Origin of the sequence: Vibrio sp. SCSIO 43140 (assembly GCF_023716585.1) — a bacterium.
Lineage (GTDB): Bacteria > Pseudomonadota > Gammaproteobacteria > Enterobacterales > Vibrionaceae > Vibrio > Vibrio maritimus_B.
The window spans coordinates 1,092,374-1,150,044 of the sequence record NZ_CP071850.1 but is presented as its reverse complement, the minus strand read 5'-3'; the positions used below and the strand labels follow the sequence as shown (position 1 = coordinate 1,150,044).

Annotated in this window: 52 protein-coding genes (2 of these 52 running past the window's edge); 27 read left to right on the top strand and 25 right to left on the bottom strand. The window is 46.2% G+C overall.

What is annotated here, in order from left to right; genetic code table 11:
* The 4 genes from J4N45_RS05450 to fabB all read right to left on the bottom strand — a co-directional run.
* A protein-coding gene (locus J4N45_RS05450; RefSeq protein WP_252013988.1) for a FimV/HubP family polar landmark protein crosses the window boundary here: on the bottom strand, positions 1 to 3,509 show its 5' portion. 745 nt of this gene lie to the left of the window's left edge; only the first 3,509 of its 4,254 coding nucleotides appear in the window; it begins with the start codon at positions 3,507 to 3,509; its stop codon lies off the left edge, out of view.
* A 289-nt stretch (positions 3,510 to 3,798) separates the two neighbouring features.
* Positions 3,799 to 4,812 (bottom strand): aspartate-semialdehyde dehydrogenase, encoded by a 1,014-nt coding sequence (locus tag J4N45_RS05445; protein WP_252013987.1) that lies wholly within the window; start codon positions 4,810 to 4,812, stop codon positions 3,799 to 3,801.
* Positions 4,809 to 5,942, bottom strand: coding sequence for a 4-phosphoerythronate dehydrogenase (locus J4N45_RS05440; protein WP_252013985.1), 1,134 nt, complete (start codon positions 5,940 to 5,942; stop codon positions 4,809 to 4,811). The genes J4N45_RS05445 and J4N45_RS05440 overlap by 4 nt, the downstream gene beginning before the upstream one ends.
* A gap of 243 nt (positions 5,943 to 6,185) precedes the next feature.
* Complete coding sequence (gene fabB, locus J4N45_RS05435) at positions 6,186 to 7,397, bottom strand: beta-ketoacyl-ACP synthase I (protein WP_042474295.1); 1,212 nt, start codon at positions 7,395 to 7,397, stop codon at positions 6,186 to 6,188.
* Between the two features lie 175 nt (positions 7,398 to 7,572).
* Between fabB and mnmC the strand changes: the two genes are divergently transcribed.
* From mnmC to dgcA, 8 genes are all read left to right on the top strand, one after another.
* Entirely contained in the window at positions 7,573 to 9,588 is a 2,016-nt protein-coding gene (gene mnmC, locus J4N45_RS05430) for a bifunctional tRNA (5-methylaminomethyl-2-thiouridine)(34)-methyltransferase MnmC2/FAD-dependent 5-carboxymethylaminomethyl-2-thiouridine(34) oxidoreductase MnmC1 (protein ID WP_252013984.1), read from the top strand.
* Positions 9,589 to 9,801: 213 nt separating this feature from the next.
* A complete protein-coding gene (locus J4N45_RS05425) occupies positions 9,802 to 10,878 on the top strand; it encodes an ABC transporter substrate-binding protein (RefSeq protein ID WP_252013982.1) in 1,077 nt (358 codons plus the stop codon).
* Positions 10,875 to 12,701 carry a GGDEF domain-containing protein gene (locus J4N45_RS05420; protein WP_252013980.1) on the top strand — a complete coding sequence of 609 codons (1,827 nt, stop codon included), beginning with the start codon at positions 10,875 to 10,877 and terminating at the stop codon, positions 12,699 to 12,701. The genes J4N45_RS05425 and J4N45_RS05420 overlap by 4 nt, the downstream gene beginning before the upstream one ends.
* Positions 12,702 to 12,872: 171 nt before the next feature.
* A complete protein-coding gene (locus tag J4N45_RS05415; protein WP_252013979.1) occupies positions 12,873 to 13,946 on the top strand; it encodes a DUF4056 domain-containing protein in 1,074 nt (357 codons plus the stop codon).
* 3 nt (positions 13,947 to 13,949) lie between these two features.
* Positions 13,950 to 14,324, top strand: a complete 375-nt coding sequence (locus J4N45_RS05410) for a diacylglycerol kinase (protein WP_234494141.1) — start codon at positions 13,950 to 13,952, stop codon at positions 14,322 to 14,324.
* A 220-nt stretch (positions 14,325 to 14,544) separates the two neighbouring features.
* Positions 14,545 to 15,441, top strand: coding sequence for a LysR family transcriptional regulator (locus J4N45_RS05405; RefSeq protein WP_252013977.1), 897 nt, complete (start codon positions 14,545 to 14,547; stop codon positions 15,439 to 15,441).
* Between the two features lie 113 nt (positions 15,442 to 15,554).
* Positions 15,555 to 16,559: an N-acetyltransferase DgcN gene (gene dgcN / locus J4N45_RS05400; protein ID WP_252013976.1), complete on the top strand. Its 1,005-nt coding sequence runs from the start codon at positions 15,555 to 15,557 to the stop codon at positions 16,557 to 16,559.
* A gap of 32 nt (positions 16,560 to 16,591) precedes the next feature.
* Complete coding sequence (gene dgcA / locus J4N45_RS05395) at positions 16,592 to 17,557, top strand: N-acetyl-D-Glu racemase DgcA (protein WP_503056850.1); 966 nt, start codon at positions 16,592 to 16,594, stop codon at positions 17,555 to 17,557.
* Between the two features lie 158 nt (positions 17,558 to 17,715).
* Here the strand turns inward: dgcA and J4N45_RS05390 are convergent, their stop codons facing one another.
* From J4N45_RS05390 to J4N45_RS05375, 4 genes are all read right to left on the bottom strand, one after another.
* On the bottom strand, positions 17,716 to 17,916 hold the full coding sequence (locus J4N45_RS05390; RefSeq protein ID WP_252013972.1) for a hypothetical protein: 201 nt from the start codon (positions 17,914 to 17,916) through the stop codon (positions 17,716 to 17,718).
* Between the two features lies 1 nt (position 17,917).
* The gene (locus tag J4N45_RS05385) at positions 17,918 to 18,064 is read right to left on the bottom strand and encodes a hypothetical protein (protein WP_252013971.1); all 147 of its coding nucleotides are present in this window, start codon (positions 18,062 to 18,064) and stop codon (positions 17,918 to 17,920) included.
* 377 nt (positions 18,065 to 18,441) lie between these two features.
* A complete protein-coding gene (gene cspE / locus J4N45_RS05380) occupies positions 18,442 to 18,654 on the bottom strand; it encodes a transcription antiterminator/RNA stability regulator CspE (protein WP_252013970.1) in 213 nt (70 codons plus the stop codon).
* Between the two features lie 394 nt (positions 18,655 to 19,048).
* Entirely contained in the window at positions 19,049 to 20,431 is a 1,383-nt protein-coding gene (locus J4N45_RS05375; protein ID WP_252013969.1) for an MATE family efflux transporter, read from the bottom strand.
* A gap of 267 nt (positions 20,432 to 20,698) precedes the next feature.
* On the opposite strand from J4N45_RS05375, the gene J4N45_RS05370 reads away from it, so the two are divergent.
* Positions 20,699 to 22,090, top strand: a complete 1,392-nt coding sequence (locus tag J4N45_RS05370; protein WP_252013968.1) for a DEAD/DEAH box helicase — start codon at positions 20,699 to 20,701, stop codon at positions 22,088 to 22,090.
* 85 nt (positions 22,091 to 22,175) lie between these two features.
* On the opposite strand, the gene J4N45_RS05365 is transcribed toward J4N45_RS05370, so the two are convergent.
* Positions 22,176 to 22,811 carry a murein L,D-transpeptidase catalytic domain family protein gene (locus tag J4N45_RS05365; RefSeq protein WP_234494147.1) on the bottom strand — a complete coding sequence of 212 codons (636 nt, stop codon included), beginning with the start codon at positions 22,809 to 22,811 and terminating at the stop codon, positions 22,176 to 22,178.
* Positions 22,812 to 23,359: 548 nt separating this feature from the next.
* Here J4N45_RS05365 and J4N45_RS05360 point away from each other — a divergent pair.
* Positions 23,360 to 24,643 carry a DEAD/DEAH box helicase gene (locus J4N45_RS05360; RefSeq protein ID WP_252013967.1) on the top strand — a complete coding sequence of 428 codons (1,284 nt, stop codon included), beginning with the start codon at positions 23,360 to 23,362 and terminating at the stop codon, positions 24,641 to 24,643.
* Positions 24,644 to 24,781: 138 nt separating this feature from the next.
* Positions 24,782 to 25,654 carry an aspartoacylase gene (locus tag J4N45_RS05355; RefSeq protein ID WP_252013966.1) on the top strand — a complete coding sequence of 291 codons (873 nt, stop codon included), beginning with the start codon at positions 24,782 to 24,784 and terminating at the stop codon, positions 25,652 to 25,654.
* A 56-nt stretch (positions 25,655 to 25,710) separates the two neighbouring features.
* On the opposite strand, the gene J4N45_RS05350 is transcribed toward J4N45_RS05355, so the two are convergent.
* The 5 genes from J4N45_RS05350 to J4N45_RS05330 form a co-directional block, all read right to left on the bottom strand.
* On the bottom strand, positions 25,711 to 26,718 hold the full coding sequence (locus tag J4N45_RS05350; RefSeq protein ID WP_252013965.1) for a CobW family GTP-binding protein: 1,008 nt from the start codon (positions 26,716 to 26,718) through the stop codon (positions 25,711 to 25,713).
* Positions 26,708 to 27,268, bottom strand: coding sequence for an LbetaH domain-containing protein (locus J4N45_RS05345; RefSeq protein WP_252013964.1), 561 nt, complete (start codon positions 27,266 to 27,268; stop codon positions 26,708 to 26,710). The genes J4N45_RS05350 and J4N45_RS05345 overlap by 11 nt, the downstream gene beginning before the upstream one ends.
* A 24-nt stretch (positions 27,269 to 27,292) precedes the next feature.
* Entirely contained in the window at positions 27,293 to 28,627 is a 1,335-nt protein-coding gene (locus tag J4N45_RS05340) for a dihydroorotase (RefSeq protein ID WP_252013963.1), read from the bottom strand.
* Between the two features lie 26 nt (positions 28,628 to 28,653).
* On the bottom strand, positions 28,654 to 29,118 hold the full coding sequence (locus J4N45_RS05335; protein ID WP_252013962.1) for a Fur family transcriptional regulator: 465 nt from the start codon (positions 29,116 to 29,118) through the stop codon (positions 28,654 to 28,656).
* A gap of 152 nt (positions 29,119 to 29,270) precedes the next feature.
* The gene (locus tag J4N45_RS05330; protein WP_234494154.1) at positions 29,271 to 31,415 is read right to left on the bottom strand and encodes a TonB-dependent receptor; all 2,145 of its coding nucleotides are present in this window, start codon (positions 31,413 to 31,415) and stop codon (positions 29,271 to 29,273) included.
* 156 nt (positions 31,416 to 31,571) lie between these two features.
* On the opposite strand from J4N45_RS05330, the gene J4N45_RS05325 reads away from it, so the two are divergent.
* The 15 genes from J4N45_RS05325 to J4N45_RS05255 all read left to right on the top strand — a co-directional run bounded on the left by J4N45_RS05325 (position 31,572) and on the right by J4N45_RS05255 (position 46,913).
* On the top strand, positions 31,572 to 32,543 hold the full coding sequence (locus tag J4N45_RS05325) for an ABC transporter substrate-binding protein (protein ID WP_252013960.1): 972 nt from the start codon (positions 31,572 to 31,574) through the stop codon (positions 32,541 to 32,543).
* Positions 32,528 to 33,529 carry a FecCD family ABC transporter permease gene (locus J4N45_RS05320; RefSeq protein ID WP_252013958.1) on the top strand — a complete coding sequence of 334 codons (1,002 nt, stop codon included), beginning with the start codon at positions 32,528 to 32,530 and terminating at the stop codon, positions 33,527 to 33,529. The genes J4N45_RS05325 and J4N45_RS05320 overlap by 16 nt, the downstream gene beginning before the upstream one ends.
* Positions 33,530 to 33,531: 2 nt before the next feature.
* Positions 33,532 to 34,506: a FecCD family ABC transporter permease gene (locus J4N45_RS05315; RefSeq protein ID WP_252013957.1), complete on the top strand. Its 975-nt coding sequence runs from the start codon at positions 33,532 to 33,534 to the stop codon at positions 34,504 to 34,506.
* Positions 34,506 to 35,333, top strand: a complete 828-nt coding sequence (locus J4N45_RS05310; RefSeq protein WP_252013955.1) for an ABC transporter ATP-binding protein — start codon at positions 34,506 to 34,508, stop codon at positions 35,331 to 35,333. Before J4N45_RS05315 ends, J4N45_RS05310 begins: the two co-directional genes overlap by 1 nt.
* Positions 35,333 to 36,247, top strand: coding sequence for a (2Fe-2S)-binding protein (locus J4N45_RS05305; protein WP_252013954.1), 915 nt, complete (start codon positions 35,333 to 35,335; stop codon positions 36,245 to 36,247). The genes J4N45_RS05310 and J4N45_RS05305 overlap by 1 nt, the downstream gene beginning before the upstream one ends.
* An 80-nt stretch (positions 36,248 to 36,327) precedes the next feature.
* On the top strand, positions 36,328 to 37,176 hold the full coding sequence (locus J4N45_RS05300) for a phosphate/phosphite/phosphonate ABC transporter substrate-binding protein (RefSeq protein WP_252013952.1): 849 nt from the start codon (positions 36,328 to 36,330) through the stop codon (positions 37,174 to 37,176).
* A gap of 19 nt (positions 37,177 to 37,195) precedes the next feature.
* Positions 37,196 to 38,221, top strand: coding sequence for a hypothetical protein (locus J4N45_RS05295; RefSeq protein ID WP_252013950.1), 1,026 nt, complete (start codon positions 37,196 to 37,198; stop codon positions 38,219 to 38,221).
* A 104-nt stretch (positions 38,222 to 38,325) separates the two neighbouring features.
* On the top strand, positions 38,326 to 39,327 hold the full coding sequence (locus J4N45_RS05290) for a 5'/3'-nucleotidase SurE (protein ID WP_252013948.1): 1,002 nt from the start codon (positions 38,326 to 38,328) through the stop codon (positions 39,325 to 39,327).
* A 9-nt stretch (positions 39,328 to 39,336) separates the two neighbouring features.
* Positions 39,337 to 39,972 carry a lipoprotein gene (locus tag J4N45_RS05285; RefSeq protein WP_252013946.1) on the top strand — a complete coding sequence of 212 codons (636 nt, stop codon included), beginning with the start codon at positions 39,337 to 39,339 and terminating at the stop codon, positions 39,970 to 39,972.
* A gap of 212 nt (positions 39,973 to 40,184) precedes the next feature.
* Complete coding sequence (locus J4N45_RS05280) at positions 40,185 to 41,492, top strand: MATE family efflux transporter (protein WP_252013944.1); 1,308 nt, start codon at positions 40,185 to 40,187, stop codon at positions 41,490 to 41,492.
* Between the two features lie 198 nt (positions 41,493 to 41,690).
* The gene (locus J4N45_RS05275; protein ID WP_252013942.1) at positions 41,691 to 42,446 is read left to right on the top strand and encodes an ATP-binding cassette domain-containing protein; all 756 of its coding nucleotides are present in this window, start codon (positions 41,691 to 41,693) and stop codon (positions 42,444 to 42,446) included.
* Positions 42,446 to 43,318, top strand: coding sequence for an ABC transporter ATP-binding protein (locus tag J4N45_RS05270; RefSeq protein WP_252013940.1), 873 nt, complete (start codon positions 42,446 to 42,448; stop codon positions 43,316 to 43,318). Before J4N45_RS05275 ends, J4N45_RS05270 begins: the two co-directional genes overlap by 1 nt.
* A 12-nt stretch (positions 43,319 to 43,330) precedes the next feature.
* Complete coding sequence (locus J4N45_RS05265) at positions 43,331 to 44,836, top strand: ABC transporter substrate-binding protein (protein WP_252013938.1); 1,506 nt, start codon at positions 43,331 to 43,333, stop codon at positions 44,834 to 44,836.
* Between the two features lie 5 nt (positions 44,837 to 44,841).
* Entirely contained in the window at positions 44,842 to 46,578 is a 1,737-nt protein-coding gene (locus J4N45_RS05260) for an ABC transporter permease subunit (protein WP_252013936.1), read from the top strand.
* A gap of 80 nt (positions 46,579 to 46,658) precedes the next feature.
* A complete protein-coding gene (locus J4N45_RS05255; RefSeq protein ID WP_234494168.1) occupies positions 46,659 to 46,913 on the top strand; it encodes a hypothetical protein in 255 nt (84 codons plus the stop codon).
* Positions 46,914 to 47,248: 335 nt separating this feature from the next.
* On the opposite strand, the gene J4N45_RS05250 is transcribed toward J4N45_RS05255, so the two are convergent.
* The 10 genes from J4N45_RS05250 to J4N45_RS05205 all read right to left on the bottom strand — a co-directional run bounded on the left by J4N45_RS05250 (position 47,249) and on the right by J4N45_RS05205 (position 55,306).
* Positions 47,249 to 47,794 carry a P-loop nucleotide/nucleoside kinase family protein gene (locus J4N45_RS05250; RefSeq protein WP_252013935.1) on the bottom strand — a complete coding sequence of 182 codons (546 nt, stop codon included), beginning with the start codon at positions 47,792 to 47,794 and terminating at the stop codon, positions 47,249 to 47,251.
* Complete coding sequence (locus tag J4N45_RS05245) at positions 47,791 to 48,228, bottom strand: PTS sugar transporter subunit IIA (protein ID WP_252013933.1); 438 nt, start codon at positions 48,226 to 48,228, stop codon at positions 47,791 to 47,793. The genes J4N45_RS05250 and J4N45_RS05245 overlap by 4 nt, the downstream gene beginning before the upstream one ends.
* 37 nt (positions 48,229 to 48,265) lie before the next feature.
* Positions 48,266 to 48,529: a hypothetical protein gene (locus J4N45_RS05240; protein ID WP_252013931.1), complete on the bottom strand. Its 264-nt coding sequence runs from the start codon at positions 48,527 to 48,529 to the stop codon at positions 48,266 to 48,268.
* Positions 48,530 to 48,573: 44 nt separating this feature from the next.
* Complete coding sequence (locus tag J4N45_RS05235; protein WP_252013929.1) at positions 48,574 to 49,416, bottom strand: class II fructose-bisphosphate aldolase; 843 nt, start codon at positions 49,414 to 49,416, stop codon at positions 48,574 to 48,576.
* A complete protein-coding gene (locus J4N45_RS05230; protein ID WP_252013928.1) occupies positions 49,403 to 50,779 on the bottom strand; it encodes a PTS sugar transporter subunit IIC in 1,377 nt (458 codons plus the stop codon). Before J4N45_RS05230 ends, J4N45_RS05235 begins: the two co-directional genes overlap by 14 nt.
* A gap of 105 nt (positions 50,780 to 50,884) precedes the next feature.
* Positions 50,885 to 51,175, bottom strand: coding sequence for a PTS sugar transporter subunit IIB (locus J4N45_RS05225; protein ID WP_252013926.1), 291 nt, complete (start codon positions 51,173 to 51,175; stop codon positions 50,885 to 50,887).
* Between the two features lie 44 nt (positions 51,176 to 51,219).
* Positions 51,220 to 52,200 (bottom strand): 6-phosphofructokinase, encoded by a 981-nt coding sequence (locus J4N45_RS05220; protein WP_252013924.1) that lies wholly within the window; start codon positions 52,198 to 52,200, stop codon positions 51,220 to 51,222.
* A 544-nt stretch (positions 52,201 to 52,744) separates the two neighbouring features.
* Positions 52,745 to 52,888, bottom strand: coding sequence for a hypothetical protein (locus tag J4N45_RS05215; protein WP_252013923.1), 144 nt, complete (start codon positions 52,886 to 52,888; stop codon positions 52,745 to 52,747).
* Between the two features lie 82 nt (positions 52,889 to 52,970).
* Positions 52,971 to 53,816 carry a DUF3626 domain-containing protein gene (locus J4N45_RS05210; protein ID WP_252013921.1) on the bottom strand — a complete coding sequence of 282 codons (846 nt, stop codon included), beginning with the start codon at positions 53,814 to 53,816 and terminating at the stop codon, positions 52,971 to 52,973.
* Positions 53,817 to 53,911: 95 nt separating this feature from the next.
* The gene (locus J4N45_RS05205; protein WP_252013920.1) at positions 53,912 to 55,306 is read right to left on the bottom strand and encodes an NAD(P)/FAD-dependent oxidoreductase; all 1,395 of its coding nucleotides are present in this window, start codon (positions 55,304 to 55,306) and stop codon (positions 53,912 to 53,914) included.
* Positions 55,307 to 55,741: 435 nt separating this feature from the next.
* On the opposite strand from J4N45_RS05205, the gene J4N45_RS05200 reads away from it, so the two are divergent.
* A complete protein-coding gene (locus J4N45_RS05200) occupies positions 55,742 to 56,677 on the top strand; it encodes a bile acid:sodium symporter family protein (RefSeq protein WP_234494180.1) in 936 nt (311 codons plus the stop codon).
* Positions 56,678 to 56,702: 25 nt separating this feature from the next.
* Here J4N45_RS05200 and J4N45_RS05195 read toward each other — a convergent pair whose 3' ends face one another.
* Positions 56,703 to 57,671 carry the 3' portion of a mechanosensitive ion channel family protein gene (locus J4N45_RS05195; protein WP_252013918.1) on the bottom strand. The gene runs 210 nt beyond the window's last position, so the window shows 969 of its 1,179 coding nt (coding positions 211–1,179); its start codon lies off the right edge, out of view; it ends in the stop codon at positions 56,703 to 56,705.

Here is a 57,671-nt window from a genome sequence, read left to right as displayed (position 1 = left end):
TCTGTTGAATTAACGGCCTCGGTATCATTCCCAGCAAAATCCATCGCAGCTTGCTGCTCGTCATACTCAGGAATCGACTCTAAGCTTATCTCTTCTAGCTCACGACTGTCTTCGCCTACTGTTAGCGGTTCGACATCTTCCGATGGCTCATGAGCAACCTCTGACAGCGCGTCTTCCTCGGTGAACTCAGGGAACTCAAAATCTTCGTCGACAAGCTCGTTATCAGGCTCTGGCAAGTCGTTCTGTATAGGCGTCGGCTCTTGTTCTAATGCTGGCACTTCATCTTCAGAGAGTGTCTCAGCGACAGGTGCCTGCTCTTGTGCACTTTGCACAGAATCAGCAATCGCATCTTCCTCGCTGTACTCTGGAAGCTCGTCATCAGCAAAAGCAAACTCACCGTCAGCAGAGTCCTCTGACATCGGTAAGTCTTCACCCACACCTTCAGCATCTGCAAAGGCTTGCTCTTCACCGTATTCACTCTGTAGAGCGTTCGCTAAAAAATCCGCATCATCAAGCTCTGTTTCGGTTGATGCCGTAGCACTTTCAACAGGCTCAGTCTCTTGAGATTCAAACGAATCTGACTCAGCTGCGACTGACTTAGCATCAGATGACGCACTCTCTACGTCGTCTACAAGCCAATCATCGTCCGAAGGTATACCAAACTCATTAGCGACCAGAGCATCCAACTCTTTTCGTGCCTGCTCGGAATTATCTTCCTCATGAGTTAGGTTACTTGCACCTTCAATCTCTGGTGCAAACTCAAAGTCCGCAGACGAGTCCGAAGTCGGCTCTGACAGCGCTTGCGGCGCAACACTATCCTGTTCCGCATCAAGCTCTAGAGAAGGTTCTTCCAGAGACTGATGAGCGTCGAGAGCCTCTTCATCGACAGTTTCAACCTCAGGGTCAGCCTCAGCAGCAGTTAGGCCTACATCCACCGGCTCTGGCACGGCCTTCTCTTCCGACTGCTGGGCACTGACTTCATTTAGCAACGCGTCAATGTCGTCTTCGGAGACCGCCGTATCCTCTAGATCAACTTCGAGCTCATGATGCTCTTCGTTTGACTGTTGCTGCGGCGCGTCAAACGCTTCAACTTCGCTTACCGTTTCACTGGCTGCTTGAGACAATTCTTCAACCGCTGAGCTCTCGTCAGCAGCAATATCGTCGGATGCTTCGAGTTCAGAAGCATCTTGGGATGAACTATCCAGAGAATTCTCGGCCAATAAAGCATCGATGTCGTCTAAATCCAGTTCATCTTCTTGTTGGTCCAAAACCGTTTCAACAGATGAAACTGTATTGTCTTCATCAGCAATGTCAGATCCTAACAAGCTATCAGAAGAGAAAGGATCTAGGTCGAAGTCATCATCTAACTCATCTTGAGTAGAGCTAGAAAGATGACTTTCAAACAAGACTTCATCTAGCAGGTCAGTACTGCTTTCGTCTAGATTGTCATCTTCGTCCGCTAATAAGTGAACGTCGTCATCATCGGATTGGCTTTGCGCATCTTCAGCAGACAAGACCTCATCAAGCATCAAATCTGAATCATCAAGATCGGATAGCTCAAAGTCGTCCTCGAGCATCTCATCAAGTAAATCAACGTCGGTTTCGTTCGCTACTTGTGCATCGGTATCCGTCGTTGACTCCGGTGTTGCATCTATTTGAGAGAACTGGGCAAACAGGTCATCAATATCGTCATTACCGACGCTTTCAGAGGCTTCATTTGGCGAATCTAAATCGAAGCTTTCGTCAATGTCGTGGGTATTTAGATCTGGTGTATTGCTGTCTTCAGCGACGCTGTCTGTCGAGTTGCTATCCACAGCAATCAGTTTGTCGAGTGAGGCCAGCGGTGAGTCTGCGGATAGATCATCAAGATCGATGTCACCTTCATCGAGGTCAAAATCGTCTCCTGCAAGTAACTCATCCATCTGGGCCTGGTCGAGCGAAGAATTGTCTTCATCGTCAATCGGCGCTTTATCGGATTCTGTATCACTGTCTAGGCTGAAATTAGCGAACAGGCTATCTAGATCGTCTTGAGAGACCACTTCATCACTATCGTCTTCATCTGACAGATCTAAATCGAGGTCATCAACGTCATCACCCGGCACGGCGACATCATTAAGCGCTCGTTCCATCTCTTCAAGACCCAGTGCTTTTTCGCCATTCTTAACACTGATACCGTTGTTGCTAGCATCAAGATCGACCACGCCGATATCCAGCTCACCATCATCATCAATGCTGGCAAATGGGTCGTCGTCGTCATCTAGATTGAAATCGAAGTCACTTTCATCAAGGTCCGCGAACACATCAGGCTCAGCATCTTCCTTAGGCTCTTCGTCAGTAGTGTCCTCTTCTTCAAGACCCGCTAATAGATCATCTGAGAATAGGTCTTCCTCTTCATCAGCTGCGACCGCTCCTGCGGCGAGCGCTGCACCGCCTATCGCAGCAGCTCCTGCGGCCTCAGGACTATTACTTGATGCTATCTGATTATCTTCTACCGCTTTCGAAACCGCAGGCTCATTGCTGCGCTTGCGTGAGCGCATGATCATCATCACCAGTAAACCAACTAAAAGAGCAGGAATACTCGCCAGCAATGCCACGAACCAAGGTTTGGCTAACCAAACGTCAAGTTGGCTAGGTGCCAAGCGAGCAAGCTCAGCTTGCTTGCGCTTCTCTTCGCTAAGCTGACGCTCAACTTCACTGCGAATGCGCTCTTCGTTATCCACTTCCGTCTTTAGGACTTCGACCTCATTCTGTACTTCTGACAGCATGAGTCTTAGCTGATGGTTACGCTCTTCCAGAGAAAGCAATTCGCTTTCAGAGCGACTTAGCTCTTCTCTAAGTGCTTGCGTCGCATCTGGCTCAGCTTTCGTTGTACCCGAAGCTGAAGACTTAGGCACAGACGGTTTGGTCTCCGCCACTTCTGGCGTTGGAGTCGCTTTAACTATCGGCTGCGCGGGTACTGGTGGTTTATCTGCAACCTTTGTCGGCTCTGCGACCGAAGGCTCTGTAACCAACGGTTCTACAACTGACGAACTCGGCGTTACAGCACGTTCTGGTCTAGGAGCTGGTGCAGGAGCTACGCTCTGGTTGAGCTTACTTTGGTGTGCAGAAAGCACAGCGAGCGCTTCTTGTAGGTCAACGCGATTGATTAACTCATTAGACGGGATTCGTAACTCGCTGCCGGGGGTAAGCTGATGAATATTATTCTGCTCAAACTGCCCTGGGTTTAGCTCGTAAAACGCATAGATGGTTTGTTGAACACTCGCATTTGCTGGCTTAAATCGACTTGCGATTGACCATAGGGTTTCGTTTGGTCCCGTTGGTCCATAATAACGCGCAGGCGAGTCAGAATCTGACGCGACGGCTTGGCGTACCGGTTGTGAATATTGCGGAGCCGAGATGACTTCGCCGTTAGGACCGGTTAATCGAATAGTGTCAGCGCTGATTGAAAAAGGTGTTGTCGCTCCTGCTAGTGCTAACGTCACTAGCAAGGGCTTTAAAAAATGATGCATGGAAGGCTCAGCTATCTGCAATAAATAAAACAATTCTTATCTCGGTACTATATCGGATAATCACTCCAAAACTATAGTTCAGCCTTGAAAAAACATGATTCAAGCATGATATTGGTACCATTTTTACATTGCTTAACAGCACAAAGGCCCCTAAAACGGAGCCTTTGATTAAAAAGTGACAAGAGAGCGCTAAAACCCTCACTCACGCAATTGGTGTGCGATGTTATCGCAGCTCAGAAGCAACGACTTAGAAGCCACTGCCTAGAGATCACTACCTAGAAGCCACTACCTAGAAATAATCGCGAATCAACACTTCCGCAATTTGTACCGCGTTGGTTGCAGCACCTTTGCGTACGTTGTCCGCAACAACCCACAAGTTAACGCCGCTATGATGGCTAATATCGTTACGAATACGACCGACCATCACGTGATCTTTACCGCCCGCGTCACGAACTTGCGTTGGCATATCTTCGCCGTGGAACACTTCGATACCTTCAGCTTGCTCAAGCAATTGAACCACCTCTTCTGCAGAGATAGGTGCGCGAGTCTCTAGGTGAACCGCTTCCGCATGACCGTAGAATACCGGTACGCGAACACACGTTGGGTTGACCATAATGCTTGGGTCATTGAAGATTTTTTGGGTCTCCCAAACCATCTTCATCTCTTCTTTGGTGTAGCCGTTATCCATAAACTGATCAATTTGTGGGATGCAGTTAAATGCGATTTGCTGACCAAACGCTTTTGGCTCAACTGGCTTGCCGTTTAGCAGCATTGCCGTTTGGCCTGCTAGTTCATCGATACCACTCTTACCTGCACCGGACACCGACTGATACGTTGTCACGTTAATGCGTTCAATACCTACAGCATCATGAATTGGCTTCAGTGCCACCAGCATTTGGATCGTCGAGCAGTTTGGATTAGCAATAATATTGCGGTTTCTAAACTCTGCGATTGCCTCTGGGTTAACCTCAGGAACAACTAGCGGCACATCGTAGTCGTAACGGAAGTTTGAGGAGTTGTCGATCACAACGACGCCTTCATCGGCCGCAATCGGAGCCCATTTTGCCGACTGTTCACCACCTGCAGAGAAGAGTGCGATATGGACTTGTGACCAATCGAAGTTCTCTACGTTCTCAACTTTCACTGTTTTTCCGTTGATACGATATGTTTTACCTTCGCTGCGCTCACTCGCTAGCAGGAAGACATCACCCATCGGAAACTCACGTTCTTGCAGCACCTCGACCATAGTTTCACCTACAGCACCTGTTGCTCCAAATACAGCGATATTAAATTGTTGGCTCATTTAGTTACCTCGATTTGAAATCCTAGTTCTGCTAACGGCGCGAGATTACATGTCTCATCACCCTTAACAAGGACAGCGCCGTATTCGCGTCTATCCCAATAAAACTTGCGCATTTTGTCAAAGCCATTTTCGTTGTGGATTTCACGACGGAAAATGGCGTCGTCCTTGCGTACATCATAGATGATCTGCGTCATACTGTGCAGTGCTGCTTCATCCCAAGCACGATCAAGCGTCAATTCAGGAATTGGCGCAACGGGTAAAAGTGCATCAGGGTTTGCACGTTCAGACAACCCAAGAAACTCACAATAGCTGTTGAAGATCATGGTGGTGCCACGAGCTTTACCTTCAAGACCATAACCGGCGATGTGAGGGGTCGCGAACGTTAACAGAGGTAATAGATCAAAATCAACTACTGGCTCAAACTCGAACACATCTAATACAGCGGTAAAGCCATCATTCTGAAGTAGTCGCTGCTTTAATGCCTCGTTATCAACAACAGGGCCACGTGCAGCATTGATCAAGATCTGGTTGCTTCGAAACTTAGCAAGGCGCGCCTGATTGATTAAGTGATGTGTTGGGTAATCACCGTCGCGAGTAATAGGGGTATGCATAGTGACTACATCAGACTGCTCAAGCAGAGTGTCTAGCTCGGTGAAGGTTCTCTCATCACCTTCATTTTGTTTGATCGGGTCACTAAGCAATACGTTAATGCCGATACCTTGTAGACACTTTTGTAGATAGCTACCCACCTGGCCACAGCCAATGATGCCAACGGTCTTGTCAAAGATAGAAAAACCTTGTTGCTGGGCGATCACCATCAAGCTACTGATGACATACTCAGCAACACCGACCTTGTTACAACCCGGCGCTGCAGTAAAGAAGATGCCGCGCTGCTTTAACAAAGCTTGATCAACATGGTCCATTCCTGCCGTTGCCGTTCCAACAAACTTAAGCTTGTTCGCCTTTTCCAATAGCGCTTCGTTAACCTTAGTGATTGAGCGAATCATCAATGCATCGACATCAACGAGATCGTCCGCCGTTAATTCACGGCCAGGTTTTGCGATGACTTCACCTAGCTGACTAAACAGTTCGACAGCATAAGGCATTGCCTCATCAACAATAATCTTCATGGGAGTATCCAAAGGGGTTGTCCTTACAATAGGCTGAATTGTGCAAGATATATCAGCAGGTGTCGAGTGAACGATACACAAAGCGAGTCTGACTGGAGTGTTAGAAAGAAAAATGCCCAGCCATAAGGCTGGGCAAGATCCAGAACAAAAGGATTCTAACCCGCTCTCCAGGGGCTAAAACTTGCGTCTGCGACCAGTTTTCACTGATCAGCTCTGGAAATCATTGAAACTGATTATCCAGGATTAACCTTGATATTTTTTCAGTACTAGCGTTGCGTTAGTGCCGCCAAAGCCAAAGCTGTTTGACATTACCGTGTTAAGCTCTTGCTCACGCGTTTCTGTGACAATGTCTAGACCTTGAGCTGCTTCATCTAGCTCATCAACGTTGATGCTTGGCGCGATGAAGCCGTGGTGTAGCATTAGCGTTGAGTAAATCGCTTCGTGCACACCTGCTGCACCTAGGGCGTGACCTGTCATCGCTTTAGTTGCAGAGATTGCTGGACTATTGCCACCAAACACTTCTTGGATAGCGCCAAGTTCTTTCACGTCACCTACAGGTGTTGATGTACCGTGCGTGTTCACGTAATCAATCACTTCAACGTCTTGCATCGCCATTTTCATACAACGCACAGCGCCTTCACCAGATGGTGCTACCATGTCGTAGCCATCAGACGTTGCACCGTAACCTACGACTTCACCGTAGATCTTTGCGCCACGAGCGAGTGCGTGTTCGAGTTCTTCAACGACAACCATACCGCCGCCACCAGAGATAACGAAACCGTCACGGTTAGCATCGTAAGTACGAGACGCTTTTTCTGGCGTTTCGTTGTACTTAGTTGATAGCGCACCCATCGCATCAAACATCATAGTTTGAGACCAATCTAGCTCTTCGCCGCCACCAGCAAAAACGATATCTTGTTTACCAAGCTGGATAAGCTCCATTGCGTGACCGATACAGTGAGCAGAAGTTGCACATGCAGAGCTCATTGTGTAGTTCACACCACGGATTTTAAACGGTGTCGCAAGACATGCTGACACAGTAGAAGACATAGTACGAGGTACCATGTAAGGGCCAACACGTTTCACACCTTTAGCGCGAAGCGTATCAACAGCAACTGTTTGGTTAAGTGCAGATGCACCACCTGAACCCGCAACAATACCCGTGCGGTCATTTGAAACTTGGTCTTCTGTCAAACCCGCGTCTTCGATCGCTTGCTCCATTGAAAGATAAGCGTACGCTGCTGCGTCGCCCATGAAGCGCATTTTCTTACGGTCGATATGCTCAGCTGGGTTGATTTTCAGATCACCCCAAACCTGAGAACGAAGGCCCATCTCTTTGAATTGCTCAGAGGCGTTAATACCAGAACGGCCTGCTTTAAGAGACGCTAAAACTTCTTCCACGTTGTTACCGATGCTCGAAACAATACCCATACCGGTAATTACGACTCGTTTCATGTGACATTCCTATAAATTCAAAAACGGCTAAATGATAACGAAGATACAGGATAAAAGTGGTCAGCTTTCCCATAAATTCGTACAATTCGCATCAATAAATGCTATCGATGCCCCACTAAATGTAGTTGTGATAACTTTCTACAAACGGGTATAACACAAGATAAGTGTCAAAATTATGACTTCCATCACTCATGCTCAACTCGACTGGAATGAGTCGGGAACCCCTGTATCCGATCAATTTGACGATGTTTACTTCTCTAATGTCAATGGTTTAGAAGAAACTCGTTACGTATTCTTGAAGCAAAACCGACTTCCGGAGCGTTGGAGCGAACTCGGCCAACGTCGCTTCGTCATTGCGGAGACAGGTTTTGGTACCGGACTTAACTTTCTTGCGGTGTGGCAATGGTTTGAGCAGTTCCGAGAGCAAAACCCAGACGCGTCACTCAAAGAGCTGCATTTCATCAGCTTTGAAAAATACCCACTATCCAAACAAGATTTAGTTAAAGCTCATCAGTCATGGCCTGAACTGGCGAAGTACGCTCAGCAATTACAAGCGCACTACCCTATTGCTGTACCAGAGTGTCACCGCATCGTGCTCGCTGACGGCGCGATCACGCTGGATCTTTGGTTTGGTGACATTAAAGATTGTATGCCTTTGGTTCCGACTCCAAGTGAAGGTGTGGTTGATTGCTGGTTCTTAGATGGATTTGCGCCAAGCAAAAACCCTGAGATGTGGAACCAAGAGCTGTTCAACAATATGGTCAAACTTGCCAAACAAGATTGTACCTGCGCGACGTTTACCGCTGCGGGTTTTGTTCGTCGCGGTCTTATCGAAGCCGGCTTTGATATGAAAAAAGCGAAGGGCTTCGGTACTAAGCGAGACATGATTGTTGGCCATATCGCAAACAAAGCACCTTTCTCTAACTACGATGCTCTTTACTATCGTCAAGCGAACTCGAATCCTAAGCACATTGCCATTGTCGGTGGTGGCGTTGCCAGCGCAACCCTTGTTGCTTCTCTAGCTCAACGCGGTATCAAGGTCACACTCTTTTGTAAGGACAATGAGCCGGCACAGGGCGCATCAGGTAACCGACAAGGTGCTGTCTATCCGCTCCTAAATGGCGAACATCAGGGCGTATCTCGCGTCTTTGCTCCCGCTTTCCTGTATGCGCGACAGTTTGCTGAACAGGCGGCAACACGTTTTGACTTCGACCATGATTGGTGCGGGGTGACACAATTGATGTGGGACGAGAAGTCAGAAAAAAAACTGGAAAGAATGCTCTCTGGCAACTTCCCGACGGAGCTCATTCAACGATTGGATGCGGCGCAAACCACCGCTACAATCGGTGTGGAATCACCGCACGCTAGCGTCAATTATCCATTGGGAGGCTGGCTATGCCCGGCAGAGCTCACCAAAGGTTTAATCGAACATTACAAGACCTCTGGAATGCTGTCGGTTCACTTCAACAGCGAAGTGGCATCTCTGACCCAGATAGAAGAAAACAAATGGCAAATATTGCTAAGTAACTCTAGTGAACCACAAGCACCACACTTTGACGCTGTGATCATCGCTAACGGTCATGAGTTTACACAAATCGAGCAAACTAAGCCGCTGCATCTTACGGCAGTCAAAGGACAGGTAAGCCACATACCGACCACCAGCGTGCTTCAAAAGATTCAATCAGTGCTCTGCTACGACGGATATATGACGCCCCACAATCCAAAGACAATGACTCACTGTATCGGGGCTAGCTACGACAGAAAGAATATTGATACTGATTTTGACGACATCGCCCAACAAGAGAATGGCGCTAAACTGAGAGCCTGTATCCCAAGCGTCGATTGGGTCAATGACGTTGACACGAGTGATAACAAAGCGCGCCAAGGCATCAGAACCGTCAGTCGTGATCACTTACCTTTCATGGGACCAGTCACCGATTTTGCCTCGCTCGACAAGAGTTATAGTGACGCACTATCGAAGCCAGAGAAGCTGCCAAACTACACTGGCCTTTATTGTTTGCTGGGCTTGGGTTCCCGCGGTCTAAGCTCTGCACCTCTTCTCGCTGAAACGCTTGCTTCACAGATATGTGGTGACCCGTTACCCCTGCCTGTCGACGTACTGTCTCAGCTGCATCCCTCAAGAGCTTGGATTAAGCGAATGAACAAATCTAAACCACTGAGCGACAGCTAGTCACCATATCAAGCTCCCAAAGCGAGGGACAATGCCCCTCGCTTTCTCCGCCACAAGCCAAACCGTTCAGCTCCAACCAGGTTCTACTTGCCTCAAAGCTGAATCAGAGTTCAAAAAATGAGAATCACCAAACAAACCACGTGATTCGGCTCACAATAGTTCGACGCGTGCACTGTTCGCTCCCATAATCCCTCTAACACAGGGAGTGTTTGTATGAAATTGTTTTGGGTGCTTGTCACTTGCTGCTTTTTGGGGAATATCACGTTTGCCTCCACGGAGGGGGAGGAGTCGCGCTCGGCCAACATCCAAGTACTATTCGTCAATCCAGGCTTTTCAGATGAGAGCTTTTGGGGCGATGTAGACAAATATGCCATAGCAGCCGCACAGTCGCTTGATATCCAACTAGAAATTATCCATGGTCAGCGGGACCGCATTCTCACGCAGCAAAAGCTTGCTGAGCGAATGAAAAAAGCACCGGAGCCTGATTTCGTTATCCTAGTTAATGAAAAAGGATCGGGGCAAAACCTTCTCGAGCCAATAGCGCCGCGCGCAAGTCAAGTCACCTTCGCCCTTAATGACTTAACTGCAAGCGAAAAACGCATCATCTACGCAAATCCCAAATATGCACACCGCCTGCTACCTGGGGTATTTCCTAACAACTACAACATCGGTTACCTGAGTGCTCAAAGCTTGTTTTCGAGTGGGGGAAGTGTGCCAGGTGACTTTGTCTTGATATCTGGCGATAAAAACACGCCCGCTTCTATTAACCGTGAAGCGGGAGCCACATCGTTCATTATGCAGGAAGAGCGAGTGTCACTGTCTCAACGAGTTTATGGTGACTGGCAGGAATCCATCGCTTATGAGCAAGCAAAGGTTCTACTAAACCGTCATAAAGACATTCGTTATCTGTGGACAGCTAACGATCACATGGCCTTTGGGGCTATTCGCGCTTTAGAGGATGTGGGTCTAACGGCCGGAAAAGATGTTTTTATTGGTACCATCAATACGTCGGCCGAAGTGTTGAATGCGCTTGCTCAAAAACAAATTGCATCCTTATCTGGAGGGCACTTTACTGCGGTTGGCTTGGCGTTAGTGAAAATCTATCATTATGCCAACGGAGAGCCTTGGCCTCAGCGCACCAAATACAACCTATTCCAACCGATTATGTATCCTTCAGACTTGTTTGACATCATAAAGCAAAAAGATTGGAACAACATCGACTTCAAACGCATCGATATTCGAGCAAACCCCATTAATCCGTTTTCCCCTCAGCTCGGGGAGGCTCAATGAAGTCATTTCCAATCAAAACGCTAAGACACAAAATCATCGCAATCATGCTCGTGGTCACCGGTCTGCTGGCTATCGTCAATATCAATATTCAAGCTTACGTTGAATACCAACAAGAACTGGTGGATATCGAAAACAATGCGACCCGGCATGTTCGCTCGCTCAGTCATCCCATTTCAGAAGCACTTTGGGATCTAGACTTGCGACAACTAGAGCAACTCATTGTCAGTATTAGTGAAGACAAGTACATTCGAGATATTCGTCTAGATGGCATTGACGGGACTCAAATCAGCTCCAGCGATGATAGCTTTCAATCTAACGACCACCATAGTTATGAACTGAGGTACAACGGGCGATTCTTAGGCATACTCTCCTACCATATTGACGACGCACTCATACAACAAGAAGTCTTGTCGCGCCTCTGGCTAGGGTTGGCACTCAACACCTTAGAAGCGTTAGTGATCATTTTGGTGGTCATCATCATTATTTACGTGCTGGTTACTAAGCCATTGAAGGAGCTATACACGCTATCTAAAACTATTAACCCTAAAACCACCCGCAAGCTTGAGCTCCCTGAAAGCCTCACTCAAAGCGATGATGAACTCTCTTATGTTGCCAAGGCACTACAACAACTCAACAGCACCTCTAGACGCGCCATTGCGGCGCAAAGAAGAACCGAGAGACAGCTTCTCCACCACCAAAATCAGTTAGAGCAAAGCATCCAGCTCCAAACGAAAGCCTATAAAACGCAAAGCCAACTTCACCGAATCTTGGCAGACATGTCTTTGAATATTTTAACGTGTAATGAAGAGAGCATGGCGACGGTCATGTATCGAGCGTTTGAACCTATCGGAAGCCTACTTAACATCGACAGACTGAGCGTCCTTGCTGTAGAAGACAACGTAGCAAAGTATCGCTACTCTTGGCGCTCAGATGGCAGTGACAACCCCTACGGCCAAGGTTTCAACATAGATTCAATGACCTTTTTACAACGTCGATTGCGCTCACTCGAGCCGATCTTAATCAATGACACCGATACTTTGCAACGCGATGCCGAAACGGAATATCAAATGCTATCGGAACTGAGCATTCAATCTGTTGCCATCTTTCCTCTGATTGATGGCAAGTCAATATTTGGCTTACTAGTCGCTTCAAACACCAGAGGGCCCTCACCGTGGAGCGATACACAAAAGACTATTTTGAGTCGATTATCGACGACAGTGAGTGAACTGCACATCCGGATGAGAAACCAAAAAGAGATGACAGCGCTACAAGATGAACTCATTGAAGCGAATCAGCGCCTGCACATCGCGGCTGAAACCGATGAGTTAACCGGACTTCCTAATCGCCGTCAATTTATGAATGAGTTAGAGCATCACGCGAACAGTCTCTACGTAAGTACCATTACCACTATGATGATCGACGTCGACCACTTCAAACAGTACAACGACCTTTACGGTCATGTTCAAGGCGATTTTGCCCTAAGGTATGTCGCCAACGCGCTTAAACATATACTCGCACCGTGCGGACACATGGTCGCTCGAATTGGCGGTGAAGAGTTTTGTGCCCAACTTATCAACGTGAGTCACCAAGAAGCGTTAGTCCTCGCCGAGCGAATGCGATTAGAAGTCAGTGATCTAAAAATCCCTCATACAGGCAATGAGCCATTTGGTGTGTTATCCGTATCCATTGGCGTTTCTCACCAGGTTGTTGACGAGCAAATCGCCACACAATTGTTATTAGAGAATGCCGATGCTGCTTTGTATAGGGCAAAAGAGAAGGGTCGAAACCAGGTTCAATCAGAGCCGTCCGAGAATAAGCAGTGAATACGCTGACTATTTGGTCTACTTTCAATCAACTGGCGCAAAATGGCTAATTTGAATACGACAAACTACTATTATCGAAACCATAAATTATTGCATTTTTTTGACAAAGCGCTGATACGTACACTGCACAATCTCCCGCTTTTTCGTTCCACAAACTCATTTGGTTTACTTATGAAAAAATTACTATTGTTACTGAGTCTTAGCCTTACCGCTGCAGCCCCGACCTTCGCAGAAACTGAGACCGTACCAGTAGGGATAAGACCATGCTGCGCTTTTGGCACCGGTCTTAAAGCGGAATTAGGAAGTGTCCCTGTCCCGTTTTACTCCATCAAAAACGTGCTTAACACCGAAGACGTCAATGCTCATGTGTTTAACGACGGCTCTGCGAGTGTCGTCGGCAGCTTGTTTGGCACGTCTGACGAAGTCAATGGTCTGATTTTCACTAATAAAGGTGGTTTCATCGATACGGCACACGTACGAGACACTGCTGATTTCGCGTTTTACCTCTATCGCTCTCTCAAGCAACGTGAAGAGAACAGCTATGAAGTAAATCTGACCACAGAGCTTCGTGAGCGACGCATCGTATTTGAGAACCTGGATCAGCTAAATAGTGACAATCACGATGAGGCGAAACTCGCGGCACTCATGGCATTCCGCCTAGCACAATGGCACGAAATTGCCCAGTGGTTTGGTCTAGTCTCTGTTGGGGGTTTTAAAGAGTACCCTTCTGCGTTCTCGCCAGAAGATTTGTATTCGAACATGCTAGGCGCACTCATCGCTTATGAAATTCTCAAGGTAAACCCTGAGATCAAACAGGAAGCGTTTGTCGTGCTGTTCCCAGACTATTTCCGTAAACACCTCAAGATGCTAGATGCGCAGGACGAAGATACGACGATAGCCAAACTCAAAGAGATTGATGGTATTTGGTGGGACAGCTCAAAACGACTGCCAAACAAATGGGTAGTGAGAACACGTGACTATCACTTTAGCCTAGATCTGGTTCCAAATGCCGTCACCAATGGTACGCCTCTATCCTTGACGCCATTTGAAGAGCTTGAGCAATATGGACAGTTACAACTGGTAAAAGCTGACAAGATTCAGTCATTTGATATACTTCCGAGCACATTAACGGACAAATCCGTTTGGACTCATGAAGATTTTCAAGCGATTGGCGATATCTCAAAGTCGGTTGATGATAAACACGAAAACAATCGAAACGACGCACTCACTCTAAAGTTGAACTAAGACATGACTGAGATCCAAAAAAACACAGGTCTAAAACGTGTAATCTACGCTGCCCGATACTCTTGGTATGGTTTGATTGCAGCATGGAAGAATGAGGCGGCGTTTCGACAAGAATGCGTGGCGTTGCTCCTCGCTGTCATTGTCGCTTTCTCATTGGACGTTTCTTTGTTTGCAAAAGCCGCTCTCGTTGGCAGCGTCATCTTTGTGATGATCGTTGAGTTGATGAACTCAGCGGTGGAAGCTGTGGTTGATCGCGTCGGCCTGGAAAGGCACGAGCTCTCTGGAAGAGCCAAAGATCTCGGCTCCGCAGCCGTATTCCTTGCCATCGGCTTAGCACTCATCGTCTGGATCTCGATCCTCTGGATGCACTTTAGCTAGTACCGACAAGTTAAACGGAAAGGCTTAATCTCTATTTGAGGTTAAGCCTTTTTTGTATCCAGTATCTTAAGTAGTTCTGTTACATACCAGCGACACCTAGAGGCTACACCTCGAAACCATACCTAGAAGCCATACCCAGAAACTACACCTAGCAACAAGGTTCTCAATTGTTGCTATTTGCTTTACAGTGATCCTATCTACCTATTGAACCGAGGCGCTCGTGAACCTGCGACAGCTGGAAGTCTTTTACGCCATAATGCAAGCTGGCACCGTCTCAGGTGCGGCCAAGAACCTGCATGTATCTCAGCCCAATATCACGCGAGTGCTCGCTCACACGGAGCAGCAGTTGGGGTTCTCACTATTTGAGCGTGTAAAAGGACGCCTAGTCCCCACACAAGAAGCACATCGACTACTGCCAGATGTTGAAAAAATCTATCGTCAATTGGGAGAGTTTCAAACCCTTACGGAAAAGGTGCGAAGCGGTCATCAACATATTAGAGTTGGCGCGCCGCCCATACTGGCATCTAAGCTCTTGCCACCTATCGTCACTAAAGTAAATCAACAATACGGTTATTCCATTGACCTGATGACAGGCAATCACTCAGAACTTTGCCAAGCTCTACTCACTAATGAACTTGATATTGCGATAACGTTCGGCGAAGAAACACCAGCCGGGATCTCTCACGAGCGGCTGATAAAAGAGACAATGCGAGTGCTACTCCCCAAAGACCACCTATCACACAACCTAGAACAAGATAGCTCGATATCACTCTCTGCTGTGCTAGCGACAGACATTGGTATCATTGCGCTAGACGATAGAGACCCGCTTGGAGTCAGACTTGCGGCGGCCATTCGGGTTATTAACCCTGATTTCTATGCTTCATTCACCGTTCGTAGCTACAACGCAGGCGCTGAGCTCGCCAAGCTTGGCGCAGGTATCGCTATCGTAGACCCATGGACAGCTGATCAATATAAAAACGAGGAAAACCTCAAGTGTGTTGCACTGAGCGATTCCATCGACTGCTCCGTTTCTTTGCTCACCAGCGATATTCACGCAATGTCTATCGCAACCAAAAACTTGCTATCGATTCTAAAAGCCAGTAATACCTCATTGTAATTGCTCTGCCTATAACATGAGGTTATAGGCGAGCAACAACAGAGTATTCGTCTGCTCGACCTTATCCCTATATCTTGGACACTCAATATTTGCTATCCAACGTAAGGGACACTATGAACATTGCACAGCCTTATCTGCTTTTCCTCGGAGATGTCACCGACCCACTCGCAGCAAAAACGGCTCGCGGTATCGTCCAATGGCGACCACAAGCTTGTCTAGGCGAACTGCGCTTGACTGAAGAAACCGTTTCTCTAGGACTCGAGGCACTAACCCTCGAACAAGCTAAGGCAAATGGTGCAAAAACCTTAGTGATTGGCACAGCAAATTCTGGTGGTGTCATCCCTAGAACCTGGGTTGAAACGCTTATTACTGCGGCTAACCTTGGCTTTGATATTGCTTCAGGTATGCATCAGCGGCTTACCGATATTCCTGAACTCGCAACGCTTGCCAGCCAAGGCAAGATCCAGTTGTTCGATGTTCGTCATTATGATGAGCGCCTAGATGTGGGCACAGGTGCCAAACGCCAAGGTAAACGCCTTTTGACTGTCGGTACAGACTGCTCAGTGGGTAAAATGTTTACAGCGCTAGCCGTTGAGAAAGCACTTACACAGCAAGGTATTAATGCCCAATTTAAAGCCACCGGACAAACTGGGATCCTGATTGAAGGCACGGGTATCTCAGTAGACGCGGTTGTCGCAGACTTTATTTCAGGAGCCGTCGAAGCGCTAAGTCCGAGTTTTACTGATCATGAGTGGGATATTATCGAAGGGCAAGGGTCTTTGTTTAATCCCTCTTTCGCTGGCGTAAGCTTAGGTTTACTGCATGGTGCTCAACCTGATGCGCTTGTACTGTGTCATGAAGTCGGACGCGAGCATATTCGCCATTTACCTCATGCTACACTGCCAAGCATAAAGCAGACGATCGAAGCGAACCTTATGGCGGCGAGAGTCACTAATCCAGCAGTGCAATTTGTTGGCATTTGCCTCAACACCTCAAACATTTCTGACGAAGAGGCGAAGGCACTGTGTTTAAAATGGAGCGAGGAGTTTGGTATGCCGGTCACCGACCCTGTTCGATTTGGTGTCGACACTATCGCAGAGCGCGTTCGCTCACTCTAACGCTTGATCACTGTAAGGAAGCTCATCACATGCTGTCTATTGCCGCTCATCATCACTCTATTAAACTTGCGAAACCATTTAGCATCTCTCGCGGTACGAGAACGCACGCAGAGTTGGTTCGTGTCACCGTGCGATATCTAAATTTGGAAGCTGAAGGGGAATGTACACCTTATCCAAGGTATGGTGAGTCGGTCGAATCTGTCATCGGTCAAATAACCGAGTTCGCTAACGCGCTCACTGCAATGACGCCAAATCAGGCAAGGCTTAGTCTGCAATCTTTCCCTGCGGGTGCTGCTCGTAATGCCGTAGATTGCGCGCTATGGGCGCTTGAGGCTCAACTTGCCGACAGTCAGTTCCCTGCTCCCTTGTTTAACATTGCTCCGAGCATAGAAACGGCAATGACAGTGTCCGTCGCAGAACTGTCCGTCATGGCCGAGCAAGCCAAAGAGTATGTTAGCCAAGGAGCAACGCTACTCAAAGTAAAGCTAGACGATCAAGCCGTCGTCGATAAGATCGCTGCGATCCGTGCTGTTGCACCAAATGCAAAAATCATCGTCGATGCAAATGAAGCTTGGGCTCAGCTTGACCTCAACGCACTATTTACGTCACTTAAGCGGTTCAATATCACCATGATTGAACAGCCAGTGCCAAGTGGCCAAGACCATCTACTTAAAGGGATTGTGCATCCTATCCCTTTATGCGCAGACGAAAGCTGCCATACCCGAGAACAGCTTGGGGAGTTGGCTGATTGCTACGAGATGATCAATATAAAGCTCGATAAAACCGGCGGTCTTACCGAAGCGCTGGCGCTAGAGAAAGAGGCTCGTACAGCAGGGCTCAGTATCATGTGTGGCTGTATGCTGGGTTCATCACTAGCCATGAAAGCGGCACTACCAATAGCGACCAATGCCGAAGTCGTCGATCTCGACGGCCCAGTGCTGCTAGGTAGTGATGTGAAGAATGGATTAACCTTTCGAGATGGTCAACTGAGTTTATGATCTGATAACACAATCATTGTTCAATAAACTTAGAAACCAAAACGGACTGCAGTTGCAGTCCGTTTCTGATCGTATACGTCTCATAGAATATGTGCCTATGTCGTCCGTATTCACATCTGCTTCCATCGCCACTCTCTAGAGCAGACAGAATGGGAGATTTAATTCGAGTTTATAAACCGTTCAGCACTAGCAAAAAGCTTATCGCAGACTTTCTTCTGCTTGTTATATTCAGCAGTGCCTTCAGCCAAAGAATCCAAAACTTCTTTAGCTTTTTGATATTCAGCGACCATATGAGAAAACTTCTCTTCAAAGCTGCTCTTACGGTTTTTGTTACTTGATTTCTTTGCAGGTTTTCTCATTTTATAGATCCCATAATTTTTTTCGCTCACGTTCTATTAGAATATTCTCGATCTTTTTTCTTACTTCGTGAGCGGTATCTTTACGAACATCACTTTCATTATTATCGACAATTTCTTTTTTGACTTTACGCACTGTTGGTTTTTTCAATGACTAATCTCCTTGATTTCGGAAATATAAAAATCCCCTAAGACCATATTTTGGGAGTTTAGTATTTTTCCTTTTTGTTCTAATTCACTAAATGAGAAATGTAAGTTTAAGCAATTAACATTTCCTCTCTGAAGAACATGACGAGTCAGAACGTCGCTATTAAGCTGACTTATGGTCGCTGACCAAGAGGTGTTGGTGTGATAAAGATAGTAATTTACTTGATACAACTAGATTTTACTCTTAAGTTGATTTTTCTCGCGCAAAACATAATACCAATATTTCTTACGATTGGATCTTCTAATAATTTAACTCCTTAATAAGTACTAAAAGAGAGATCTTTCCGTTACTAGAAAGTCGAAAAGATCTCACCAGAATTATTACAGCGCAGTAACGTCTGCTGCCTGTGGGCCTTTAGAGCCTTGCTCAACATTAAAGGAAACTTTTTGACCTTCCGTTAGTGTTTTAAAGCCGTCGCTGGTAATTGATCTAAAATGAACAAAAACATCAGCGCTGCCATTATCTGGTGCGATAAAGCCAAAGCCTTTAGTTTCGTTGAACCATTTTACTGAACCAGTTGTTTTATTTGACATGTATATCTCGATAGTTTGATTGTGTTAGAAAGAGAGCTACTAAATAAGGAATGAAGAAAAAGGTATCGCAGGGCAGGATAGAGATGATGAATCAAATCGATAGAGAACTGAGAAAAGCTTGAACTAAATAAGTTATCAATAGCTCACTGTTTGAGCTGAGATACACTATACACTGTCTCAAACAAATAGATATACATTTCTTTGTTTATTTTTCATTCTTTTAAAAATAGACAGTAAAATGAACCTCTTAAATGCCCTACATTAGAAACTTCAAAAATCAGTAAACGCTCAGAGTCATAAGCATCAACTATATCAAATTAGAGCGGAAACCTTGTGACTAAAAAGGCGTGATAGATAACGCTATCACGCCCGATGTCATTCTAGATATAGACGTTTAAACATTACCAACGATCAGAGAATCACGACGCTTTATCACAGAGCGTAGTCGCAGCAACATTAATGCAGCAGCAACCGTCAATCCAGTAAGAATACCCACCCAAAAGCCCTTTTCTCCCATAGCGGGAACAATATGGTCAGTTAGACCAAGCACCACACCTAGGGGTAGTGCCAGTCCCCAATACGAGGCAATGGCAAGGATCATCGGTACTTTGGTGTCCTTGTAGCCACGTAGGGCGCCATTAGCCGAAGTCTGAAGCGCATCACTGAACTGATACATAGCAGTGAATACTAGCAGGGTTGCCGCTGTAGCACTTACCGCAGGGTCTGTGGTGTAAAGACGAATAATCCAATCAGGGAACAACAAGAACATCGCCACTGAGCAGAGTGACAACAGTGCCGCAACCAAAATACCAATCTTGCTTCGTTCAATCGCACCCAGTTCGTCTTTTGCACCTAGTGCATGCCCTACACGGATCGTGATACCAAAAGAGATACTCATTGGGATCACATAGGTCATGCTGGATATGTTGAGCGCGATTTGTGCGGCGGCAACATTCTCGGCACCAATCCGACCGATAAGCAGTGCAATCACAGCAAAGATACTGCCACATACCGCAATATTCATCCCAATCGGCAAACCTAGTTTCAGCAGGTTGAAGATCGCCTTTACTCTTGGCTTGATATCGTTAAAACGAATGATGGTTTTGTAATGGTGATGCCCCTTAATGTAAGAGTACAGCAGACCTGACATCAACCAGTACACCAAGCTCGTTGCCCAGCCACAGCCCACAGCGCCAAGTTCAGGGAAGCCAAACTTACCGTAGATAAGCACATAGTTAACCGGAATGTTCACCAAAAGACCAATCACTGAAATGATCATTGGCGCTTTGGTATTGTTCATCCCCTCGCAAAAACCATTCAAGGTATAGAAAAGTGCAATGCCGGGAACACCAAATGCCAACGCATAGGCGTAGTCACTGGCAATAGGAATGATCTCTGACGCGACACCAATCCACTCAAGAATCGGCTTTGCGCTGACTAAGTAGGCAATAAGCAAAGCACTCGATGTCAGTGCCAGCCACACCATCTGAAAGAAGTCGACAGAAATACTATCAAAGTCGCGCGCGCCACGGTGAAACGCAACCACTGGCGTTAATGCCATGATCACACCGCGAAGCAAAAGAAGAACCGGGATCCACAGGCTAGCACCCAGAGCGATCGCCGCCAGATCGGCTGCGCTCACTTGACCTGCCATCGTGGTATCCACGAAGCCCATCGCTTGGGTAGCAAGCTGCGTCAAAATAATCGGTACTGACAGGTGCATCAAAGCGCCCGATTCTTTAGAAAAACGAGTTAAAGGAGGAGGAGTCGTTTGCATGAATGTCTTATAACACCAATATAAATGCACCAGTGGAGGCAGGATGGCGAGTGCGCATTTTAGGGTGTGCCCGTCTAAGGCGGCGACAATATAAACACCTTAGTCTTAGAATTCAATACCGCTTTAGTCATAAATCGCTGAAATAATGCAACCAAAATTGTATTGAAGTTAGTCACAAAACCACGCAGAATAGCGCGCCTTACCCTATCCTTGGGTTTACGGCATATCTCACCGAATTGCCTCTCTTTCCTTTAATTGAGTATCACTATGAGTTTTGATTCATTAGGTCTTTCCCTTCCTATTCTTCGTTCGCTTAAAAAGCTAGGTTATGAGAAAGCGTCGCCCATACAAGAGCAAGCAATCCCTGCCATCATCGAAGGTAAGGATGTTATGGCTGCCGCTCAAACGGGCACCGGCAAGACCGCAGGCTTCGCCCTGCCATTGATTCAAAACCTTGATACAGGTAATCGAGTTAAAGCTAACCATATTCGCGCCCTCATCCTGACTCCAACAAGGGAGCTCGCCGCTCAGGTGCATGAAAGCGTCTATAAATATAGCGCTTACTTACCTCTGACTTCACAGTGTGTTTTTGGTGGCGTGAAAATCAACCCACAAATGATGAAGCTACGCAAAGGTTGCGACATCATGGTAGCAACCCCGGGGCGTTTACTCGATCTGTATCAGCAAAACGCAATCAAGTTTTCTCAACTTGAAATGCTGGTGCTTGATGAAGCGGACCGCATGTTGGATATGGGCTTTTATCGTGATATCAAAAAAATCCTCGACTTACTGCCAGAGAAGCGCCAGAACTTACTGTTTTCGGCCACGTTTTCTAATGAAATTCGCGATCTTGCAAAAGGGCTAGTCAACGATCCTGTCGAAATCTCAGTTACACCACCAAACTCAACCACTAAGCTTGTTGAGCAAAGCGTGTATGTAGCGGACAAAAAACAGAAACCAGCCATGCTTGCTAAGCTCATCCAAGACGGTAACTGGCAGCAAGTATTGGTATTTAGCAGAACTAAGCATGGCGCTAACCGCCTAGCTCGTTATCTAGAAGAGAAGAAGATCACCGCGCTCGCCATTCACGGTAACAAAAGCCAAGGCGCACGAACAAAAGCGTTAGCTAACTTCAAATCTGGTGAAGTGCGTGTCCTGGTAGCGACCGACATAGCAGCTCGCGGGCTTGATATTCCTCAGCTACCGCAAGTGGTCAACTTTGACCTTCCGAATGTCTCTGAAGACTATGTGCATCGAATCGGTCGTACCGGACGCGCTGGTGAAACTGGCAACGCTTACTCTCTAGTATGCGCTGACGAAGCAAAAGAGCTGTTTGCGATTGAGCGCCTGATCGGCAAGCTACTCACAAGGCATGAACTTGACGGTTTTACGCCTGTAAATACAATACCGGAGTCGAAGTTGGATACCCGTCCAATGAAACCTAAAAAGGCGAAGAAGCCTAAAAATCCAAAGCAAAATCAACAAGAAGGTAATTCATCAGCTAAAAAGAATGCTGAAAATAATAAACCTTCTGCAACGGGTAAAAAGAAACCGCGCAAGTTTAATTTCAAGCGCAATAACAATGGTGAGCAACCTGCGAATAAACCACGTAAGCCTAGACCAAATCGCTCGCGTTCAAATAAACCTAAACAAGATTAGATACAAATCTAACGAGAACAAATAAAAAATCCCGCATACTAAATGCGGGATTTTTATAATCGATATTATGAATCAATTCATAAAGTTATGCGCTAGCGTATATTACGCTGCCACCTTTAATGGTATCAATGATTTCTCGAGACAAGTTTTCCGGTAATGCCGGACATCCCCAACTACGGCCTAGATAGCCATTTTGCTTAATAAAAGACTCGTTCGCGTAGTCTGCACCGTGAACCACTATGTAGCGCTCGCGTGCGTTGTCGTTGATGCCTTTATCTAGACCATCGAGGCGCAATGAGTAGCCATTCGAACCGTAGTAGGTCGAGTCCGTCAAGAAGGTACCTAGTGAGGTCTTGCGCGAATTCACAATGTTTGAAAACTTCGTCGCTGTTTTCTTACCACTATTTACGCCATGAGAAACGTAAGTGTTAAAAACTAACGACTTCTTATCTAAGTCTATGACAAAAAAACGCTTTTCTGTCGAAGGCTTAGAGTAATCAATAATAGTAAGCAGGGACTTAGAACGGTTTGCTGCGTTTTCATAAGCGTTGTATGCATCGCTAAATAGTTGAAAATCCACAACACCTTCTAGTTGAGCACTGCGATATATACCTTTTATCGTACCTGATTCTAGTTTTACTTCGCTGCGAACGTTGTGGGAAAACAGTACTACGGCGACAAGTGCCAACAACCACAACGGCGAAAAAATATTTTTTACCATTATTACAACAATTTAAGCTAATTTGAATCTATTTTATCGGACCTCAATGTCCTTAATTAGCTGCCAATATTAGCTTAACTTTTGTGCTAATAGAATAAAATTAACGTATTTTTACATCATTATTTGAATAAGATCGAAAAATAATTACCAATAGCGAATTCAACATATTTAATTTCAATAAGTTAACTGTAGCAAAATAGACAAATGCGTTTACTGAATCTCGATTAGTATGCATACCGGTTACTATCAGAAGATCACAAGACCGCTCACAATAGCCACTTCTCTAGTAGACAACACATGCGATTTGACGCTCCCCCTATCCCAACATTTAAGTTGTTTTTTGCACCCATAACCATAAGAACGACACACCTTCTGTGCTCCAATCAGCCAATAAAGCCTGTTTTGGTGAAGTTTTCACCAAAACACCCCAAAATAGTCACCACTTACGTCTAGAATTCTTTTATAATCTGCGCCCATCTTTTTCCTAGTTGCCTGCACGAGCAGTTACTGGGCTAGAGAACACGGTCATCTGCTTTTAGGAACATAGAATGTCATTTTCATCACAAGGTTTTTCATCAGAAATCGTACAAGCGCTTACTGAGTGTGGTTATGAAAAGCTCACCCCTGTCCAGCAACAAGCGATCCCTCATGCTCGTCGTGGACACGATATCCTTGCGCACGCACAAACGGGAACGGGTAAGACAGCGGCATTCTCTTTGCCAATCATCCAACAATTGCTAGATGCACCACAGCAAGCTGGCCGTGCAACGACTCGAGCACTGATTCTGGCGCCAACGCGTGAGCTCGTGGATCAAATTGCCAACAATATCGCTGACTACACTAAGTATGTTGATCTAACAGTGACCGCTGTTTACGGCGGCGCTAAGATGTCATCTCAAGAACGCAAACTTGAGAAAGGTACTGACGTGTTGGTTGCAACCCCTGGCCGCCTAATTGAGCACATTGAACTCGGTAACCTCAACCTCGCAAACCTTGAGTTCCTAGTTTTCGATGAAGCTGACCGCATGTTGGACATGGGCTTTATCAGTGCTATTCGCACCATCATGAGCGGCATCGCTGGTCACCCACAAACTATGCTGTTCTCGGCAACCTCTTCAGCGCAAATGAACGCGTTGGCACAAGACCTTCTTCGTAAGCCTAAGCGCGTTATTGTTAACGAAGAAAACTCAACAGCCGCGACGGTTTTCCACGTGGTTTACCCTGTTGATGAAGAGCGCAAACTGGAGCTACTGTCTGAGCTCATCGGTCGTAAGAACTGGCAGCAAGTTTTGGTATTCGTAAACTACAAAGAAACCGCAAACGAAGTGGTTAAAGAGCTTAAGCTTGATGGCATCAAGGCCGTTCTGTGCCACGGTGATAAAGCACAAAGCTCCCGCCGCCGTGCACTAGAAGAGTTCAAATCTGGTAAAGCACGTGTCATGGTCGCGACAGAAGTTGCAGCACGTGGTCTTGATATCCAAGGTCTTCCTCACGTAGTGAACTACGACATGCCGTTCCTTGCTGAAGATTATGTTCACCGCATAGGCCGTACGGGTCGTGCTGGACAACAAGGCCATGCCGTTTCTTTTGTTAGTCGTGACGAAGAGCTAACGCTGGTTCAGGTTGAAAACCTAATACAGCAGCGTATCAAGCGTATCCAGCTTGCAGGCTACGAGCCAAAAAGCCGTGATGCCCTGCTGACTAAGATGCACAGCAAACCTGCTTATAAAGATCGCCAAGGTCGTAAGAACAATCCTCAGCAGGAGCAAAGCTCTGCAGAGCGACGTTTGAAGATGATGCGCGCTATTCGTAACAAGTCTAAAGGCGCTTAATAACGCCCATTCGCCTCCTGAAAAACGCCACTGACGTGCTACGTCAGTGGCGTTTTTTATTGTTGATAGGTTATCCCTAGATTTTGCCTTTATTGTTATGTTATAACATTTCAAACATTCCAATTGGCAGATGTAACTATGGCTAACCCCTCTATTAATCAGGTACTCCTTGTTGCTGGTACACATGGCAATGAGCTATCAGGCCTTTACTTACAAAAACTCATTCGAGATGGCGTGTATCAGGCCGACCGACCAACATTTCAAGTCGAGAATACGGTGGGTAACCCTCCCGCAGTGAAAAAGAATGCTCGTTTCATCGACATAGACTTAAATCGAGCTTTTTCGTCTGCTGACTTAGAATCTGACGCCAACGAAAAACGTTTAGCGGCAGAGTTTGTTAAGCAGCATGCCGACAACGAAAATCAATTGATCATTGACCTACACAACACCACAAGCAACATGGGTGCAACGCTGATTCTACTATCAAGCGATCCTTACTACGCAAGGATGGGGGCCTACGTCAAACAGCGCATGCCCGAAGCGAATATCCTGTTTGAAGACCGTAAATCATGGATCGACCAACCTTATTTATGCACGACAGGTCACCATGGGTTGATGCTTGAGGTTGGTGCACAAGCTCATGGCTCGCTTAAATACGAGACGCTAGAGTTAATGAAAAACTTGCTCACCGCGGTACTCGACTATATAGAGAATACCAATCTAAACAATGCACTAAAACTTAGCGATTATGACGCTTATGGTTATATTGAAGAGGTCATGTTCCCGCTCGATATTGATGGGATGCGCCTTGCGACTGTCCATCCAACACTCTGTGGTAAAGACTTTGTCGCGGTTAAGCCTGGAGAGCCTATCCTAGCGACGTTCCTAGGCTACGATGTACATTGGCAAGGTAACGAAACCGTCTACCCACACTTTATAAATGAGAGCGCCTATTGTCAGAGCAATATTGCAATGGCGATGGCAGAGAAACGCACAGTTCGAGTGCGCTGAAGACAAAACAGGCGGGACTTGAACCCCGCCTGTTTACTTAATTAGTTATATGATTTCTAAATACTGGCAACACAAGCAAGAAGTCGCTGTTCGATGGTCTCATCAAGCTTATCTGCAATGAGCTCAATTCGACTTTCCTCACAATCATCCAGCTCCATTTCAGTTATCCCATCTGATGTCAGGTTGTAACCAAAAATACCCCTATTGGTGATAAACACCGCTTTCATGCGCTCAACGTTCAGGTCTAAAAGCAGCAGCGCCAGTTTTTGGCGGTCAAACACCTTGTTTGGTGCAAATCGCCAGCCAATACTCTTGAAGCCTTCGCCTTCATTCTCAGCCTTTATCATACCGCCCTCTGGCATAGGTAATTCTGACGCAAGCGGTTTTGAAGAGTGATGATGGTGGTGGTGATGGTGATGCTGCTCATTCGCAAGTGTTTCCCCTTCAAAGGCAGAAAACGGAATATTGCCGTGCTCTGCAAATATCACTTTTGCATCAGGATGCCCCACCTGCTCAACATACCCTTCCAGCAGTTGCTTCTCGTCAGCTTGATACAAATCGATTTTGCTACCAACAACGGTATCTGCAATCGCTATCTGCTGATTGAATGTCTCATGGTTGGTGTAGCGAGTATCAGAAAGCTTTCTCGCATCAACAAGCGTCAGCGTTTTTTGCAGCGACAACACTTTTCGATAATGTTCAGAGGATAAAACTTCGAGTACTTCTTTTGGATGCCCGAGCCCTGTAGGCTCAATAAGCAAACGGTCTGGTCTCGCCTCGTGCAATAACTGGTTAAGTGCGATTTGCATCGGTAGCCCCGCCGCACAGCACATACAGCCACCTGGTACTTCTCGAATAAAGACCTGTTCGGTCTCACCGGATTGCCCTTGCACTAAACTGCCATCAACACCAATCTCACCGAACTCGTTAACGAGCACAGCCCATCGCTCGTGCTCGGGCTTATTCTTGAGTAGATGCAAAATTGCCGATGTTTTGCCGACGCCAAGAAAGCCAGTAATGATGTTCGTTGGTACACTTTCTATGACCGTGCTCTCAGAGCTCATTTGCGATTCTCCTATAACCTTGCACCAATGTGTGGTTTGCTGAAACAACAGACTCAGAGAAAGCGGAATACTTAGGCGGTACTTTTGAAATGCTGTTGAGGTCAAAATCAGCACCAATGTTCGTCATTGGCGGCACATGGAAGTTATCTGGTAAGTCTAGTCCATCGATAACGCAGTTATGGCGGATGACACACCCTTTGCCAATGACTGTATCAAATACAACTGAGTTAAAACCAATAAACGCATCGTCTTGTACCTCACAAGGACCATGAATAATCGAGCGATGAGCAATGGAAGAGCGCTCACCTATGGTCACGGCTGCGCCCGCTTTTGAGTGAATCACCACACCATCTTGAATATTAGTGTCTCGTCTAATGATGATTGGCTCCATATCACCCTCATCATTCACTTCATCCGCTCGAATCACCGCATAAGGACCAATAAAGACATTGTCCTCGATAACGACTTTGCCGCAGATGATGGCGGTAGGATCAACGAACGCCGTTTCAGATACGACCGGCATATGACCCGTTGGGTTTTTTCTTAACATATTGGAATCTCTACAACTTACAGATTAACGGCTGAATGATAGTGGCATAGCATTAGAATCAACGAGCACTGGCTGAGTATCGTCAAACACCATCTCACCATTTACCCACGTACGCTTGACTCGAGAGGAGAAAGAATGCCCAGAGAATGGTGACCAGCCGCAATGGTAAAAGGTGTTCTCATGCGTCACCTGAGTAACGGAATCACAATCAATCAAGACAAGGTCAGCGTAATAGCCTTCACGGATAAACCCGCGATTTTCAACGCCATAGCGAATAGCTGGGTTATGTGCGGTCTTTTCGACCACGTCACTCACACTCAATCTACCGTAGTGGACATGGTCCATAAGTGTGAGTAGTGCGTGCTGAACCAAGGGCAAACCCGCTGGTGCCTTATCGTATTCAACCTGCTTCTCTTCGAACGTATGAGGAGCATGGTCGGTCGCAATGATATCGATTTGGCCCGTTTTGATCGCTTGAATAATCGCGTCACGGTCGCTTTGATATTTCACCGCTGGATTACATTTAATCAGGTTACCCCTCTCTACATAGTCTTGATTAGTGAACCACAAATGATGCACACAAGCCTCAGCAGTAATATTTTTCCCGGCCACAGGACCAGCCTCAAACAAGCTCAACTCTTTTTCTGTCGTGATATGCAGAACATGCAGCTGACTTTGGTGCTTCTTCGCCAGATCGACCGCATAGGATGAAGAGGCATAACATGCTTTGTCATCACGCAGTAAAGGATGATCGTCAATAGTGAATTCAGAACGATTCTCAAGCAAACGAGCTTTGTTCTCAGCGATCACAGCGCCGCTTTCACAATGGGTCACAATCAATACCGGTGAATCACGGAAAATCTTATCTAACGCTTCCGGATGCTCCACTAAGAGATCGCCAGTTGATGCCCCCATGAAGACTTTTACACCGCAGTGTTTGCTAGGATCCAACCTTTTGATCTGCTCCAAATTGTCTTCTGTCGCACCAAGATAGAAGGCATAGTTGGCGGCAGAATTTTTTGCAGCAATAGCGTATTTCTGCTCAAGCGCTTCAATGGTTGTAGTTGAAGGGCTAACGTTGGGCATCTCCATATAACTTGTGATACCACCAGCGACCGCTGCCAATGACTCTGTAGCAATCGAGCCTTTATGAGTGAGTCCCGGCTCTCTAAAATGAACCTGGTCATCAATCATACCAGGCATCAAGTAGGCCCCTTTTGCGTCAATCACTTGCTCATTAGGCAGAGCACTAAGATTTGCCGCTACCTGCTCAATACGTTGTCCTTTGATACGCACGTCCGTCTCTCGAACTTCACCTTCGTTGACCACTTTGGCGTTAATAATTAGCGTTGATGACATGGGGTGACTTTATCTCCTTAATTGGTTTACTTGCCGACATCTGAGGCACATTGATCACAAACACAGTTAATCTCTAGCTGAGGGCTAACCACGGTAAAGCCTTCTTGCTCTGCATTTGATTCTAAGTTGGTGATCATTGATGGATGTATGGTCTGCTCGACAATTTTGTCGCACTTACAACAGATCAAAAATTGAGGGATGCCATGCTCACAATCGCGATGGATATGCGCACATGCCACATACTTGTTCGATACGTTAAGGCGGTGAACTAAATGTTCCTCTTCTAAGAACTCGAGCATTCTATATGCCGACATTGCTTGAAGATTTACGTGGTACTTCTCGCGCGCAAAGTCTATTAGCTCATAGACTGATAGTGGCTTGCTAGCACTGAGTAATATAGACAGCACTTGCTTCCTTTTCGCTGTCAGTCTTTTTCCCTGAGACGTGCAATGTCGCTCAGCATGAGCGAGTAGGTCGTTAATTGAACTCATTAGGTGCACTCATACATTTAAATTGCTCACTTGCAAAATGTTATAACATAACAATTAGAACAACCCAATAGTCTCGTTGCATCGACTGTATTTTGTCAGATATAAAAAAAGCGCTCTTCGAGAGCGCTTTTGGAATCAGGTACTTTATTTTGCTAGTACTTAACTTCGTAACCTAGGTAAATACGACGACCTGGCGCAAAGTAGTAGCGAGAGTTGTTACGCTCAGCTTGAGCGTAAGGCGTCATGTACTTCTCGTTAAGTAGGTTCTCTACCGCCACGTTGATCGTACCAACTGGTAGATCGTAGTAGGCGCCCATGTTCATTAGGAAGAAGCTTTCGACAGCGTAACCTGCACCGCTGGTGATCTCGTCTGACTTATCACGAGCACCTGAATACAGAAGGTTTAGGTTATAGCGACCGTAGTCTTGCGTGTCATACAGGAAGCTAGAGGTGATCTTAATCGGCGCAATACGAGTACCGTCGAGTGGTTGCCATTCGCTGTCTCCGTCCAGCTTACGCTCACCCTCTTGCCAAGAAACAGTATTGTCGTTTCGTAGGTTTGGCATGATGTCAAAGCCTAATGTCGCTTCCACACCCCAAACGCGCTCAGGCGCACGAGTACTCTCTAGGCGGTTGTTGGTTTCATCGTAGTTCAGTGTTGAACCCAGATCTGATGAACTGTAGAAGCCTGCTAGAGAGTAATCAGCAAGACCCACTACACCACGGAAACCAACTTCGTAGTTATCCGTCTTAATCGGTTGAATCGCGCCTTCGACGTTATCACTATCACCAGTACGAATTGCACGCAGAGCTTCGTTCGTTGACATACCTTGGGCAAACGAGGCAAAGACTTGATGGTTATCCGTTAAGTAGTGAGTTGCACCAACATTAAATAGGAACTCACTGATATCAGGATTACCACCCTGAACCGCTTTACCAGCGTTAGCATGGGTATTACCTACGATAAAGTCGTCCACACCAAGACGCACATACTCATAGCGTACACCGTATGAAAGCGTCGTATTATCTGTCACTTGGCTGGCAAACTGGCTGAAAGGTGCAATCGCAAATTGTTCAACATCTGGCGTATTGTTGTAGAAACCAACGCTGTTTGGTTGCTTAAAGCTTTGCTGCTCTACGTCCATACCCCACGTGATGTCTGCCCAGCTTACCATGCTCGAGATGTTAAGCTTCATGCCGTAACGATCAAAGTCTGTCATGTTATGACCGTAGTACGTTTGACCTTCTGTCGGAGAGCCTGGGACATTGTCTTTCATTGCGAGCGTAAAGGTCTCGGTATCTTGAGTCATCCAGTAACCCGTGACATCTAGCATACCCCACGCGAAACCAATGTCTTGATAACGCAACTGGTAGTTCGCAAAAGTACGCTTGACATTATTTGGCTGGGCTGGACCATTCACGCCAACATTACCGGCTACGTTGTTATTGTAACCCGGACCGCAATGTACAGCTTCTGCAGGAGTACCCTCAGCACCGTTACCACCTGTCGCACACCATCCATCGTTATCTTCCATGCGGCGAACACCGAAGTTAAATGTCAGTGAGCGCTCAGCATCGAAATCTCGGTTCCAAACACCATTGAGGTTAATATTGTCCATGTCATCAGCGTTATTCACTGATGGAAGACGGTTACCACTTGCGTCGTAGCTACCGCCACGCTGATCATAACCAAGGCCGATACGCCACTGGTCAGTGTCGTTACCACCTTGCGCTTCTTGGTACACATTCCAACTTAGTGAATCACTGCCAAATTCTTGGAAGTTAGTACCCACTTTGGTGCGGTACTGAGTTTCACCTGCTTCCGGACGCTTAGTGATCACGTTAATGATACCCCCCTGCGCACCTAGACCGTATACCGCACTACCACCACGAATAACCTCGATACGCTCAACGTTTTGCGGATCGATGGAAGAAAGCTCTTGTCCAAAGTCTAGGAAACTGTTGTTTTGTGATACGCCATCAATCATTAGAAGAACACGACGACCACGGATCTGGTTTTGACCTTTGCTACTCAAATTACCGTGCACTGAGGTACCCATACCCGGTACTAGCATAGAAAGCGCTTCATTGATGTTACGACTCTGGTCCATAACTCGACTTAGCTGTTCTTTCTCGATTACCGTTACCGAACGAGGCACGTCGCTGAGTTTCTGTTGCGAACGGCTTGCCGTTACAACCATGGTTTCATCTGTGTTTGCAGTTTCTGATGCATATAGAGAAGGTGCAGCCAGAGCTAACACACTGCCAATAGCTAGACTTAGGTTGGAGATTTTCACAATACTACCCGTGATGTTTATAAAAATTCGCGACTCATTCCCAGAAGCTATCAAACCCAATTGAGTCTTATTATTATTTGTCTGAGAATTAGAAGCGTGCTAGTCTAGCAGCTTCTCTATTAATGTAAATATCAATGATAACCATTCTTATTCTGAATGTTTTTTAGCCAACTTTTTCGAATTGCTACTCTTCTTGCCGCAGCACTCTCAATTTCCAGCTTTGCCAGCACTGAACTCATCGATGATGGGGGCAGGCGCATTGTATCGTCGGGAGAAAATGTATCGTCGGAGCAACAAGCTCCTAGAGTCGCCAGTATTTCTACGTTTGGTGCGGAGTTATCGTTAGCGCTCGGTATCCAGCCAGTCGCTGTCTCAGCTTACCCAACCACGTTTCCAACCTATCTGCGTTCGTTAGAATCGATTCCGTCTCTGGGCTCGCGTGCCCGCACTAGCTTTGAAGCACTATATAACTCGAAACCTACCATAGTGATTGGGCTCGAGCGCATGATTTCACCTTACTATCAACGTTATGCGGAAATCGCTCCGACATACGGCTTCGACCTGATAACCCTCGAAGATAGTCTGCGAGCCGTCGAGGTGGGTTCGGCAGCATTAGGTCAGCATGAACAAGGTAAGCTCATCAACCAGTGCTTTTTGAGAACGCTCGATAACATGAAACAGCAGATCATCGAGAGTAAGGGAGACAAGCCATTAACTGGTATGTTCCTTACCAGCGCAGGTGTGACGCCTAGAGCTTACTACTCTGATTTTATGACGGTTTCTTTGATGGAAGGTCTAAACATCCAGGCGGCAAATGGTGCCTCACCTTACTCAGCAAAAACACCGTTTTCTGGGCAAGTGGGCCTTGAATGGTTAATGAAGCTCGACCCTGACGTGATCTTTATGTACGACAGTGCTAATCCGCAGTTCACCCAATCTAAGGTGTGGAAAAACCTAAGTGCTGTTAAAAATCAACGTGTCTACCGCGTGGATATGACGTGGCGTGAAGCCGAGGGACCTTATTCAAGGCTATGGGTCGCCATGGACATTGCACATAAAACCTACCCTGAGCTATTTCCCGCACCGACGCTTGCAAAGGTTGAGGAGGCACTATGCCTAGCACATTAACCTCAGGTTCAACGCAGGTCCAAGAAAGCGCAACGGCAGCGTATTGGAAACTACTCGTATCGGTTGTAGGATTTTTCCTCATTACGCTCTGGTCATTGACCGACGGCATTTATCAGTATTCAATTTCTGATCTCTGGACGTTTCTCACCACCGCGAGTACATCAAGTGAATACCTAGTGTTTTGGGAGCTCAGACTACCACGCACACTCATTGCCATTATTGGCGGAGCGTCTTTGGCTATCGCGGGTCATCTAATGCAAGACATTGTAAAGAACCCGCTAGCATCCCCCAACCTGACAGGAGTTATGTCGGGCGCCTCGCTGGCAGTCCTAATTGCAATGATGTACGCCCTACCATTACCTATGATCGCATGGGGGGTTATCGGTGGTTTCATTGGTGGCATCACGACCCTGTCCATCAGTTGGAAGCAAGGGGTCACACCGGCTCGTCTAGCATTAGCGGGCATCTCGGTGAGCGCTTTCTGTCAGGCCGCAGTAACTTATATCTTGCTTTCTGATCGTGTTGATAGTGAGTCTTTATTTTTCTGGTTAACCGGCAGCAACGCGGGCGCAAACTGGAACGTGCTTTGGCCTCTCGTGATGGCATTTGTGCCTATTTCAATCTTGCTTCTAATTTGCCAGCGTCAGCTAGGGTACCTACTTCTAGACGATACTGTAGCACGCAGTGTCGGTGTCGCTATCAACCACTATCGACTGGCGTTTGGATTACTGGCGGTGATACTCACGGCCGCGTCTGTTGGTGCATTTGGCCCGGTTGGATTCGTTGGGCTCGTCGCGCCACACATTGCTCGTATGCTAAGAGGAAACATTGTTATTTCTGCCGTCATCGGCGCTAGCCTGCTCACCGTTGCTGACTACTTCTCTAGAACGTTATTGTCTCCGCTAGAAATCCCAATTGGAGTGCTCACCGCAGCGATGGGGGCTCCGTGGTTTCTGTATCTAATCATCAACCGAGCAAGGGTGTGACTATGACAAGCCATACGAAAAAATCAGGAATTCTTGCTCTAAGTTTACTCGCTCTGATTATTACCCTGATGATTGTGATGATCCCAAAGGCTCACTGGCAAGCAGGTCACGCCTTCTGGAGTCACGGAACCTACCATCCTTTTTGGTCAATCACCGTACCGAGAATTTTGCTTGCGCTGATGGCAGGTTTGATGCTTGCAGTATCCGGATACTTGCTGCAAACAACGCTTAAAAACCCACTTGCTGATAGCGGCATATTAGGTGTCAATGCTGGGGCTTCTTTTGGAGCTGTTTGCGCGCTGCTACTGCCTAGCTGGTTTGGTTGGAGTATCAGTACAGAAAGTGCGCTTGTGTCTTTCTCAATGCTGGGTGGGCTTTTGGCAACATTGCCAATATTAGTGATAAGCCAACTCGCCGGTACTTCATTAACCCTCCTCACTGGCGTGGCGATGACGGCGATTATCGGTGCACTTAGCTCAGCGCTTATCTTTACTATCGGTCAAGGCAAAACCGATCTCGCACTGCAGTGGATGGCAGGCGGATTGTACGGACGTGGCTGGGAACAAATTGGTTATTTGTTGCCTTGGTTTATTGCTACGTTGATTTTCGTTGCTCTTGTCTTCGTGCCACTAAAGTGGGTTCGCTATGATGACAGTGTGCTGCGTGGTATTGGCATCAAAGGCCCGACACTTCGCATGTTACTGCTCGTTGGTACCGCATTGATTACGGCACCTGCGGTATCGGCTGTTGGTCCTATCGGCTTCGTTGGTCTTGTTATCCCTCATATGGCTAGAATGCTCACCAACAATGAACCGTTACACTCGCTACTTACCACTATGCTGCTCGGCAGCATCTTTCTTGCAAGCTCTGATTGGCTTGCAAGAACCCTACTCTTTCCCACGGAGATCCCTGCTGGCGTGATTACCGCATTGTGCGGCGTGCCCTTCTTCCTGTTTCTATTAAGGAGAAACTCATAATGTCAGAACTTCTCGCATCTACTCAGGTGAATAGCAACACTGCGACACTTGCGGGTAAAGGGTTGGTGTCAGGGTACCAAAATACTCTGATTCTCAATGGCGTCGATATTGAGCTCAAAGAAGGTAAAGTCACGTCGTTTATCGGGCCCAACGGCTGCGGTAAGAGCACACTGATGAAAACCTTGACTGGTTCTATAAAAGCGCGCTCTGGTGAGGTCAGCTTTTTAGGAAAACCGTTAAGCGATTGGAAGCTTAAACAGCTAGCCAAACACATCGCAATATTGCCGCAGCACCCTACAGCACCCGAGGGAGTATTGGTCGAGCAACTCGTCGCTCTAGGGCGAGTTGCACACAAAAAGTGGTATCAAGGTAATAGCGAACGTGACAAACAGGTAGTGTCAGAATCTCTCGCATCGGTTGGACTCGCAGGTTACGAGCAACGCGTCGTCAGCACGCTATCTGGTGGTGAACGTCAGCGTGTATGGCTCGCAATGTGTCTAGCACAAGAGGCAAAGTGGTTACTCCTGGATGAACCGACGAGCTATCTTGATCTTGGCCACCAGCTAGAGCTTCTCGAGCTATTGCAAAGACTCAACAAGGAGCGCGGTCTCACTATCGTTTACGTACTCCATGAGCTGAGCCAAGCGGCCCAATTCTGTGATGAGCTCGTCCTGATGAAAAAAGGACAGATTCTCAAGCAAGGTTCACCGTTAGACGTATTGACCGAACACACACTCAAAACTGTGTTTAAAGTTGAAGGGTCGATGCAAATTATCGACGATAAAGTGTTTTGCCTGCCAAAAGCATTTGTTAGAGAGGACAGTTAATGAGTTCTGTTACCCAATCGACTCCGATTGATGTCGAAAAAGCGATGTTAAGCTTTCAGCTCACTCTAAAACAAACCTATCCAATCTTGAGTGACGCACCGAAATCACTTAAAGGTATGCAGAGTCTACTCAATCAACACGAGCCTTTTTTCCGCCTCTCTATTGAAGACTCGCCTTCGGGATTTCCGGCAACAACATGGTTTGAGCGAGAGTTTTCCACTGCCGTGACTGCCTTTAGTGAGTTTATGCAGACCAAGAAACCGTTCGCAGCGCCTATCTGGCAAAAAACGCTCAATGCCTGCCTGTTTACGTCTTTGATTGGCTTGAGACTGAGATTTAACTGCGTGCCAGATCTCTCATTTGAAGATCTACATATAGAAACCGGGGACGATCATCGTGTATCAAAATTGTCTATACCCGCTGACACCAATGTATTCGTACTTGCGACCCAATCAGATGTCGCTAACTCCACTCCGGTTACAAGCCATGATGCATTAGATAAAAAGCTCGCGGAAGTCATTACACGCTTGAGTGAAGCGATGCAGCCGCACTTCAAGTCTCAGAAAGTCGCAACGAAATTATTTTGGGGAAATGCGCTTTATGCGTGTGGGCTAGCGTACTCAAAGCTCTTTAACCGCCCCATAGATACACAGGTCACCAACGCTGATTTGTTCATACAGAACCAATGGTTTCAATCGTTGTGTAACCAAGTACAAAACAAAGGCGGCGAGTTAAATGAAATCAAGAAAGTTGAGTTCAAAGGCTTTCAAAAGTGGTTTGTGCGTCGCGAGACTTGCTGCTTAAAGTATAAGATTGATGGCAAAGCAAAATGCACAACATGCAACCTTATCGAGCCGAGTGAACAGATTGGAATGGTGCAAACAGCGCTAAAACACATCGTCCAACAAAACTAGACTGTGTTGCCAAAGCCTGACTATGTTCATTCACACGTAACATTTCTCACATACTCTTCCTTGGTACTCAAGGAAGAACTATGCTCAGAAACACCCTTTTTCGAACTGCAAGATGGATAATCTCTGCAGTTTTCCTGTTAGTTGCTGCCGTATTGATCATGCCAGCAGCGCTAATATCAAACAGCCCGATCAATCTCAATCAACTCAATTGTCAGGTGGCGGACTCATCGGGAAACAAAACATTTCGTATCTACACGCCATCAAATTGGAAAGCGCAAGAAATGGCAGCGCTGTTCTGCGACTCTGTTCTTGTCGGTAGTGATTACTCACGACTAGAGTTGTCTTGGAAGCCAAGAGAGCGCTTTACTTCTGATGACTTGCTTGCGCAGCATTTTGACCTGCTATTCAGCCGTCCACGAGTGCTTAACGGCTTAGTTCCGGATTCTCAATCACTCTATGAACAAGCCTTGGTATTACCCGCCTACACTATCTACCTCTATGGGCATATCCCCATTCGTAGGTTGGCTTCGGCAACTCTATATAAAAGAACAATTGGGCTGCTCGACGACAAGCGCAGTCAGTCTGGATTCTTGATACCTGAGGTGGAGCTCAAAAAGCGGGGCGTGAAGTTAAGCGCGGAGAATACCCGCTGGTTTCATCACCGAAATGACCTAGTCCGTGCTTTCATCGACAGAGATGTCGATTTTATCCCTGCCATTGGTATTGAACCTGAACTTGTAAGTTGGTCTAGCGAGCAACGCATAGCACTCAAAACTATTCCTTCGGCTGGTAGTTGGTACCTTTCTCACTCACTGTCTGATGCGCTCAAATGTAGTATCAGCCAGAGCCTTCTCACCAAGCTACAAGAATCTCCTCTGATGGGAGAATTGCTACAGCAAACTAAGATGAGCACCGACGCCTGTTCATAGCGATGGGTGGAGACTACTTATGAATACCAAACTCTCTCTTTCAAGCAAACCACTTGTCATTGTGACCTCGTTTGTTGTCTTCTTAATCGCACTGGCGGCAATGTTATACGCAAGTAACCTTGCACTGCACATTGCGATCTATTCATCACTAAAGCAACAGCTCCCTAACGCACTTAACGACGCGCTGGTAAACAGTTATGATGTCGAACCATTACTTAACCACAGCGAATCACTCATTAAGAGCTGGCTTGAGTCTGCTAAGGTGATGTCTCTTTTTGATATCTCGACAATAAATAGCCTTGAAGTATTAGAGATATCTCTAACCTCAATGAGCTCAACGGATCAAGCCGATCTGACATTTCAACTTGGCGATCAGCACTATGGTGTGAGTTGGCGTGTTGCCGCAGAGCGCTCCACTCTCTCATTACTTTTCATCGTTTTCAGTAGTGCTCTGGTTGGTTTTACTGCCTATCGTTTACTACAGCGCAAGGCAAAGACATATCCCTCTCCTATTAACCATGAGATGTATGACACTGAACCCAAAGCTCTCGCTCGTCCACAGAATAACTTCCTCTCTGCAATAGAAGCGACGAACAAACCTCAAGACTCGGTTGAGCCGAATTCCACAATTGACCACGGACTCACTATTAACTTACTAGATAGGACAATTACTATTGGGCAGCATAAGCTCACTATGTCCAAAACACCTTTTTTTTATTATTACTGGTATATCAAACGTAGTATCGACAACCTTCCACCTTACATTAACCCTTCCAGCACCAAACCTGACATAGATAATGGACGAGAACTTGCACAGCTGATGCGCTGTTTTGGGGGGCACGCTAGAGCCATAAATGAACTTGAACAACACGGTTTGAAAGCTAAGACCCTCGATCAGAATAGAAACAAAATTAAGGACGAAATGCTCGCTCATTTTGGAGAGCGAGCTGAGCCCTACCTATTCCTAAAGAGCCGAGACCCAAAAACTGGCCGATATCAACATCAACTAGCCAAGAGTATTTTTACAATAAAAACAAAAGGTTAATTTTAGAGATATCTCTAAAAGCTTAGAAAGCTCTGTTTAACATAACCGTCATCAATCCCTTCTAGCTTAGATATCAACTTTTCAAGCACACAAAGGGAAATACTATGAACACCAAGTTTGCTGCGTTGACATTGGCAATAGGTTTAGGGATCAGTGCTCAAGCAAACGCACTGAATATTGTTTTAACCAACGATGACAGCTGGTCGACGACCAATATTCAGACTCTTCATACTGCACTTAAAGCGGCGGGTCACGACGTGATTATGTCCGCACCTTGTACAGGGCAAAGTGGTAAGGGTGGTGCTATCCACTTCATGAAAGAGGTATCGGTTGACCGTACTCAACTTGACAAGGATCAAGTTTGTGTTGGTGATACTGACACTTCCGTCGCTTTCGAAGACTACACCGAAGGCACACCAACAATGGCTGCATTGTACGGTATTGATGTTTATGCAATGGAGCGCTGGGGCAAGCAACCTGACCTTGTAATCTCTGGCCCTAATGAAGGCAACAACGTGGGCTACTCGACCAATATGTCGGGTACACTTGGCGCAACCAACGCCTCTATCGCACGCGGTATTCCTGCGATTGCAGTCAGCGCTTACGATGGCGAAGCTGACAAAGCCCAAGACGTCGCAAACATAGTCGTTGAACTTCTCGACCAACTTGTTGAAAAGACAGCGGACGGCGTACCTTTACTACCTAAGTTCACTGGACTTAACGTTAATATTCCTGAAGACCCTGCTAATCATCGCGGCTTTAAACACTCTCAAGTTGGCTGGAACGCGGGTCACGACAACATGATCGTCAAATTCACTGACGATCTAGCCTCAAGCGACATGTTTATGGGTTACGTTGCTATTGAAATGATGAAGCATGACCCTAGCCTGACGATGGACGAAGCCATGGCAGTAGCCCGAAGCATGTACAAAGACAAAGCAGGCATCAGCATGGATTCTGACGCGAACTACGCCGATCAATCAGAAAACAGCGAAGGTATTGCTGTTGGTCAAGGCTATGTCACCATTAGTGCGATTCAAGCTAACGTTCAAGGTTCGGTAGCCAAGTCAGAATGGGTTCGCTACAAGCTAAACGAACTGTTTTAAGGGGTTAGCATGAAAAAGCTATTACTACTGAGTGTTGCGACTGCGGTTTTAGCAGGCTGTAATGACAGCTCAGACACAAGTTCTGCCATGAGCCAAAGTGACTTTGTCTCTGCCTACCAGGGCCAATATGTTGGAAGCCAGTTGATTGATTCTGAACCCATGCATTTGGGGCTTACCGTCAACGAAGGCGCATTTTACCTGACCGTGACGGACGCGAGCGAATCATCAACGGTTTACACCGGCGACTACAGCGAGCAGTCAGGCAAGTTAAGCTTCAATCAAGGTGAGATCCAATGTCAGTTAAACGGTGTATACCACTGCGAAGCTGGATCAGATAGTGTCGAGTTACGAACTCACGCTCCAACTGACTGGATCGCCATTGAAGAGCTAAGTGGCACATACCGCAATTCAGAACAGGCGACGTTCACGATCGTGCAATCTGGTGAGCAGATCTATGTTGAGCTAGCGAACTGCACGCAAACCGGGGAGAAAATGGGGGCTAACGAGGTCAAATTTGAAGCTGGTTTTTGTTTTGACCAAGAGGTGTTAGCAATGATTGAGCCTCAGACGCTTGAAACGGATGGCGACACACTTAAAGTCACCTCATCCAACCCACTTTTGGGCGGCTACTGGTTTAAAGGGTAACTTTCGCCCCTAACATACTGAGTACCATCGCAAATACCGCCTTAGATCGACATCTTGGGCGGTATTTTCTTTGCTGGCTTTCTGACCTTTCAATCAATATCCACAATTCTTTTGATGACACTGCTCACGGAACCGACTATTATCCACTAACGCAAATCATTCTCATTGTCATCGATAAGCGCTATCGCTGACCTCCCGCTACTTTTTCTATTATGACTATCTCTCACAAAGACTATTACAAGATTGCCCTACCCTTTATTATTTCAACCGTCACTCAACCACTGCTTGGCGCGGTAGACACTGCCGTCATCGGTCAGCTAGGTGTTGCTGAGTTGATTGCTGGTGTTGCCGTCGGTACGGTGATTATGAATACCTTGTATTGGTTATTTGGCTTCTTTCGTGTCAGCACGACGGGTCAAAGTGCTATGGCACTCGGAAGAGGTGATCAAAGCCTTCTGGCAAGCAGCCTGATGAGACCGTTTGTACTCGCCGCCTCTGTTGGGCTGGTGTTTATCGTGCTGCAATCTTTGCTCTGGCAGGGTGCCCTTTGGATCATTGAACCTGAAGCTGATGTGGCGCAGCAAGCTGAGATCTACTTTTCTATTCTTATCTTTGGTGCCCCGTTTGTCTTACTCAACTACACCGTTATCGGCTGGTTGATGGGTCAAGCGAAAGCGAAAGAAACACTCTACACCCAAGTCTTTGGCAACGTTCTTAATATCGTGCTTGATGCTGTATTTGTACTCTATTTTGACCTTGGCGTCGCTGGGGTTGCCTATGCGAGCTTGATCTCTCAAATAGTGATGTTCACCATTGGTATGAGTTTGGTTCTTAGAACAGCTGGAGTATCGTTGTCATCGCTGATGGCAGCTTCAAAGATGTCCAAAAGCGATCTCGCGACCATCGTTTCATCAAACACAGATCTACTTTTGCGCACAGTTTGCTTGCTCACCTTCTTCAACATGATGGCACGAACGGGTGCTCAGCTTGGTACCGACACCCTCGCGACTAACGCTATCCTGATGCAGATTACCTTTATCGTCAGCTACCTTTTTGATGGCGTGGCGAATGCATCCAGTGTCTTCGCAGGAAAGGCGGTCGGTGAGAAAAACCCCTCCATGCTTGAGCGCGTTTTGAAGCTCAACTTTCAGTGGACTGCAGGCTTAATTGTTCTGCTCACACTTGTCGTTGCTCTATTTCAGAATCAATGGGTTTACCTATTCACAAGCCTAGAGAGCATCGTTGACTTGTATCAAGAGATGACGCCATGGCTACTCGTGTTCCCTCTCGTGGCAGGTTTCGGCTTGACCGTGTACGGCATCTTTACGGGAACAGGAACGACAAAACCTGTTAGAGATTCAAGCATTGCGACACTCATTGTGTTTCTTGTTGTGCAGGCATTCAGCGTCGATTTATGGGGAAATCATGGACTTTGGCTTGCCTTTACCCTGTTCTACTGTGGTCGTATTGGCTTCTTGTATCCATTCATAGTTCAAGTAAAAAAGAAGTGTATTGAGTAGAAAAGCAATCCCCCTATCCATGCACTGAAAACATAGCTTAAACACTTTCATTCGAGCGCTCATTAAGAGCGCTTTTTGTTGTTATTAAAGACCACTTTAAGGCCAAAACAGGCAAAATTAGCTCTCGATCACACTTCTAAAAACACTTGCAAAGTGGTACGATTGTTACGTTATAACATCAGTCATTAGAGCCACTCCGTGAACACCCCAATCCTTACTGTCAATCAGCTTTCAATCCAGTCAAAAGAACGTGTCTTGTTTCAAGATATTCAGTTCGAAGTCAATGCAGGAGAAATGCTTGCAGTAATGGGACCTTCTGGCATTGGTAAGTCCATGTTGTCAAAGGCGATTGCTGGCTTCACCCCAGACTCAATGTCCGTCTCGGGCGATATTTTCTTGGCAGGCGCTAACGTCTGTAATGTGTCTCTCATAGAGCGAGCACCAGAGCAGCGCCCTGCGTTTATTTTCCAAGATGCTTTGCAGGCTCTAAACCCTCTTGTAACCGTCGAAGCTCAGTTGACGCTGGCACATACCGGTTGGCGAACCAAGCCCAAGACAGATGACCGAAGCACTATCGCCGCATTACTCACGCGACTTGGCTTCTCCGACCCGTCAGAAATCCTCAAGCTTTATCCAAGCCAGCTATCTGGCGGTCAAAGACAGCGAATCTGCATCGCAATTGGACTGCTAAGTAAAGCCTCTCTGCTAATTGCGGACGAGCCAACCAGTGCGCTAGACCCAGTTACAGAACAAGAGATCCTAACTCTGATCCGAGAAAGTGTAAGAAACACCAACATGGCTGGCATTCTGATCACTCACGATCTCCATAGCGCATTAGAGTGCGACAAAATGGTGGTGATTGATGAAGGCCGAGTCATCGCCTACGGCGAGCCTCGCCATGCGCTCGAATGTAGCGAACACGATTTTTGCCAATCTTTAAGAGGATTGATCTGATGCCAGCTATTTCCTCGGGACAGGCTGTTTCTTTAGAACAAGCCAAGCACACAGATAACGCTGCAACATCAAGTGTCTTGTTTGAAGACGTGAGTGTGCACCACTACTCAATGCCAAAGTGGTTGGGTGGTAAGCCTTTTAAAGCACTCGATAAAGTGTCACTCAAGGTTGCAGAGCGCAGTGTGGCGATTGTCGGTCCCTCGGGGGCGGGCAAATCCACAATGATTGAGATCTTGTTTGGATTACGCACGCCACAAGAAGGTCGCATCAAGGTATTGGGACACACTCTGCCTATCACTTCTAACAAAGAGCGTCTTGCGCTGTGTAAGCAAATCCAGCTGATCCCGCAGGAGCCACATACTAGCCTCAACCCTTATTACACTGTTGCTCAAGTGTTGATTGAACCACTGGAAAGCCTCGGTATTGAGGGCAACCATCAGCAAAAAGCACAACGAGCACTAGAAGAAGTTGGGCTTCGACCAGAGCTATTAGCCCTAACACCAAGTCAACTCTCTACGGGTCAAGCGCAGCGCGTCGCGATTGCCAGAGCGCTCATCGTTGAGCCTGAGTTACTGGTTGCTGATGAACCCACCAGCAGCCTTGACCCAGTTAACCGCCAACATCTTATTAATCTGCTGAACACGCTCAAGCAACAAAGAGCGCTTAAACTCATTTTAGTCACGCACGACCTCGGCGCAGCCAGTGCATTGTGCGATGACATTGTGGTCTTAGACCAAGGGCAAGTCGTGGAGCATGATTGTGCAACTTGCATTATGAACTCCCCGACTCACCCAACAACCAAGGCGTTAATCCACGCCCAGCCGCTGACTTCGGCGGCCAATAAACAGAACACCAACTCACAAACACAATAGAGAACCCTCACCATGCGTTTCCATTCCATTAAATTAGCCTGTGCGCTTGCTTTAGCTTTGCCATTAACGGGCTGTTTTGATTCTAAAGAAGAAGCTCAAAATACAGCAACCGACACGGCGGTAAAATCAGAGATTCGTGTTGCTATGATGCAGCCACCACGCACGGGTCTATCGCCACTTTCAGACGATGCTTTCAAGCTTTCTCGTTGGAGCACGGCGGAAACGCTTATAAACCTAACGCCTAAATCAGAGGCAGAGCCAATGCTCGCTACTGCATGGGAACAAGTTGATCCACTCACTTGGCACTTTACGATTCGTGAAGGCGTTAAATTCCACGACGGCTCAATGCTGGATGCTAATGCAGTGGTTAACTCACTTCAAAAAGCACTCGATGCCGCGCCAAAGCCACGTATTCTTGATGGTATTGACCTTGAAGTCACTGCACTGGATGCAAACCGTGTTGAGATTAAAACAACCTTCAACGACCCACTGCTTCCAAGCCGACTATCCAGCCCTCAGTTGGCGATTCTGGCTACAAGCGCATATCAAGATAACGGCCGCGTCATCCCAACCGGTGCAGGTACTGGTCCATTCGAACTAGTGGAAATCAATGGCACTACAAGCGCAAAACTAGAGCGCTTCGATGGCTACTGGGGCGAGAAAGCTAAGATTGAGACGGTTATCGCAGAATACGTACCAAACGGCTTTGCTCGCGCTGCAGCGCTTCGCACTGGTACGGCTGATGTTGTAGAAGCAGTTCCTGTATCTCAAATCGCGACTCTGGATGAAAACCTGCTCCACGAAGTCGCTATGCCGCGCACCAACACCCTTTACCTCAACAACAAGTCTGAGGTATTTAGCCAGCTTGAACTTCGTAAGGTAGCTGCAGCAGCAGTTGACCGCGAGCAGATCATCCGTACCGTTTACGAAAACCATGCAGATATCGCAGAAGGCCTACTAGGTCCTGCTCTCGCTTGGGCTGCACCAATCCGTCCAGAAGCAGCAGCTCTAGAAGAAGGTAAAAAAGCCAACGGGGAAAAAATCGTTATCGGTACCTTTACCGACCGTGCAGAGCTACCAGAAGTTGCAGCACTACTTAAGCAGCAGCTAGAAGCAGCAGGTTTCCAAGTTGAGCTTGATATCCGCGAGTACGCGCAAATCGAAAACGATGCACTTTCTGGCAAGTTCGATGCATTTATCCTGTCACGTGCAACTGTACTAGACTCAGGTGACCCAGTGGCTTACATGCAAAGTGACTTTGGCTGTGAAGGTTCATTCAACCTTGGTCAGTTCTGTTCTGAAACCGTTGATGAAGCACTGACTCACGCAGACTTACAGCCACTTGGTGAACAGCGTCAAAAAGCAATCATTGCTGCTGAGCAGAAGATTCTTGGTGAATTCGCTGCTATCCCACTGCTTCATGAGCGTGTGGTTCAAGGTGAAAGTACGCGCGTAACGGATGCAGTCCGTGACCCAAGTGAGCGCCGTCTGATCGACGCACAAACAAAGGTTAACTAAGCCTAATGATGTCTGCTGGTGCACCTAGACTGTCGTTAAACGCGATCGCCCCATGGCTATCGCGTTTGGCGTCACTTATTGTCGTAGTCATTCTTGTGGGTTTGATGCCGGATATTGCTGGCATCGACCCAAGCCAATCTATCCTTCGAGCACGTGCTGGTCAGCAACATATGCTGACGCCCGAAGCACTTGCAGCGGTCAGAGAGGATCTTCAACTCGATCGCTCTGCCACAGAAAGGCTGATTGATTGGTTAGGTGACGCCCTTCACGGCGACTTAGGAGTGTCTTGGATTGATGGCACATCCGTCTCAGAGGGCATTCAGCAGACATTGTCTACCTCACTTTTCTTAATGTCACTCGCACTCGGGCTGACGTTTTTTCTGTGTGGTCTAGGTTTACTACACATGCTTTATCGATGGAAGGCCAACAAACTCGCTCAAACCCACAACAGTTTGAGTACGGTGCTGATATCACTGCCAGAGTATGTCATCGCCTCGGTGCTGATACTGATATTTTCCATCTGGTTGGGTCTATTTCCACCTTATGGTTGGCAGAACTGGCAAGACATCTGGCTGCCAAGTCTCGCTCTGGCGTTACCTGCCAGTGGTTTGTTTAGCCGTCTCCTTCGAGACAGCTTGCAACGCGTTCTTAACGAACCTTGGGTTATTACTTGGCTAAGCGCGAATGTGAGTCCAAACCAAATCCTAAGGTTTGCGGTGAAACGCGCCACCAGCAGTTTGATACCGCAAATCTCGATGATCATGATAGGTCTAACAGGCGGCGCAGTCGCGGTAGAGCAGATCTTCTCTATTCCCGGAATTGGCCGACTCATTCTTGGCGCCGCTAAAGCACAAGATTTGCCGATGTTACAAGGCGGGCTTTTAGTACTACTACTGATCTCGATCTTTATTAGCAGTGTCGGACTACTTATCCAGCAATGGATTCTTGGGCATAGCTTAAAAAGTGGCAAGCTGATCAGTAGCCACACTACGTTCTCGTTTACTTCGAGCAGAAGCAAGCGACTTACGGCCTACTCGATTTTTGCTGTGCTATTTCTGGTTGTCTGTTGGTCATTGGTTGCTGATCCATTTTCGAGCCAATACGTCAGATTGGCTTCACCTAGCCTCGAAGCGCCACTCGGCGCCGACGGTATTGGCCGAGACTTAATGGCTCGTATCGGCGCAGGCATGCTATCGACATTCAAAGAAGGCTTCATTGCGACATTACTCAGCTTACTCGTTGGTATCATCTTGGGCTTCAACACCAGAATAAGCCAAGGTCTTATCGAGATAACTAAAGGTGTGCCGTACATTATTGCCGGTCTGTTGGTTGCGGGTTTAACTGGGATGCATCCGAGTAGCGCAATGATCGCTATCGTCTTTGTGTCATGGGCACCGCTTGCAGCTCACTGCTCAAGCCTCATTACGGAAGCCAAAGCCCAGCCATACACCCACTTAGCCCCGATTTGGGGAACGGGTCGCGTTAAGGTGCTAAGACATTACATTCTGCCTTATGTTATGCCACCACTATTAAGGCACGCATTGCTAAGATTACCAGTGATCACCCTAAGCCTCACTGCGCTGAGCTTTATTGGTCTGGGTGCTAAGCCACCTTCACCAGAGTGGGGGTTGATGATTGCGGAGAATTTACCGTATATCGAGCGAGCGCCACTGGGCGTAATGGGACCGATAGTAGGTCTTGTTTTGATGGGTGTGGCGATCAATTTGTTGTTCGATGATTAAGCTGTCCATGATCCGAATCAAGGTACAAATATACCGCCTTGATTACTATCTGACAAAACAAAATTCTAAGAAGCAATGCAATGAACAACAATCACACACAGATTACCCTTGAGATGGTAGATTGCGCGATAGCAAAGGTGGAAACGGCCAATCACGTTTCCCTTGAAAGCCTGAAAGCTTTGCTAAGCACTCAACCAGAACAAACTCTTGAGATGTTTGGTGCAATGAACGCGCTAGAGTCGCTTGATGACAAGTACAAGCAACTTATGACCAAATACCCACAGATGCTTGAGAACGCTCAGCATGTGTTAGAGACATCGGTTTTGCTTGGTTGATAACCCGCACAGCCGAATGTATCTTAAAGCCGCTTAACTTAGCGGTTTTTTTGTACCTAGAGTTGGAACAGGGGAAACGCCAGTTGCTTGTACATCAGAAGATATCTAGCGCTTCCCCAAATGAGGAATGTCGTCGAAGACGAAACTGATCATAGCAGCATCGGGATATGGGAATGCACGTTCAGTGCAATAACGGTGTAAATTTCCAAACAGTAAGAAATATTGATAAAATTGAAGGTAATTAGGGCTGAAGGTACCGTTAGAAACAAAAAGACGGTACCCCCTATCAAGTACCGTCCCATCTATCAATCAGAGCTTATATAACGCTCAGAATTTTAAGCTACATCAAGCGTTCTATTGTTAGATTGAATGCTGGCAAGCAAGTCACCCATCTCAAAACCTTTATCTTGGTCAACAGAAATCAGCGTCCCTACTCTCATTGGCAAAGCTCTCTCTGCTAGAGCGGCTAACTCAGGAATATATTCTTCGCCAGGATGTCCCTCTTTACGGAATGGTAGGCGGTCACGGTAACGCTGAGAAACTAGCTCCGGTGATATTTGATTCCAAACTTCAATAACTTGGTCAACGCCGGCTGATTTCAGGTATTGCTCAAGCGTTTCTTTAGGTTGAAAACCAAACCAAGCATCAATCACGTACGTGCAACCATCAGGTGCATCAGAAACAGTATCCCATATTACTTGATATGCCGACTTGCCCATTTCACGATTAAAGGCTCTATCGATATTGTCATGAATGGCCATGAATGGCTCTTTGATTACATCAATAGAAAGATATGGATGATCAAAGTGAACTGAAATCGCTTTAGCGATTGTGCTCTTTCCTGAAGCGGGTACGCCATTAACTAAAATTACTGTCTTCATAATAAACACAATACCTCTTCTTTAGTTTGAGCCTGCTTGATCTTGTTACGCGTATCGCTGTCAGAGAGCATTTCAAATATCGGTTTCAATCCATGCTCAATATGACTGCGCCCATCTAACGCAGACAGCATAATAATCAGGTCAACTTCTGGACTATCGTTGATTGAAATTGGTTCTTTCAATGTCATCAGACTAAAGCCCATTTTGTTCACACCATCCTCTGGACGAGCATGTGGCAAAGCAAACATCTCATCCTCAAACACGTAATAAGCGCCAGTTTCTTCCGTTGTTTTCGTTATTGCTCTAAGGTAATCCTCAGAAATAAAATCGTGGTTAAGAAGTGGTGTTGCCGCAATTTTAAGGGCATCACGCCAATCTTGAGTTTCAACTTGCAATTGAATTGCGTCGTTTTGTTCTAATAATTGTTTGAGCATTAATTCCTCACCAGATGTACTAAGAGTTGCTAAAGGTCTAGAAGTTACTTCGAGCCATGTTTCTCAGCTCATTCATTCTAGTCAGCGCTTGGTCAACCTGAGAGCGGTATGATGGCGCTTGAGCAAATACTGATGTGGCTTGACTGTATTTAGACATCAGTTGTTGCTGACAGCTTATATTGCTTGGTTCTTTCTCTAGTGCCTGTTCAAGAGTTTGTATCTCATCGTAGAGTGTTTTTGCGGACGTCTCATCGACAGGCTTTTCAGGCTTCTTCCCAAATAAATTAGCAAACAATCCCATAGTTCCTCCTATCGCGCCCCACAAAGGGGCGCGCCTAACATTACTTATTGGAAAAGACGAATCTTTTCAGCAATTACTTCTCGCACAGCTTGTCTAGCAGGAATAAAGAACTTGCGCACCGAATCGTTTACCTTACCTGTCGCAAAAGTGTCTTGGCAGTGCTTAACCCATTGGACATTCATCTCTGTCCCTACATTAACTTTATCCATACCATGGCGGACTACGAAACGCATGTCTTCGTCACTGACGCCCGTTCCACCGTGCAGAACCAATGGTATTTGCGTTTCGTTTGCTAGTTCTTGCAAAAGCTCATGTTGGATGTCGGTTTTTGCAGTGTAAGAGCCGTGGACGGTACCGATACTCACAGCAAGCATGTCAACTTTAGCGTGCTTAACGAAGTGAACGGCTTCCTCAACTGTCGTGAAAGAAATGTCGTTTGCTGCCACGACTTTGCCATCTTCTGCTCCGCCGATCGCTCCAAGTTCAGCTTCCACTGTCACACCTTTTGGTCGAGCATATTCGATGACCAGATTCGTATTTGCGATATTCTCATCGATTGGAAGATGAGATCCATCATACATAACACTACTAAAGCCTTTATCGATGGCTAACTTGATGTCATCAATGTTTGAGCAGTGGTCTAAGTGTAAACACGTTGGGATATCATGCTCTTTTGCCAATGCAACGACTGAGGCAACGAGTAAGTCATATCCGAGGTACTGCGCTGTTCCCGTCGAGATTTGCAGCATTAGCGGCGAATTGGTGTCGATAGCCGCCTCAAAGTAACCAGGTAACATCTCCAAACAGTGTACGTTGAAACTTCCGACTGCATTGAAGCCACGCTCAGCAGCGATACGGTTTAAGTCTGTAAAATTAAGCAGCTTCATTAGTTAGTTCCTCTTTGTGCTCTTTAGCTGAAGATAGGGATTTGTTTACGAACCATGTAATTGCAACTGTGAATGCGATGAAGGTACCAACGAACATCCAGTTACCGTTGAATGCATTACCTAGCAGTAGACCTGTTGAAATAACGTCAGAGTCACTGAATGTCACACCTACGAAACCATAAGTTTCTAGTAGTGGGATTAAGATTGCTGGCAAGAAAGTGATAAATAGGCCGTGTACGACACCACCAATGATTGCGCCTTTACGGCCGCCAAGTGCGTTACCAAAGATACCTGCCGTACCACCAGCGAAGAAGTTGGTAAGAAGACCAGGTAGAATCATCGCTAAGCCAAACATTGGGAACACCAGCATACCGATAACCGAACCAACGGTAGTTGATAGGAAGCCAAGGATGACCGCGTTAGGTGCGTAAGGGAACAACACTGGGCAATCAAGAGCAGGTTTTGCGTTTGGCACCAAGCGCATTGCAATACCTTGGAACGCTGGTACAAGCTCTTGAAGCAACAGGCGTACACCAGAGTAAAGAACAAAGACACCCGCTACAAAAACCATAGCTTGCATGAAAGAGTACATTAGGTAGTTCATACCACCTGAGAACTCTGCAATGTACTCCGGACCTGCTGCAACCGCTGGAATCAAATACATTGGGATCATGACAACTGCCATTGAAAGATAGGTATCGTTCAAGAACGAGAAGCTCTTTGGTAGTTCGATATCTTCTGTAGATTTCGAGCCCTTACCAACCACTTTTGCAACTGCAGCTTGTACCATGTAACCGATAGTACAGAAGTGACCTAAAGCGATGTTGTCGTTACCAGTGATCTTTCTAACAACGGGTTGAGCAATTGCAGGCATAGCAACAGCCATGATACCGCCGAAGATACCACCAGTAAGAACTAAGCTCATGCCTGTAAGACCAGCCTTGTAGCAGATGACCGCTCCGATAGTACTCATCCATAGTAGCGCTTGGCCTGTCAGGAAGATGTATTTCCATGGCGTGAAACGTGCGATGATGATGTTAGTGGCAAAAATCACGATCAAAGTAAGCGCTACTTCAGTACCTAACTGCTGATTTGCTAGACCTGCAATCGCTGCTACATCAGTAATGTAGCCAGTCATTCCAAACCCATTAGTAAATATATTATTTAGGAAGGTCAGCGTTTCAACGATAATATTAATACCAGCCATCATCACCAAGAAACCAAGCATGGTTTTGAATGTGCCTTCAAATATCTTCCCGAAACCTTTCTTTTGTAATATCAGGCCAAGCATTGCAATAAATGCGATAAGTATTGATGCTTGTCCTAATAAGTCTTTCACGATAAATTCAAAAAAAGCGTTCATGTCATTCTCCATGGAATATATTTTGCTTTTATTTAGGGTGTAAAAATCTAGCCCAACCTATATGTAGGGGATGATTGGACTAGTTTTTATCAGGTTAGATTTTTGTTATTTATTAAAGAATAGAGAGAGTTTTTCTTCCATTTCAGCACTATCAGTGAATTTTTCAATAGTAATGACTTTCTCTGCTTCTTGAGGTGATGCACTGGATTTAATTGCATCAGCAAATGTGCTTGATGTAATGATGGCATCTGGTTTTAATGCTAATACTTCTGAAACTGTGGTATGGTCTAACTTAAATTTTACACCTAGTTTTTCCAATACAGGTTTTGCAGTCATTTCTAAAGCAAAACTTGAACCCAATCCACAACCACATACACACCATATATTATAAGACATAGATGTCCTCCTGATTCTACATATTAACCTTTCATAACACTGGGTTAGACTATTTTTAATTGTTCGGCCAATTTAAAGAAATGACCGTCTTTATCCACAACCCTGCTTGTCATTGAACCCAAATCGACAGGGATAGGTTTATTACTTGAATTGATGACAATAACTTTGTTGGCCATGCCACTTTGAATACAGCGCACGACTTCCGTTGCAGCAATCGTACCCTGATAAATTTCTTCGGTTGTTGGCTCACCGCTTCTTAAACCAAACCCTAGAGTGGTCTTACGGATTCTCACCCCAATCTTTGGCTCAAGAGCTGCAGAGACTGTGTTTATCGCTCCTTGGAAGCCTGGTTCATACTCCTTTGTGTAGCTTTCAGCGCACAAAATTATGACGCTATTTTGAAGTGCTAGCTTCTCTTGAATGCGCATTGCCAACTCATCGATATCAATTTGATGCTCTGGTATCAAGGCAAAATCAGCATTAGACTTAATTGCAGATTGAAGAGTTAGCTCACCAGAATAAGCACCAAGAACTTCCACCATAAATACGCGATTCGCCAGTGCTCTACCTGTATTTCTTAATTTAGAAACTTCTCTTAATACCTGCTCACAAGCAGTAGAGAAGCCAATTGTAAACTCAGAGCCATCAAGATCATTATCGACCGTCATACCAACGCCAAAGCAATTAACTCCAAATTCACTGAGTTTTGCTAGGAAACGCATAGAACCATCGCCACCAGCACATATTAATGCTCCAACTTTGTCTTTACGTAGCCTGTCTGCAATCGACAAGTATTCGTTGTCGTTTAGAAAGCGGCTTGTTCTTCCTGAAGATATAATAGGCATTGAAGACAATGAGTAATCAGCTAAATCTCTAAAGCTTACATCTTTTTTATTACCATTAAGCAGCCCGAGAATTCCACCATTATAAATAACGATGTCCGCATTCGATAATTTAGCGACCTGATATATAAAGTTGTTTATACCAACAGCATCACCGCCGCTCAATACAATTCCAAGTTTCATAGTAGTGCCCCTTTGTTGAGTTTATTATCGGCTACTACAAAAAAACTAACCGTGATCAAGATCGATAAAAGAACCAAATAAAAAGTACCAACCCATTCAACAAGCAGATGCAACAGCCATGTTTTAGTGACATAAATCACAAACCACCCTTGAATTGTTAAATTATTTAACAATTCAAGGGTAGTTTTTAGAGATCTAAAGCTCATTTCTCTTCGGGGGTGTTAAATTATTGTCACCAGGTCTTATTAATATGATTTTAGATGAATTTGTGACTGGGATCTTATTAGGGCAATCATCGTTTTTAATCGGAGAAGGAAAACATTCTCAATGATTGATAAAATACATTTCTTACTGTAACAATGCGTAACAACAAACCGATGCATGACATATCATTGATGGGGTTAATTGTAGGTAATTTACTATGAATAAAGTATTTCTACATGAGTCGACAAGCGGTCAGTTCGTTTTAATCTGTTGAGCTGAGGAAAAAGTGTCCTCAGCCAAACAGAGGTATATTGCTTTAGCATTGAAAATCAGACGTTATCTAGCGCTCAGTTGTCTCCAGCCCCACTAGCATCAAGTCACCAGCCATTACGCCAGTATTCGCTGTAATGCCAGCAATCAAAACAACGACAGCATATTTGCTCAATAGAATGCCGTAGCCAAGGGTAGTTACGATTCGGTTCATTTGTGTGGTCCTCAAAGTTAAGTGTTTTCTCTTTGAACAAAAATACCGCACTTAATTGACCTCGGATGCAACCTAGGTGCATTTACCACTTGTCTCCTCGATAACCAAATCGAGCTAAATAGTGCCAGACTTTTTTTACCTCTTGTTCCTCATAGTTTTGCTCAGTTACCGCCTTTCCCAATAAGGCAGCATCTATAACACCATTGACCGCAATGCGTTTGGCAAGCTCAATGTATTCCTGACCTCGATAGTCTGGAAACTGAGCCATATGTTCTATCGTAAGCTCATACCCATCATGCCATTCGACAACAACTCCAAGATCTCGAGCTTGCTGCTCGATTGGCGTTGAACGGTATACTGGGTCAAGTACCAAACTCTCCACGTCTACACAAAGAGAGAGCTCGCCATGGATGTGAGCCTCTATATAATCATCAAGGCGATCCACTTGCGCTTGAGTCGCCATAGCAACGAGATCGCTGAGTCGATCTGAGGTCGCAAAATCTTCAGGATTAAAATAACTGTCTGGGTAACAGAAGGTGGTGCGCTCGAGTACATGAGGTTTGAGTTTAAAAAAAGCCGAGCCAAACCTTGGGGAGGCGCCCATTGGATACTGACGATAGTTTAGCGCACCATACTTGGGCCTAAGGTTATCAGGAGCGTCATCGTACGCTCCATCAAATACTCTCTGTTCCCACTGCCAGCGCTCTCCACCTTTGTAGGCGGTTAAGCCACCGTTACTGGTTTGGGTTTCGAACTGAGACTTTAAAACTCCAGAATGTGCCATCGCCAAAAGTAGAGGTGTGTTGTCTGAGGTTAATCGGTCAGGGTGGAAGTTGATAGTAACCGTAAACGCGTTCTGTAAGGACGTCCCCTTCGATTTATTGCGGACATTGATAAGGGCTACATCGACTGGGTTATTGCGGCTCATGCTTGCTCCATCTTCTATCTATCGACACTCAGTCTCTGATATTTCTTTAAGCAAAGCAACGAAGTAGATCACCTAAGATACGACCCCGCAACCATCTACTCTTTCTCTAAGTACGCTTCGTCTTGTTTCTTATAGAGCATTAACGTCGATTTAATACCGACCGATTTGGCAGGCTCTGGAGGTAGCCACATAGGTAAACTTTCGTCAGCATGATCAAACCACGGATGAGCCTTGCCTCGGTATAGAGTGGCAACAACATCACCAAATAAAAACGCCAGATTGATGCCGTGTCCATTATAACCAAGCGCGTAGTAGATGTTGCGATGCTCACCCATTACGCCTACTGCTTCTTTGCTATCGCCAGTCATGCCCAATACACCATTCCATACGCGTTCGAACTTAATGCCTTTCAACGCAGGGTACAGTGTCACAAGTTCCGTCATCATCATATCGCTGACTGCTTCTAGATCTCCCTTGTAGACTAAACCGTCATTAAACTCATATTCTGCATTGCCCCCACCAATTACGATACGATTGTCTGGAGTGAGCACTAAATGAAACAGTAAATTGCGGGTATCGAAGTATGGCATTCCAGGCTGCCATTGAATGGCGTCAAGCTGTTCTTCGCTCAATGGCTCCGTCACTGCACTTTGCGCATGCACTGGGAACACTCGACCGCAAAAATAACCCAGTTTCGAAGTAAAGGCGTTGGTTGCTAGTACGATATCATCGGCTGTAACCTTGTACTTGTCAGCAACGCTTAGGGTGATTTGTTTACCCTCTTGAATGTCGGTCACCGGACTGTGCTCATAAATGGTAACACCGGCTAATTCCACCGCTCTTCTCAGTGCGTTAACCAACTTCATAGCATGCACCTGACCACCATTAGGATCGTAAACTGCCCCAACATATCGATCCGTACCGAGTTCTTCTTCCGTTTCGTCTGCATTCCAATACTCAAGCGGTATACCCAAGTCGTTAGCAGTCTCTACGTACTCTTGATATTCGGCGATATCCTCCTCATCAAGAATCGCTTCTAGATAACCATCAAGAACCAGGTCAGCGTCGACACCCGTTGACTTCACCAGAGCTTCAAGCTTTTTCATACTAGTTACAGTCAGGTCATAGTGACGCTTGCTCGCCTCACCGTCTTCATAGAAGTCCATCTCTTCTGAACCTGGCAGCACCATGCCGCCATTGCGGCCAGACGCCCCACTACCCACCTGTTTTGCTTCGAAAATCACGATATTGAGAGCTGGGTTAGCCTTCGCCAAATGCCAAGCGCTTGAAAGACCACTGTAGCCACCACCAATGACGGCAATGTCCACTTTGATGTCTTGGTTTAGCGGCGGGTTATCTTGTTTAGGTTTTTCATCAAACCAGTAGCTGTTGTTGGGTTCAAAATCGCTTTTCGCTGGTCCACAGGCTAAGAGAAAAAAAGTAAAAAGGAAAAGCGTCAAAGTGCGCTGGAAATGACTTAAGTTTGCCATCAAATTCTCCAAGTGGAATCGTAATTTCAGTAGACGATATACCAAGAATAATAGCTCTCCGTTTCCTGAAAGTCGTGTCGACAAACTTCACACCTTTCAAAATCGTTGTCAGGAATCATCTCTATATATAACTAGCAATGATAAGACCTCGATTTCAACGCGATAGACCTTGGAGAACATGGGAAAGGGTCGATAGATACAGAGTAAATAACTACTAACTACATTTTGGAAAGCGATTAAGCACACTTAACTATTCACCATCGAAATATCACCACTAAATACCGAGAGATCATAGAATCTAAATCCGTATTGATATGGTTATCTTTTCTGCACGTTCACTTTATGGAACTATACCCATCCCATTGAATATAAAACGAACTCGAAAAGCCTAGTAGGCATACCTAGCTAGCTTTTCCATACGATAAGGACATCAGCATGATAGGAAGAATTACCCAACTGTTTCCAGTTTGGGCAGTATTGTTTGCAGCCGCAGCTTATTTTTCACCAGAACTGTTTGTTGGTCTCAAAGCGCAAATTATTCCACTCCTGACAATCATCATGCTCGCCATGGGGATAAGCTTGTCTCCCAAAGACTTCATTAATGTTTTTCAGTTTAAAAAAGCAGTCGGTGTTGGCGTTCTGTTGCAGTTCCTCGTCATGCCATTAACCGCACTTCTCATTAGCTACCTACTCGGCTTCAATACTGAGCTAACAGTCGGAATGGTGTTGGTGGGCAGCGTTGCGGGCGGAACGTCCTCCAACGTGATGGCTTTCTTAGCAAAAGGGAATGTCGCGCTCTCTATTTCAATGACGGCAATATCAACGTTACTTGGCATCATATTAACGCCGTTGCTGATTCAGCTATTAGTCGGTGAGAGAGTGGATGTTCCGGTATCCGCGATGCTAATGAGCTTAGTGAAGATTGTCCTGCTACCTGTCGGCATTGGTCTGCTCATCAACACATTTGCTCACAAGGCCGTCGCTAAGGCAAACGCCCTACTTCCACTTATCTCCATGATCGCTATCGTCTTGATCATTGCCATCGTAGTGGCTTTGAACTCAGAAAACCTAAGCCAAGTCGGTCCGTTAGTCGCGCTTGCGGTAATCCTGCACAACAGCATTGGTCTCACCGCTGGTTATTACTGCTGCCGTTTGCTCGGTTTCAACGAATCCACTTGCCGGACGATCGCCTTCGAGGTTGGCTTACAAAATTCCGGCTTGGCGACCGCATTGGCAATGAAGTTTTTCTCACCAGCGTCTGCGATAGCCGGCACTATCTTCTCGGTTTGGCACAATATCTCAGGTTCACTTCTTGCAGGGTATTGGGTCCGTAAGAAGGAAACTCCAGCTAAAGACACTGCGGCTTGCTAATAGGATGCGAGCAGTGTAACTCCTTTTACGCTGCTCGCTCAAAGTCAAGATGACTCACGTCTTGAAAGACGCGTAACTCAAATAGGTTCAGAACAGAGTACAGGTGCTCAAAAATCTCGGCCTGTACCGTTTCAAAATGCCCCCAGTCTGTATTTTTTGTAAAACAGTAGACCTCTAGAGGGACACCTTTAGAAGAGCAATCTAGCTGACGAACCATCAGAGTATGGTCTCGATTTATATCGCCTCTAGAGCGCAAGTATGCCTCTACATAAAGTCGAAACAATCCAGCATTAGTCAAGCAACGCTTGTTCATATTGTCACCCAATTCATGCAACTGATGAGATTCACACAGCTCTGCTATTTGGCGACGCAGCAATGGGACCGTCGCAAGCTGATTGACATGATTCATGTCTAAAAACTTGATGCTATTGGCATCCAAAGAAAGGCTACGTTTTATCCGTCTCCCTTGTAGAGTCATGCTTCTCCAGTTCTTAAGGCCAACATTAAGAATTTCATAAGTCGGAATGATTGACGTCGTTTTATCCCAGTTCTCTACCGTGATTACGTTGAGAGTAATGTCTTTAATTACACCATCTGCATCGTACTTATCGACTTCTATCCAGTCTCCTTTGCGTACCAGCCTATGAACATTGATCTTAATGGCCGTAACAGTTCCTAGAATACTGTCTTTGAAGATCAGTAAAAGAACAGCAGACATTGCACCAATACCACTGACTAATGCCATCGGTGGGATATCCAGCAAAATAGCGATCATCAGCACTAACATGATCGCCGAGCTGGCTATCTTAATGAGTTCAACAAAAGGCTTGATCGGTATCCCATCTAAAGACTCACTGCGAGAGAATTGCGCTTCTAAGAAATCTAAAACCGAATGGACAACCAAAACAGAAAAGAGTAACACTCCAATCTCTGCCAATTTGCTATACCAGCCTTGCACCGAAAAGTATTGGAACCAAAAGATACTAAATACAAA

Bases quoted from the DNA above. Each gene is read 5' to 3' on its own strand.
- J4N45_RS05355 (WP_252013966.1), top strand. From the start codon at position 24,782: ATGGCTAACCCCTCTATTAATCAGGTACTCCTTGTTGCTGGTACACAT.
- J4N45_RS05440 (WP_252013985.1), bottom strand. From the start codon at position 5,942: ATGAAGATTATTGTTGATGAGGCAATGCCTTATGCTGTCGAACTGTTT.
- J4N45_RS05320 (WP_252013958.1), top strand. From the start codon at position 32,528: ATGCCTAGCACATTAACCTCAGGTTCAACGCAGGTCCAAGAAAGCGCA.
- J4N45_RS05345 (WP_252013964.1), bottom strand. From the start codon at position 27,268: ATGTTAAGAAAAAACCCAACGGGTCATATGCCGGTCGTATCTGAAACG.
- J4N45_RS05310 (WP_252013955.1), top strand. From the start codon at position 34,506: ATGTCAGAACTTCTCGCATCTACTCAGGTGAATAGCAACACTGCGACA.
- J4N45_RS05215 (WP_252013923.1), bottom strand. From the start codon at position 52,888: ATGAACCGAATCGTAACTACCCTTGGCTACGGCATTCTATTGAGCAAA.
- J4N45_RS05410 (WP_234494141.1), top strand. From the start codon at position 13,950: ATGACTGAGATCCAAAAAAACACAGGTCTAAAACGTGTAATCTACGCT.
- J4N45_RS05200 (WP_234494180.1), top strand. From the start codon at position 55,742: ATGATAGGAAGAATTACCCAACTGTTTCCAGTTTGGGCAGTATTGTTT.
- J4N45_RS05255 (WP_234494168.1), top strand. From the start codon at position 46,659: ATGAACAACAATCACACACAGATTACCCTTGAGATGGTAGATTGCGCG.
- J4N45_RS05240 (WP_252013931.1), bottom strand. From the start codon at position 48,529: ATGGGATTGTTTGCTAATTTATTTGGGAAGAAGCCTGAAAAGCCTGTC.
- J4N45_RS05285 (WP_252013946.1), top strand. From the start codon at position 39,337: ATGAAAAAGCTATTACTACTGAGTGTTGCGACTGCGGTTTTAGCAGGC.
- mnmC (WP_252013984.1), top strand. From the start codon at position 7,573: ATGACTTCCATCACTCATGCTCAACTCGACTGGAATGAGTCGGGAACC.
- J4N45_RS05325 (WP_252013960.1), top strand. From the start codon at position 31,572: ATGTTTTTTAGCCAACTTTTTCGAATTGCTACTCTTCTTGCCGCAGCA.
- J4N45_RS05335 (WP_252013962.1), bottom strand. From the start codon at position 29,118: ATGAGTTCAATTAACGACCTACTCGCTCATGCTGAGCGACATTGCACG.
- J4N45_RS05445 (WP_252013987.1), bottom strand. From the start codon at position 4,812: ATGAGCCAACAATTTAATATCGCTGTATTTGGAGCAACAGGTGCTGTA.
- J4N45_RS05370 (WP_252013968.1), top strand. From the start codon at position 20,699: ATGAGTTTTGATTCATTAGGTCTTTCCCTTCCTATTCTTCGTTCGCTT.
- J4N45_RS05245 (WP_252013933.1), bottom strand. From the start codon at position 48,228: ATGCTCAAACAATTATTAGAACAAAACGACGCAATTCAATTGCAAGTT.
- J4N45_RS05425 (WP_252013982.1), top strand. From the start codon at position 9,802: ATGAAATTGTTTTGGGTGCTTGTCACTTGCTGCTTTTTGGGGAATATC.
- J4N45_RS05250 (WP_252013935.1), bottom strand. From the start codon at position 47,794: ATGAAGACAGTAATTTTAGTTAATGGCGTACCCGCTTCAGGAAAGAGC.
- fabB (WP_042474295.1), bottom strand. From the start codon at position 7,397: ATGAAACGAGTCGTAATTACCGGTATGGGTATTGTTTCGAGCATCGGT.
- J4N45_RS05300 (WP_252013952.1), top strand. From the start codon at position 36,328: ATGCTCAGAAACACCCTTTTTCGAACTGCAAGATGGATAATCTCTGCA.
- dgcN (WP_252013976.1), top strand. From the start codon at position 15,555: ATGAACATTGCACAGCCTTATCTGCTTTTCCTCGGAGATGTCACCGAC.
- J4N45_RS05365 (WP_234494147.1), bottom strand. From the start codon at position 22,811: ATGGTAAAAAATATTTTTTCGCCGTTGTGGTTGTTGGCACTTGTCGCC.
- J4N45_RS05230 (WP_252013928.1), bottom strand. From the start codon at position 50,779: ATGAACGCTTTTTTTGAATTTATCGTGAAAGACTTATTAGGACAAGCA.
- J4N45_RS05305 (WP_252013954.1), top strand. From the start codon at position 35,333: ATGAGTTCTGTTACCCAATCGACTCCGATTGATGTCGAAAAAGCGATG.
- J4N45_RS05270 (WP_252013940.1), top strand. From the start codon at position 42,446: ATGCCAGCTATTTCCTCGGGACAGGCTGTTTCTTTAGAACAAGCCAAG.
- J4N45_RS05225 (WP_252013926.1), bottom strand. From the start codon at position 51,175: ATGTCTTATAATATATGGTGTGTATGTGGTTGTGGATTGGGTTCAAGT.
- J4N45_RS05260 (WP_252013936.1), top strand. From the start codon at position 44,842: ATGATGTCTGCTGGTGCACCTAGACTGTCGTTAAACGCGATCGCCCCA.
- cspE (WP_252013970.1), bottom strand. From the start codon at position 18,654: ATGTCAAATAAAACAACTGGTTCAGTAAAATGGTTCAACGAAACTAAA.
- J4N45_RS05350 (WP_252013965.1), bottom strand. From the start codon at position 26,718: ATGAGCTCTGAGAGCACGGTCATAGAAAGTGTACCAACGAACATCATT.
- J4N45_RS05235 (WP_252013929.1), bottom strand. From the start codon at position 49,416: ATGAAGCTGCTTAATTTTACAGACTTAAACCGTATCGCTGCTGAGCGT.
- J4N45_RS05220 (WP_252013924.1), bottom strand. From the start codon at position 52,200: ATGAAACTTGGAATTGTATTGAGCGGCGGTGATGCTGTTGGTATAAAC.
- J4N45_RS05415 (WP_252013979.1), top strand. From the start codon at position 12,873: ATGAAAAAATTACTATTGTTACTGAGTCTTAGCCTTACCGCTGCAGCC.
- J4N45_RS05390 (WP_252013972.1), bottom strand. From the start codon at position 17,916: ATGAGAAAACCTGCAAAGAAATCAAGTAACAAAAACCGTAAGAGCAGC.
- J4N45_RS05340 (WP_252013963.1), bottom strand. From the start codon at position 28,627: ATGTCATCAACGCTAATTATTAACGCCAAAGTGGTCAACGAAGGTGAA.
- J4N45_RS05420 (WP_252013980.1), top strand. From the start codon at position 10,875: ATGAAGTCATTTCCAATCAAAACGCTAAGACACAAAATCATCGCAATC.
- J4N45_RS05205 (WP_252013920.1), bottom strand. From the start codon at position 55,306: ATGGCAAACTTAAGTCATTTCCAGCGCACTTTGACGCTTTTCCTTTTT.
- J4N45_RS05315 (WP_252013957.1), top strand. From the start codon at position 33,532: ATGACAAGCCATACGAAAAAATCAGGAATTCTTGCTCTAAGTTTACTC.
- J4N45_RS05280 (WP_252013944.1), top strand. From the start codon at position 40,185: ATGACTATCTCTCACAAAGACTATTACAAGATTGCCCTACCCTTTATT.
- J4N45_RS05265 (WP_252013938.1), top strand. From the start codon at position 43,331: ATGCGTTTCCATTCCATTAAATTAGCCTGTGCGCTTGCTTTAGCTTTG.
- J4N45_RS05210 (WP_252013921.1), bottom strand. From the start codon at position 53,816: ATGAGCCGCAATAACCCAGTCGATGTAGCCCTTATCAATGTCCGCAAT.
- J4N45_RS05360 (WP_252013967.1), top strand. From the start codon at position 23,360: ATGTCATTTTCATCACAAGGTTTTTCATCAGAAATCGTACAAGCGCTT.
- J4N45_RS05295 (WP_252013950.1), top strand. From the start codon at position 37,196: ATGAATACCAAACTCTCTCTTTCAAGCAAACCACTTGTCATTGTGACC.
- J4N45_RS05375 (WP_252013969.1), bottom strand. From the start codon at position 20,431: ATGCAAACGACTCCTCCTCCTTTAACTCGTTTTTCTAAAGAATCGGGC.
- J4N45_RS05290 (WP_252013948.1), top strand. From the start codon at position 38,326: ATGAACACCAAGTTTGCTGCGTTGACATTGGCAATAGGTTTAGGGATC.